This is a genomic window from Duncaniella dubosii (assembly GCF_004803915.1).
Lineage (GTDB): Bacteria > Bacteroidota > Bacteroidia > Bacteroidales > Muribaculaceae > Duncaniella > Duncaniella dubosii.
In genome coordinates, this window is the sequence record NZ_CP039396.1 from 461,372 (window position 1) to 519,042 (window position 57,671).

43 protein-coding genes, 1 tRNA gene, 2 rRNA genes and 1 pseudogene (2 of these 47 running past the window's edge) are annotated in these 57,671 nt (G+C 51.0%); 20 read left to right on the forward strand and 27 right to left on the reverse strand.

Translation table 11 applies throughout. The features are described from left to right. The 9 genes from E7747_RS01945 to E7747_RS01985 all read right to left on the reverse strand — a co-directional run. A 23S ribosomal RNA gene (locus E7747_RS01945) occupies positions 1 to 1,809 on the reverse strand (it extends 1,093 nt beyond the left edge of the window). A gap of 216 nt (positions 1,810 to 2,025) precedes the next feature. Next, positions 2,026 to 2,099: transfer RNA gene (locus E7747_RS01950), tRNA-Ala, on the reverse strand. 142 nt (positions 2,100 to 2,241) lie between these two features. Next, a 16S ribosomal RNA gene (locus E7747_RS01955) occupies positions 2,242 to 3,776 on the reverse strand. The 16S and 23S rRNA genes sit together here with 1 tRNA gene alongside, the layout of an rRNA operon. Before the next feature lie 519 nt (positions 3,777 to 4,295). Then, entirely contained in the window at positions 4,296 to 6,704 is a 2,409-nt protein-coding gene (locus E7747_RS01960; protein WP_136413798.1) for a glycoside hydrolase family 95 protein, read from the reverse strand. A gap of 122 nt (positions 6,705 to 6,826) precedes the next feature. After that, a complete protein-coding gene (ychF, locus tag E7747_RS01965; RefSeq protein WP_136413799.1) occupies positions 6,827 to 7,930 on the reverse strand; it encodes a redox-regulated ATPase YchF in 1,104 nt (367 codons plus the stop codon). Between the two features lie 65 nt (positions 7,931 to 7,995). Further along, a complete protein-coding gene (locus tag E7747_RS01970; RefSeq protein ID WP_123615449.1) occupies positions 7,996 to 8,484 on the reverse strand; it encodes a hypothetical protein in 489 nt (162 codons plus the stop codon). A gap of 49 nt (positions 8,485 to 8,533) precedes the next feature. Further along, positions 8,534 to 9,766: a carboxypeptidase-like regulatory domain-containing protein gene (locus E7747_RS01975; RefSeq protein ID WP_136413801.1), complete on the reverse strand. Its 1,233-nt coding sequence runs from the start codon at positions 9,764 to 9,766 to the stop codon at positions 8,534 to 8,536. A 176-nt stretch (positions 9,767 to 9,942) separates the two neighbouring features. Further along, positions 9,943 to 10,341: a hypothetical protein gene (locus E7747_RS01980; protein WP_136413803.1), complete on the reverse strand. Its 399-nt coding sequence runs from the start codon at positions 10,339 to 10,341 to the stop codon at positions 9,943 to 9,945. Next, complete coding sequence (locus E7747_RS01985) at positions 10,338 to 11,015, reverse strand: hypothetical protein (protein ID WP_136413805.1); 678 nt, start codon at positions 11,013 to 11,015, stop codon at positions 10,338 to 10,340. Before E7747_RS01985 ends, E7747_RS01980 begins: the two co-directional genes overlap by 4 nt. Positions 11,016 to 11,265: 250 nt before the next feature. Here E7747_RS01985 and E7747_RS01990 point away from each other — a divergent pair, with 250 nt between their 5' ends. Both E7747_RS01990 and E7747_RS01995 read left to right on the forward strand, forming a co-directional pair. Beyond that, a complete protein-coding gene (locus E7747_RS01990; RefSeq protein WP_228449227.1) occupies positions 11,266 to 12,180 on the forward strand; it encodes a bile acid:sodium symporter family protein in 915 nt (304 codons plus the stop codon). Positions 12,181 to 12,327: 147 nt separating this feature from the next. Next, positions 12,328 to 13,020, forward strand: coding sequence for a Crp/Fnr family transcriptional regulator (locus tag E7747_RS01995; RefSeq protein ID WP_123615453.1), 693 nt, complete (start codon positions 12,328 to 12,330; stop codon positions 13,018 to 13,020). 258 nt (positions 13,021 to 13,278) lie between these two features. Here the strand turns inward: E7747_RS01995 and E7747_RS02000 are convergent, their stop codons facing one another. Together E7747_RS02000 and E7747_RS02005 are read right to left on the reverse strand one after the other, a co-directional pair. Next, positions 13,279 to 13,842: a 6-pyruvoyl trahydropterin synthase family protein gene (locus tag E7747_RS02000; protein ID WP_123615454.1), complete on the reverse strand. Its 564-nt coding sequence runs from the start codon at positions 13,840 to 13,842 to the stop codon at positions 13,279 to 13,281. 203 nt (positions 13,843 to 14,045) lie between these two features. Further along, positions 14,046 to 16,736, reverse strand: a complete 2,691-nt coding sequence (locus E7747_RS02005; RefSeq protein WP_123615455.1) for a calcium-translocating P-type ATPase, PMCA-type — start codon at positions 16,734 to 16,736, stop codon at positions 14,046 to 14,048. A gap of 290 nt (positions 16,737 to 17,026) precedes the next feature. Here E7747_RS02005 and E7747_RS02010 point away from each other — a divergent pair, with 290 nt between their 5' ends. The 3 genes from E7747_RS02010 to cbiB are packed head-to-tail and all read left to right on the forward strand — an operon-like array spanning position 17,027 to position 20,440. Continuing rightward, the gene (locus E7747_RS02010; RefSeq protein ID WP_136413807.1) at positions 17,027 to 18,508 is read left to right on the forward strand and encodes a cobyric acid synthase; all 1,482 of its coding nucleotides are present in this window, start codon (positions 17,027 to 17,029) and stop codon (positions 18,506 to 18,508) included. Continuing rightward, the gene (locus E7747_RS02015) at positions 18,501 to 19,517 is read left to right on the forward strand and encodes an aminotransferase class I/II-fold pyridoxal phosphate-dependent enzyme (RefSeq protein WP_136413809.1); all 1,017 of its coding nucleotides are present in this window, start codon (positions 18,501 to 18,503) and stop codon (positions 19,515 to 19,517) included. The genes E7747_RS02010 and E7747_RS02015 overlap by 8 nt, the downstream gene beginning before the upstream one ends. Further along, the gene (gene cbiB / locus E7747_RS02020) at positions 19,499 to 20,440 is read left to right on the forward strand and encodes an adenosylcobinamide-phosphate synthase CbiB (protein ID WP_123615458.1); all 942 of its coding nucleotides are present in this window, start codon (positions 19,499 to 19,501) and stop codon (positions 20,438 to 20,440) included. The genes E7747_RS02015 and cbiB overlap by 19 nt, the downstream gene beginning before the upstream one ends. 37 nt (positions 20,441 to 20,477) lie before the next feature. On the opposite strand, the gene cobC is transcribed toward cbiB, so the two are convergent. From cobC to E7747_RS02040, 4 genes and pseudogenes are all read right to left on the reverse strand, one after another. Next, complete coding sequence (gene cobC, locus E7747_RS02025; RefSeq protein WP_136413811.1) at positions 20,478 to 21,005, reverse strand: alpha-ribazole phosphatase; 528 nt, start codon at positions 21,003 to 21,005, stop codon at positions 20,478 to 20,480. Further along, positions 21,002 to 21,757 (reverse strand): adenosylcobinamide-GDP ribazoletransferase, encoded by a 756-nt coding sequence (gene cobS, locus E7747_RS02030; protein ID WP_123615460.1) that lies wholly within the window; start codon positions 21,755 to 21,757, stop codon positions 21,002 to 21,004. Before cobS ends, cobC begins: the two co-directional genes overlap by 4 nt. 41 nt (positions 21,758 to 21,798) lie before the next feature. Beyond that, on the reverse strand, positions 21,799 to 22,839 hold the full coding sequence (cobT, locus tag E7747_RS02035; RefSeq protein WP_370863012.1) for a nicotinate-nucleotide--dimethylbenzimidazole phosphoribosyltransferase: 1,041 nt from the start codon (positions 22,837 to 22,839) through the stop codon (positions 21,799 to 21,801). A gap of 16 nt (positions 22,840 to 22,855) precedes the next feature. After that, positions 22,856 to 23,363: pseudogene (locus E7747_RS02040) on the reverse strand (bifunctional adenosylcobinamide kinase/adenosylcobinamide-phosphate guanylyltransferase). Between the two features lie 309 nt (positions 23,364 to 23,672). On the opposite strand from E7747_RS02040, the gene E7747_RS02045 reads away from it, so the two are divergent. After that, complete coding sequence (locus E7747_RS02045) at positions 23,673 to 24,323, forward strand: N-acetyltransferase (protein WP_123615463.1); 651 nt, start codon at positions 23,673 to 23,675, stop codon at positions 24,321 to 24,323. Positions 24,324 to 24,377: 54 nt separating this feature from the next. On the opposite strand, the gene E7747_RS02050 is transcribed toward E7747_RS02045, so the two are convergent. The 3 genes from E7747_RS02050 to E7747_RS02060 form a co-directional block, all read right to left on the reverse strand. Beyond that, positions 24,378 to 24,602: a hypothetical protein gene (locus E7747_RS02050; RefSeq protein WP_168185187.1), complete on the reverse strand. Its 225-nt coding sequence runs from the start codon at positions 24,600 to 24,602 to the stop codon at positions 24,378 to 24,380. Positions 24,603 to 24,625: 23 nt separating this feature from the next. Then, complete coding sequence (locus tag E7747_RS02055) at positions 24,626 to 25,459, reverse strand: lysylphosphatidylglycerol synthase transmembrane domain-containing protein (protein WP_168185188.1); 834 nt, start codon at positions 25,457 to 25,459, stop codon at positions 24,626 to 24,628. An 81-nt stretch (positions 25,460 to 25,540) separates the two neighbouring features. After that, on the reverse strand, positions 25,541 to 25,930 hold the full coding sequence (locus tag E7747_RS02060; RefSeq protein WP_136413818.1) for a VOC family protein: 390 nt from the start codon (positions 25,928 to 25,930) through the stop codon (positions 25,541 to 25,543). A gap of 114 nt (positions 25,931 to 26,044) precedes the next feature. On the opposite strand from E7747_RS02060, the gene E7747_RS02065 reads away from it, so the two are divergent. From E7747_RS02065 to E7747_RS02095, 7 genes are all read left to right on the forward strand, one after another. After that, positions 26,045 to 26,524 (forward strand): GNAT family N-acetyltransferase, encoded by a 480-nt coding sequence (locus tag E7747_RS02065; RefSeq protein ID WP_136413820.1) that lies wholly within the window; start codon positions 26,045 to 26,047, stop codon positions 26,522 to 26,524. A gap of 89 nt (positions 26,525 to 26,613) precedes the next feature. Next, on the forward strand, positions 26,614 to 27,744 hold the full coding sequence (locus E7747_RS02070) for a DNA polymerase III subunit (RefSeq protein ID WP_136413822.1): 1,131 nt from the start codon (positions 26,614 to 26,616) through the stop codon (positions 27,742 to 27,744). A gap of 22 nt (positions 27,745 to 27,766) precedes the next feature. After that, positions 27,767 to 30,706, forward strand: coding sequence for a PD-(D/E)XK nuclease family protein (locus E7747_RS02075; RefSeq protein WP_136413824.1), 2,940 nt, complete (start codon positions 27,767 to 27,769; stop codon positions 30,704 to 30,706). Between the two features lie 47 nt (positions 30,707 to 30,753). Further along, positions 30,754 to 31,869 (forward strand): radical SAM family heme chaperone HemW, encoded by a 1,116-nt coding sequence (hemW, locus tag E7747_RS02080; RefSeq protein ID WP_168185189.1) that lies wholly within the window; start codon positions 30,754 to 30,756, stop codon positions 31,867 to 31,869. A gap of 70 nt (positions 31,870 to 31,939) precedes the next feature. Continuing rightward, positions 31,940 to 32,704 carry a glycerophosphodiester phosphodiesterase gene (locus tag E7747_RS02085; RefSeq protein ID WP_136413827.1) on the forward strand — a complete coding sequence of 255 codons (765 nt, stop codon included), beginning with the start codon at positions 31,940 to 31,942 and terminating at the stop codon, positions 32,702 to 32,704. Positions 32,705 to 32,859: 155 nt separating this feature from the next. Beyond that, entirely contained in the window at positions 32,860 to 33,660 is an 801-nt protein-coding gene (locus E7747_RS02090; protein WP_168185190.1) for a patatin-like phospholipase family protein, read from the forward strand. A 54-nt stretch (positions 33,661 to 33,714) separates the two neighbouring features. Beyond that, entirely contained in the window at positions 33,715 to 35,427 is a 1,713-nt protein-coding gene (locus tag E7747_RS02095) for an alpha-amylase family glycosyl hydrolase (protein ID WP_228449228.1), read from the forward strand. A 135-nt stretch (positions 35,428 to 35,562) separates the two neighbouring features. Here the strand turns inward: E7747_RS02095 and E7747_RS02100 are convergent, their stop codons facing one another. The 4 genes from E7747_RS02100 to E7747_RS02115 all read right to left on the reverse strand — a co-directional run bounded on the left by E7747_RS02100 (position 35,563) and on the right by E7747_RS02115 (position 41,478). Continuing rightward, positions 35,563 to 37,560 carry a dipeptidyl-peptidase 3 family protein gene (locus tag E7747_RS02100; protein WP_136413832.1) on the reverse strand — a complete coding sequence of 666 codons (1,998 nt, stop codon included), beginning with the start codon at positions 37,558 to 37,560 and terminating at the stop codon, positions 35,563 to 35,565. A 99-nt stretch (positions 37,561 to 37,659) separates the two neighbouring features. Next, the gene (locus E7747_RS02105; protein WP_136413834.1) at positions 37,660 to 38,850 is read right to left on the reverse strand and encodes a class I SAM-dependent rRNA methyltransferase; all 1,191 of its coding nucleotides are present in this window, start codon (positions 38,848 to 38,850) and stop codon (positions 37,660 to 37,662) included. Between the two features lie 47 nt (positions 38,851 to 38,897). After that, a complete protein-coding gene (rseP, locus tag E7747_RS02110; RefSeq protein ID WP_136413835.1) occupies positions 38,898 to 40,253 on the reverse strand; it encodes an RIP metalloprotease RseP in 1,356 nt (451 codons plus the stop codon). 55 nt (positions 40,254 to 40,308) lie between these two features. Further along, positions 40,309 to 41,478 carry a 1-deoxy-D-xylulose-5-phosphate reductoisomerase gene (locus E7747_RS02115; protein ID WP_136413837.1) on the reverse strand — a complete coding sequence of 390 codons (1,170 nt, stop codon included), beginning with the start codon at positions 41,476 to 41,478 and terminating at the stop codon, positions 40,309 to 40,311. 111 nt (positions 41,479 to 41,589) lie between these two features. On the opposite strand from E7747_RS02115, the gene E7747_RS02120 reads away from it, so the two are divergent. From E7747_RS02120 to E7747_RS02140, 5 genes are all read left to right on the forward strand, one after another. Beyond that, positions 41,590 to 43,797, forward strand: coding sequence for a tetratricopeptide repeat protein (locus E7747_RS02120; protein ID WP_136413839.1), 2,208 nt, complete (start codon positions 41,590 to 41,592; stop codon positions 43,795 to 43,797). A 92-nt stretch (positions 43,798 to 43,889) separates the two neighbouring features. Beyond that, positions 43,890 to 45,971, forward strand: coding sequence for a M3 family metallopeptidase (locus tag E7747_RS02125; RefSeq protein ID WP_136413841.1), 2,082 nt, complete (start codon positions 43,890 to 43,892; stop codon positions 45,969 to 45,971). 216 nt (positions 45,972 to 46,187) lie between these two features. Next, entirely contained in the window at positions 46,188 to 47,450 is a 1,263-nt protein-coding gene (locus E7747_RS02130; RefSeq protein WP_123615478.1) for a putative DNA modification/repair radical SAM protein, read from the forward strand. A gap of 26 nt (positions 47,451 to 47,476) precedes the next feature. Beyond that, positions 47,477 to 48,241 (forward strand): TIGR03915 family putative DNA repair protein, encoded by a 765-nt coding sequence (locus tag E7747_RS02135; RefSeq protein ID WP_136413843.1) that lies wholly within the window; start codon positions 47,477 to 47,479, stop codon positions 48,239 to 48,241. A gap of 69 nt (positions 48,242 to 48,310) precedes the next feature. Then, the gene (locus tag E7747_RS02140; RefSeq protein WP_136413845.1) at positions 48,311 to 49,162 is read left to right on the forward strand and encodes a patatin-like phospholipase family protein; all 852 of its coding nucleotides are present in this window, start codon (positions 48,311 to 48,313) and stop codon (positions 49,160 to 49,162) included. 71 nt (positions 49,163 to 49,233) lie between these two features. On the opposite strand, the gene E7747_RS17420 is transcribed toward E7747_RS02140, so the two are convergent. The 5 genes from E7747_RS17420 to E7747_RS02165 form a co-directional block, all read right to left on the reverse strand. Then, complete coding sequence (locus E7747_RS17420; protein ID WP_394366314.1) at positions 49,234 to 49,458, reverse strand: hypothetical protein; 225 nt, start codon at positions 49,456 to 49,458, stop codon at positions 49,234 to 49,236. Further along, positions 49,383 to 49,982: a tyrosine-protein phosphatase gene (locus tag E7747_RS02150; protein WP_136413849.1), complete on the reverse strand. Its 600-nt coding sequence runs from the start codon at positions 49,980 to 49,982 to the stop codon at positions 49,383 to 49,385. The genes E7747_RS17420 and E7747_RS02150 overlap by 76 nt, the downstream gene beginning before the upstream one ends. A 174-nt stretch (positions 49,983 to 50,156) precedes the next feature. After that, a complete protein-coding gene (locus E7747_RS02155; RefSeq protein WP_136413851.1) occupies positions 50,157 to 51,959 on the reverse strand; it encodes a M56 family metallopeptidase in 1,803 nt (600 codons plus the stop codon). A 181-nt stretch (positions 51,960 to 52,140) separates the two neighbouring features. Then, positions 52,141 to 52,527: a BlaI/MecI/CopY family transcriptional regulator gene (locus tag E7747_RS02160; RefSeq protein ID WP_123615483.1), complete on the reverse strand. Its 387-nt coding sequence runs from the start codon at positions 52,525 to 52,527 to the stop codon at positions 52,141 to 52,143. A 146-nt stretch (positions 52,528 to 52,673) separates the two neighbouring features. Further along, the gene (locus E7747_RS02165; protein ID WP_136413853.1) at positions 52,674 to 53,573 is read right to left on the reverse strand and encodes a hypothetical protein; all 900 of its coding nucleotides are present in this window, start codon (positions 53,571 to 53,573) and stop codon (positions 52,674 to 52,676) included. A 528-nt stretch (positions 53,574 to 54,101) separates the two neighbouring features. On the opposite strand from E7747_RS02165, the gene E7747_RS02170 reads away from it, so the two are divergent. Both E7747_RS02170 and E7747_RS02175 read left to right on the forward strand, forming a co-directional pair. Then, positions 54,102 to 56,660, forward strand: coding sequence for a hypothetical protein (locus E7747_RS02170; RefSeq protein ID WP_136413855.1), 2,559 nt, complete (start codon positions 54,102 to 54,104; stop codon positions 56,658 to 56,660). Between the two features lie 39 nt (positions 56,661 to 56,699). Continuing rightward, a protein-coding gene (locus E7747_RS02175) for an OmpA family protein (RefSeq protein WP_123615486.1) crosses the window boundary here: on the forward strand, positions 56,700 to 57,671 show its 5' portion. 183 nt of this gene lie beyond the right edge of the window; the window shows 972 of its 1,155 coding nt (coding positions 1–972); its start codon is at positions 56,700 to 56,702; its stop codon lies off the right edge, out of view.

Below are 57,671 nucleotides of genomic sequence, written 5' to 3' on the forward strand. Positions count from 1 at the left end.
TTGTTAAACAGTTGCCTGGACCTATTCTCTGCGCCCTCCCCGGAGGGAGGGACCCCTTATCCCGAAGTTACGGGGTCAGTTTGCCTAGTTCCTTAACCGTGAATCTCTCGAGCGCCTTGGTATGTTCTACCCGACCACCTGTGTCGGTTTGGGGTACGGGTCCTGCATGGATTAAGTTTAGCGGATTTTCTCGGGAGCATGGTTACCTCCGCTGTCGGATTGCCTCGGGGGCTCTCCGTACTGTCCCGTTTCAGCACTCCCGGCGGATTTGCCTGCCGGGCGTATACCTACGCGGTTCAACGTGCTATTCCGTCAGCACGCGGGAGTGTCACTTCTCCGTCTCCACATCACTCCATACAGGAGTAACGGAATGTTGACCGTTTCTTCCATCGGGTCCGCCTTGCGGCTGCCCCTTAGGTCCCGACTGACTCTGATCCGATTAGCGTTGATCAGAAACCCTTGGTCTTGCGGCGAGGGGGTTTCCCGCCCCCTTTGTCGTTACTTATACCTACATTTGCTTTTCCGGCTCCTCCAGCGCGGCTCGCGCCACGCCTTCAGCGGTTACCGGAATGCTCCCCTACCAATCATGCATTACGCATGATTCCACGTCTTCGGCACCTGACTTATGCCAGATTATTATCCATGCGGGATCACTCGACTAGTGAGCTGTTACGCACTCTTTAAATGAATGGCTGCTTCCAAGCCAACATCCTAGCTGTCCTTGCAATCCCACCTCGTTATTGTCTTCAACTTAGCCCGGATTTGGGGCCTTGGACGGTGGTCTGAGTTGTTCCTCTCTCGGACGCGGACCTTAGCACCCGCGCCCTCACTCCCGGGGACCGTGCCGTGGCATTCGGAGTTTGTCAGGACTTGATAGGCGGTGAAGCCCTCGCATCCTATCAGTCGCTCTACCTCCACGGTACTGCGCCCGAGGCTGCACCTAAATGCATTTCGGGGAGTACGAGCTATCTCCAAGTTTGATTGGCCTTTCACTCCTACCCTCAGGTCATCCGAAAGCTTTTCAACGCTTACCGGTTCGGTCCTCCAGTGGGTGTTACCCCACCTTCAACCTGCCCAAGGGTAGATCACTTGGTTTCGCGTCTACCGCCGCTGACTACAGGCGCCTTGTTCAGACTCGCTTTCGCTTCGGCTCCGCACCTGAAGTGCTTAGCCTCGCCAACGACGGTAACTCGTAGGTTCATTATGCAAAAGGCACGCCGTCACTGCACCAGGCAGCTCCGACCGCTTGTAGGCACATGATTTCAGGGTCTGTTTCACTCCTCTGTTCGAGGTTCTTTTCACCTTTCCCTCACGGTACTGGTTCGCTATCGGTCTCTCGGTAGTATTTAGCCTTACGGGATGGTCCCCGCGGATTCGGCCAGGATTCCTCGTGTCCCGGCTTACTCAGGTGCCGTCTCTGTCAGCCTTTGCATTTCGCCTACGGGGCTCTCACCCGCTGCGGCCCTCCTTTCCAGAAGGTTCGGCTATGCGCCCGCTGTCCATTCGTCGACGGTCCTACAACCCCGGTCCACGCCGAAACGCGGCCGGTTTGGGCTCTTGCGCGTTCGCTCGCCACTACTTGCGCAATCATTGGTTTATTTTCTCTTCCTCCGGGTACTGAGATGTTTCAGTTCCCCGGGTTCGCCCCTCCTATATGGGAGGTACCGGCCGGAAGCCGGTGGGTTGCCCCATTCGGACATCTGCGGATCAAGGGATATTTGCTCCTACCCGCAGCTTTTCGCAGCTTATCACGTCCTTCGTCGCCTCCGAGAGCCCAGGCATCCTTCATGTGCCCTTCTCTCCTTTCTTTATGACCTTAGTATTTTTCAATCGGTTCGAACATCACTCGGCTCGCTCTCTGAAATCGTCCTGTTGTTGTGACTCGATTCAAAGAAACAGAGTTGCCTCGTGTTTCGCTTGATTTGATTTACTCGTTGTGTTTGCTTCGATTTTGCAAGCTCCATATTTTTTCAATGGAGTCTCGCGTATCTTCGCTTCCAGTATGTCAATGTCCTCTTTCTTGTGTGGAGAATAACGGATTCGAACCGTTGACCCCCTGCTTGCAAAGCAGGTGCTCTAGCCAGCTGAGCTAATCCCCCGTATCCGTGGAGTCCCTCAATGGATATCCGCGGGGTTTTCAATAGAACCCTTGAAAGCAGTACCGTCAATGTCCGAAGACCCTGCATGCGACAGTCGCGACGGCCATCTCGGTACGGAACGCCATAGGCTTTTCCGCTCCAGAAAGGAGGTGTTCCAGCCGCACCTTCCGGTACGGCTACCTTGTTACGACTTAGCCCCAGTCACCGGTTTTACCTTAGGGCGCTCCTTGCGGTTGCACACTTCAGGCACTCCCGGCTTCCATGGCTTGACGGGCGGTGTGTACAAGGCCCGGGAACGTATTCACCGCGCCGTGGCTGATGCGCGATTACTAGCGAATCCAGCTTCATGGAGTCGGGTTGCAGACTCCAATCCGAACTGAGACAGGCTTTGAAGTTCCGCTCTGCGTCGCCGCATCGCTTCTCTCTGTACCTGCCATTGTAACACGTGTGTCGCCCCGGACGTAAGGGCCGTGCTGATTTGACGTCATCCCCGCCTTCCTCACAGCTTGCGCCGGCAGTCTCGCCAGAGTCCCCAACTTTACTTGCTGGTAACTGGCGATGGGGGTTGCGCTCGTTATGGCACTTAAGCCGACACCTCACGGCACGAGCTGACGACAACCATGCAGCACCTCGACGGATGTCCCGTAGGACTGCCTCCTTTCAGAAACATCCATCCGTCGTTTGAGCCCGGGTAAGGTTCCTCGCGTATCATCGAATTAAACCACATGTTCCTCCGCTTGTGCGGGCCCCCGTCAATTCCTTTGAGTTTCACCGTTGCCGGCGTACTCCCCAGGTGGAATACTTAACGCTTTCGCTGTACCACCCAGGCATCATTCTGCCCGGACAGTTAGTATTCATCGTTTACTGCGTGGACTACCAGGGTATCTAATCCTGTTCGATACCCACGCTTTCGTGCATGAGCGTCAGTTGAGCGCCGGTATGCTGCCTTCGCAATCGGAGTTCTGCGTGATATCTATGCATTTCACCGCTACACCACGCATTCCGCATACTTCTCGCTCACTCAAGAACGCCAGTTTCAACGGCACGACGGGGTTGAGCCCCGAAATTTTACCGCTGACTTGACATTCCGCCTGCGCACCCTTTAAACCCAATAAATCCGGATAACGCTCGCATCCTCCGTATTACCGCGGCTGCTGGCACGGAGTTAGCCGATGCTTTTTCTTCAGGTACTCGCAAAGCGCCACACGTGGCGCCCTTTGCTCCCTGACAAAAGAGGTTTACAATCCATAGGACCGTCATCCCTCACGCGACTTGGCTGGTTCAGCCCTGCGGCCATTGACCAATATTCCTCACTGCTGCCTCCCGTAGGAGTCTGGTCCGTGTCTCAGTACCAGTGTGGGGGACCTTCCTCTCAGAACCCCTACGCATCGTCGCCTTGGTGGGCCGTTACCCCGCCAACTAGCTAATGCGACGCATGACCATCCGTAGCCGGAATCGCTTCCTTTAAACCCACGGAGATGCCTCCATGGGTTGTTACGCGGTATTAGACGGAATTTCTTCCGCTTATCCCCCTGCTACGGGCAGGTTTCATACGTGTTACTCACCCGTGCGCCGGTCGCCGGCGGGAGTATTGCTACTCCCCCGCTGCCCCTCGACTTGCATGTGTTAAGCCTGTCGCTAGCGTTCATCCTGAGCCAGGATCAAACTCTTCGTTGTTATCTATCTTTTCTTTTTCTTTTCTATTTTATCAATAGAGCAGGAAAGCAGGAAAGACCGTCTGTTCTGTTCTTTATTTTGCCTTCACAGAAAAACCTTCGAGAGTCGCCCCGTCCGGGATGTCCGTTCGTTATATCTATTGCGATTGTCGGTAGAATTGACAGAGTCTCTTTATTTCATTGACTCTTGTACTACTTTCAATGTCTATTGTAATTCTTTCAATGTGCTCTGTGCTTTCATCGCGCTTGCCTCATCAGGCGTTCAGCGGAAAACTTTGCAAAGGTAAATCAAATTTTTGAAACCTGCAAATCTTTTCGAGATTTTAACATTTGTTTAACATTTCATCATCAAACAATTCAATGTCTTTCAGCGTTTCAATCTCTATCCCCTCGCCTCTGTGAGGTTTGCTTCTCAAAAGCGAGTGCAAAGGTAGACACTTTCTCCTTTACCTCCAAATTTTCCATGGCATTTTAACAGAAATTTAACACTCAAAGGCATTTTTAGGCCATTTTGGCGCATTTAGAGCACTTTTTTGCGTTCTCTGGACTTTAACACGACACTCTTAATTTCACCCGAAGGCATCACGATATCCGTGTAGCCACCCTTTGGAGAAGCGACAAAAAGTTGTGAAATTTTTCCATTTTTCCATTCCATATCCACAATGAAACCTCCACGCGCCCTCAATCCGCTAACTTTTCCATTGCGCCATTCCGAAGGCAGAGCCGGCAAAACAGTTATTGACTCAGGCGTAGATTGCATCAGCATCTCTGCCACACCGGCCGTTCCTCCGAAATTACCGTCAATCTGAAATGGGGCATGCGCGTCAAGAAGATTTGGATACGTACCTCCACCCGACCTTTTGTCCGGACCTTTGTAATTATCGGGACTCACATATTTCAACAAACGGCGATACATCCTGTAGGCTCCCTCTCCGTCACGCAGACGAGAAAGAAGGTTCACACGCCAGCCGGTACTCCACCCGGTAGTATTGTCACCTTTTATATTTAATGTACGCGCCGACGCACGCGCGAGCTCAGGAGTGGAGTCTACTGAAATGTGTCTTCCCGGGAACAATCCATACAGATGAGACTGATGTCTATGCTGCGGATCTTTATCATCCCAGTCATAATACCATTCCTGAAGATTCCCTTTTTTTCCTATTTTATAAGGATAGAGCTTAGGCAACACACTGTCAACCTCGTTGCAAAAACCACTGTCGACTCCGAGTTCCGTGGCAGCGTCGCGTGCATCCGCCAGACACTGCCTGACCATAGCGAGATCAGCCGCACCTCCATAGAGGGTAGCCCCGACATAGCCGTCAGGCGTGACATACTGATTTTCCGGCGAGGTCGCCGGCGAAGTGACGAGATAACCGTCTTTCCCGACAAGCCAGCCAAGACAAAAGTCAGCCGCACCTTTCAGCACAGGATAATACTCTTCAAGAAACGATTTGTCTCCGTTAAAAAGATAATGCTCCCAGATATGGCTTGCAAGCCACGCACCACCCATATTCCAATTAGCCCAAGTCGGATCGCCTCCGTTAAGCCCTACAGGATTGGTCATCGCCCAGATGTCGGAATTATGGCCGAGACACCAGCCACGATCCACACCATAGTAATGACGAGCCGTGGCCGCTCCGCCTTTAGAAAGATTTTTTATCCACGGGAGCAACGCTGTGGCATGGAGTTCGCCAAGTCCTGTCACCTCGGCCGGCCAATAATTCTCCTCTACATTTATATTAGTAGTATAGTTGCTGCTCCACGGCGGAAGAATATATTCGTTCCAAAGCCCCTGCAGATTTGCAGGCACAGCTGGAGTGCGCGAACAGGCTATCAGCAGGTAGCGTCCATACTGGAAATAAAGCTCCTCAAGGTCAGGGTTGACTTCTTTAAGATCCGTGTAGCGTTTGAGCTGCACGTCGGTCGGAAGTACCGACACCGAATCAGCCGTCGCACCCAGATCAAGCGTGACACGATCGAACAGATTATGGTAATCTGCCAAATGGTCGGCGAGGAGACGGTCGAATCCCTTCACCTCGGCACGGCCGATGCGTTTCTCTGCAAGACCGATATAGTCGCGTCCTTCTTTCACCGGATCTCGGTCGAAACCGTTGAAACTTGTTACATTCGTGACATACACCACTGCATCGCTGACATCCTTCAGGGTCAGACTGCCGTCAGGATTAGCAATAACGCTACCGTCGGCCGGCACAGCCTTGACGATTGTACAAAAACGAGTGCCGCGCTGCGGATCATATTTCAGTTTTTCATCAAAAGACGTATAACCCGGCAATGAGAGATAGGCGGCATGGCCGGTCGAACGGATTTCACCACCATTCGACTTCACCTCATGAGGCAACTGCGAGTCAAGGCGCAGCGTAGCCGTCAGCGGACGCTCGCTTTTTATTCCGACCACGATAACCGAATCAGGAGCAGAAGCGAAATAGACACTCCCCTCCCCTTTGCCGTCGCGCTTGAAACCACGGAATGCTATCGCATCCGAAATATCGAGAAGCCTTATATAGTCACCAACGTTTCCTTCCTCGCCCGCATCGTATGAAATCGTCAGCGACCCGAGAGGCTGATAGTTTTCACTGTAATGGCCCTGCACCTTGCGCTGGAGCGAATCGGCCGCACGGTAGTCACCACGGTCAAGCGCCTCGCGTATCTGCGGGATAGCCTTATAGGCATCAGGTGTGGCCACCCCCTTCTCAGGCTCGCCGGTCCACAATGTGATGTCGTTTAGCGACAGACGATCTTCCCCCACTCCACCATAGAGTATAGCACCGATATTTCCGTTGCCTATGACGAGTGCTTCCTCGAAAAACTCGGCAGGACGGTCGTAGTGCAGACGCAATGGCTTGTTGGCTTCTGTCGCATTGGCAGCCACAGCCACTGAGACCGCTGCTGCAAAAAGAGTAGTTTTCATGATAGGTTTAAAAGATGTGTGATATGAAAAACAAAACCCGGCAGACGCGCCACGCTTTTAATTCGTGCCGTGCCAGCCGGGCATATTATAAATTCATGTCGGTTTTATATTCGTCATTATGCCTACACGTTGAAGAGGAAGTGCATGATATCGCCGTCCTCGACCACGTAGTTCTTTCCCTCGATAGCCATCTTTCCGGCTTCGCGGACAGCGCTCTCGCTTCCGAGGGTCACGTAGTCGTCATACTTTATAACCTCCGCACGGATAAATCCTTTCTCAAAATCCGTGTGGATTACGCCGGCACACTGCGGAGCTTTGCTACCCTTCATGAAAGTCCACGCGCGCACCTCGTCAGAGCCGGCGGTGAAGAATGTCTGAAGATTTAGCAGCGCGTATGCCGCACGGATCAGACGGGCCACGCCTGACTCCTCAAGCCCTATTTCAGCGAGAAACTCCTGACGCTCCTCAAAAGTGTCAAGTTCGGCAATCTCGCTTTCGGTCTGGGCGGCCACGATCAGTAGCTGCGCGTTCTCATCCTTGATAGCCTCGCGGACAGCCTCAACATATTTGTTACCTGTGACGGCCGATGCGTCGTCCACGTTGCAGACATACATCACCGGTTTGCTTGTCAACAGGAAGAGGTCGTGGGCGAATTTCTGCTCATCGACAGTCTCAAGCTCGACAGTGCGCGCCGGCTTGCCCTGCACCAGAGCCTCCTGATACTTCTTCAGAACCTCATATTGCATCTTTGCCACCTTGTCACCACCTGTCTGGGCCTGCTTCTGTGTCTTTGCGATGCGGCTCTCCACAGTCTCAAGGTCTTTGAGCTGAAGCTCGTAGTCAATTATCTCCTTGTCACGCACCGGATCGACAGTGTTGTGGACATGCGTCACATTGTCATCGTCGAAACAGCGCAACACGTGGAGTATCGCGTCTGTCTCGCGGATATTCGCAAGGAATTTGTTGCCAAGCCCCTCTCCTTTGCTCGCGCCTTGGACAAGACCGGCGATATCGACAATCTCGACGGTCGCAGGGACTATGCTGCGAGGCTGACACATCTCAACAAGCTTGTTGAGACGCGCATCGGGGACGGTAATCACGCCCACGTTAGGCTCGATGGTGCAGAACGGAAAGTTTGCCGACTGCGCCTTGGCGTTGGACAGACAGTTGAATAGCGTCGACTTGCCTACGTTAGGAAGGCCGACTATGCCGCATTGAAGTGCCATATTATGCTGTTGATGATATGATTGTTATTATTTCAAGTTTGAACTGCAAATTTACATAAAAAATTTCACTCGTCAAACTCTATGTCGGTTCTCCGCACGAAATCGAATTTCGGATGCGCGTGAATCATGACGAGTTCAGCCAAAGCGGCCGCCTCGTCTCCCTCAGCCTCATCTTCAACTCCACGTAAATCCACCACGGCATCCGCCCCGCCCCAGCGGGCGGTCACATCATCAATCACTCTTTCAAGCTTTGATACATCAGCCGGATCAAATGGATAGTATCGGCATCCCGAAGCCTGAGCCAGCGGCGTGCACCGCTTCGAATCAGAGTGGCAGAGCGCCACTGAGGCATCAACGCCTCTGAATATCCTGACAAGCATCCCGGCAAGCTCCGTCGGACCGCCAATCACCACCGCATTCAGCTTAGGAAACGAAAGAGTGAAGTCGCCCGGTTCGCGTTTAGCGCCCGCAGCATGGACCACCACCCGGCTTTTTGGCGCAAGTTTCCCGGCGCGATATTCCTCCATCCGTTTTTCAAGATAATTATCAGCCATACGTATCTCTGTTTTTCCTATTTATTTCGGTTATAATACCATTTCTCTGTCACTTGTATTTCGGATTCAACGCCGATTTAAAAAAATTTCTCAAACCTGAGCCCTTACGCTTCTCATATCCGGGAAACTTAGTGGCGACATATCTCTGATCGGGCTTCTCGACAGCACGAAGCCGGGCGTGGTCGATACTGTTGACCCTCCCGACAAGCTCGACAATCGCAGGCTGCAATTCCGGAGCATGGTCAGGAGAAACGATGGCCACCGCTTCCGCACGCCTGTCGCGCTTCTCGAATTTCTTTGCCTGCCCGACGCTCATATACTCTTTGTCGGTGATATACATTTCAGCATATGTGTCCACATCGAATTCCTCTCCTGCATGCAGGAATCTCGGCAGGTCGCGGCCTCTGCCCTTCGACTCAATGTTTATCGCCAGCCCTGCGATGTTGTCGGCGAGAATAAGACCGCTGTTCACTTCCGCAAACCTGTATTTCAGTGTGAATCTCGAAAAATCAACCTTTCCGCGAAGATACACCGCCAGACTCTTGGCCCAGCCATGACCGGTCGTGTCGGCAAGCACATCTACATCCAGACTGACATTCTCGCCATCCTTCCGCCATATCGACGCAGGGCCATATTTACCCGCAACCGTATCGCAGGCAGCTTCGTCAAACCCTTGAAGGCGCGCCGGGAGCTCGGCTCGGTCAATGACACCGACCCAGTCCGACCACGAGAAATGCTGACCGAAATAATTGCTTACACTGTCAAGACCCTCGTCGTTCGAAAAATGATAATATGACTTCGAGGCAAGCACGCGCGGAGTCGTCCACCCGTAATAGCCCTTTGTCTTCCTTGCAGGAATCATGAAATCGACCATCTTTTCCCGGAAAAGGAACACGGTGTCGGCATATGTCGTAAGCATCGAATATTCCCTCACATACCCTTTCATATAAAGCACCTGACGCTTTTTAGGCCCGACCACAACTTCAGGCAGGTCATAGGCAATCTCGCGAAGCTTTATCAGTCCGTCAGTAGGTCCTTCGACAGTCGCGGGAGCATATCCGAGACTGCTGACAGTAAGCGGATAGTCCGACAAGGCTATCCTTTCGGGCAATTCCCCATTGTCTGAACTGATTCCTACAGGTTTACCGCTCCTGCCGAACACCGACGCCTTAGCCAGCGGCCTGCCAGAAACGGAGTCCACGACAACCGCCCTCTTCATAGCCCCGGAGAGCACGAAAGGCAACAGAATCATCGACAATGTCATCAGCAGAAATCGTGGCATAATATACGTATGATACAAAAGCGTTTAATCATCAGTGAGGGCAACCATTACGCAAAATTCATAAAAAACCTCGAAACCCACAAAGAATAAACCTTAAATGATGTCAACACTTGTTTTGGTAATGAAAAAACAAGGCGCATACCCTACATGGTTTTGCACCTTGTTTCTTTAGCTAGTTAATTGCGATGAAGAATTATTACTTCATCAGATTTCTGAAGACTGCTGAGGTCAACTTTCTGCCGATTTAAATATTTGCCAGCATAATTTTGAACGAGCTTATCGGTATACTCATTGTAAAGAACCGTCACATATAATATATCTTTATTCTTGCGAATATCAACGAAGAATAAGTCTGCAAGTTCTTCCATAGTAATATCATCAATTTTCTTTAGAATTACTTCGCAAATACCATTATTTTCGCTATGATATTCCAATAAATTAGAATCATAATCTGAATCTTCCAATAGCCATTCTTTTTCGCACAAAAAAGTTCGAAGTGCAGGAAACGATTCTTTTTTAGATGGTTTGCCTCTAAAAAAGAATCTGAAAGTTATAGTGTTATCATCCTCTCTCATATCACGACTTTGAATGAATGATTCCCCACCATGACGATATATATCCCTCGATTTATATCTGAAATTTCCTGCTCCTTAGTTTCCTTTAAGAGAACGCCGTGAAGAGTGAAAACTCTGACAATCGAATCTGCGGCTTTATTAAGAATCAAAATAGTACCGTTCTGAACTCTTACAGAAATGGAATCTTTATCAGCGATGACTCCTTCAATACCTAATGACGGCTCAACCTTAATTCTCTTAGACAGAATCCGTGAATCCGTGAAATCATAGAATCCCATATCGTTCTTTCTACACTCGATACCGAAATAAAGGGTTGTCTCACCCTCCTTTAGGCCTGTAGCAAACCAATGAGGATTATTACTGGTCGCTCCTTCCGATGAAAGTTCAATCAATTCTTCATCATAATCAGTGTTGAACGTACACCAAATATCAGCCTGATAGAAAATACCAAGATCTACTTTCTCACCGACTTTTAATAAAATAGGAGCTTCCGTATCCCATTCAAGATTATTTGAGGCCCTGTTAACTGTCAAATATGCACGGGAAGGACTTGCGATAACGTTGGGATTAGTTCCTTTAGATGTGAGATTGAAAATATATTTTCCAGCCCACATTGGACGATCAATATTTGTATTAACGTAATTTCCGGCATAATCACCTCCAACAATAGACATAATATGCTGATTGTGAGTATTATCTCTATCAATAACATACAATTCAATCCAAAAATCATCCTCACTAAAATCACCGTTTATTTCGGGGATATAATTGAAATAGCTATCGGAGGTGCGTAATCCGGGCAGGAATTAGTAATTTTGCACACAGAAATTAAAGCCGGGTCAAGAACAAACCAATCCTCTACGGTGTATGTTTCAAAGAACCGAATTTTAAATCGGATTTAAGTTTAAAATCTGAATTATGAAAATGTCACTTTTGCGCCAGAGGCTCAAGCCTTGGATGCTGCCGATTGCCATGTTGGCCGGAATCGTCTTTCATGACTTCATGGGGAAAATAGAATTCATCGCCCCCTACCTGATTTTCATCATGCTTTTCATCACATTCTGCCGTGTCAGGCCGAGTGAATTCCGCGTCACCGCCCTCTCGTGGGGACTGCTCTCGGTGCAGGTCATAGGCGCAGTGGCTCTCTACTTCTCCCTCCTGCCATTCAGCACCGACCTCGCCCAAGGCACATTCATCTGCGTCTTCTGCCCAACCGCCACGGCAGCCCCTGTTATCACCGGAATGCTTGGAGGAAGCGTCCCACGCCTGGCCACATTCTCCATCATCTCCAACATCACCGTCGCCATTCTTGCCCCGATATTCTTCACCCTCATGGGCTCTAAAGCAGACATCCCCTTCATGGAAACACTCACCACCATCTCCGCCAAGGTGATGCCTCTGATAATCCTCCCGCTCATCCTCGCCATCATACTGCTGAAAGTAGCCCCGAAAGTCCACCATGCCGTGGCCGACAGACAGGCCGTGTCATTCTACATCTGGGCAGTCTCGCTCTTCATTGTTGTGGGTCGCGCCGTAAGCTTCGTCATGGACGAACCGGCCGAAGCCGTTCCCGAAATGATGCTCCTCGCCATCCTCTCGGGCATCGTGTGCTGCCTCCAGTTCTGGATCGGACGAAAGATCGGCCGGCGATGCGGCGACAGGATAGCCGGCGCACAGGGACTCGGACAAAAAAACACCGTCCTCGCCATCTGGATGGCTCTCACCTACCTCCATCCTGTCTCATCGGTCGCACCGGCGGCCTATGTCGCATGGCAGAACACCATCAACTCCGCACAGCTCTATTTCAAGACCCGCCGTGACTCACAGATGGCCAAGTGACTCCCAGGGTATAAATAGTTGCTTAAACAACTTTAATAACAATTGGAGCATTCGTAAAAAAACTAAAAACTTCCCAATTACGTTAGTTATATAATAGACAGCGCGCATGTCCCGCCGTCTCTATCAACCATTAACTGAAAATGAGTCATGGCAGCCAACAGCATGTATGAAAATCTCATGGGGCTTCCCCTCTTCAACGGCGTGAGCTACAACCGCATATCAGAGATTGTAGGAAACACCCGGCTTGCTTTCTCAAAATATCTTCCCGGAGAGACCATATTGGAGGCAGGCGATCCATGCACACGTATGATGTTCGTAATCGGCGGATGCGTACGGCTATCGGTGCGCAACTCGACCGACAGATTCGGTGTGATGCAGACGCTTCAGGCCCCGTCCGTAATATCGCCCGATTTCCTTTTCGGACGCAACACTCTCTACCCCGCCACGGTAACTGCCATTGACACCGTCTCGATAATGCAGATAGAAAAAAACGACTTCATCAATATCATACGCACCGACGAAGTATGCCTCTTCAACTACCTCAACTACATATCGACCAACGCCCAGAAAGCAATCGACGGCGTGCTTTCGCTCACCTCAGGATCGCTTGAAGAACGTATAGCCTTCTGGATTATAGCACTCACTCAGCGCGATGCCCTTGATGTCGTGCTCACGTGCAAGCAGCGCGACCTCTACACCCTTTTCGGCGTGCAGCGTTCTTCCTTCATCAACACCCTTGAAAGCATGAAGGCACGAGGACTGATTGACTACACCTCAACTGAAATCCGTGTGGTCTCGCGCAACGAACTGCGCTCCCTCCTGCTAAAAACGCCCGATTAGACCGCTATCAGATTACCATCAGACATACCGCCCGATATATCCTTTGGAGTCTCATTGATTTAAAAGAACCAAGAACGGGTGCGCCATCCTCGGTAGGAGGCGCACCCGTTCTTGGTTTATCGCTATCGATTCCCTCCGGGAGATTTTCAGAACCCCTCTGAATAAAAATTGTAAATCCCTGAGCCTCTGATGGCTCAGGGATTTACAATTTTTATTCAGAAGCCCGTCATTCACAATTATAACGGCCGCATATATTCTCTATTTCTTGTATCCGCATTTGATACATACGCCTTCTTCGGTAAGGGCAATGCCACAAAGCGGACAGCGTTCGATTTCCTTACGGTCTGTATATTCTTCCGAGGCTGCGTTGTCGCCACTCGTAAACGTAATCTTCGCAATGTTAAGCTTGTCCTTAAGAAGATCGTAGACAATCTTTATCATACCTTCGACAGTCATTGTCTCCTTGGTTACGACAAGGCGGGCATCAGGATATGCCTTTGCAAGCTCTGTCTTGAAAGCCTCGCCTTTCAACGTGTTCTGCGGGTGACCGTGGAGGATTCCTTGCTGCTCATAGACACCTGTGATTGCAGGCAGCAACGGATCGTCTTCACGAAGCACAAGTGCGTGGTCAAAATTTTTCAGAACAGCCCATGCCGTCTTTTTTATCTCATTACACGGAAACACCATGTTCACACCCTTGTTGATCGAATCCTCGACCTCGATAGTCAGTGTGCCGGTATGGCCATGAAGATACTGGGCCTCACCTTTGAAGCCATAGAAACGATGTGCGTACTGCAAATCGAATGTGGTTATACTTCTCATAGTTGGATAACGTTTTTTTAATTAGACTTGGGTAGCATAACATTTACGCTTTTGTTTCAATTACACTCTGTAACATGTAAACAAACCATATGTGCAATAGGTTTACATCCCGCCACATCTCCGGGCAGGAAACAAAGCGAGGGCTGCCAGTGACCCATCGGTCATCATGGCAGCCCTGTGCGATATTTCATATATTTCTTGAATCACCGTCCGATGCGGGAAACAATCCGCAGCAGCTCGCCGACCCAAAGCACGAGCGAAGTCCCGATGACTATAATCGCCCAGTCCTCTATCTTAAGCGGGACTACATTAAAAAACTCACCGCCTATGGTGACAATCACAACCTGCCCGACAAATATGACCAGAGCTATCAGCAGGAACTCGCCACACGCCTTCAGATGGAAAGCACTCTTGTGAGTGGCATAGGCTCGGGCGTTGAACAGATTCCAGAACTGGAGCATCACGAATGTCGTGAAGATTATTGACAGCTCGTATGGGCTAAGTCCCTGAGGCGCTCCTATGCTGACATGGAGAATATCGGCAAGCGAATTGACCTCAGCATGCTCGAAGAGATAAACCATTCCGAGCACGACAGCGGCAAACATGACACCGACGCCACCGATGAAGCGCCACATTGAAGAAGTGATGATAAAACTCCGGCGGTCACGCGGACGATCGTTCATCACCGAACGCGATGGAGGCAGCGACGACAGGGCCATCGAAGCGAAAGTGTCCATGATCAGGTTGACCCATAGCATCTGGGTCACTGTCAGCGGAGATTCAGTGCCCATGAATGCACCGACAAGCACCACAAGACAGGCCACCACATTGACCGTCAGCTGGAAAAGGATAAACCGCTGGAGATTCTGAAACAGCGAGCGCCCCCACATGACCGCACGTCCGATCGAGGCAAACGAATTGTCGACAATTGTAATGTCGCTGGCCTCCTTTGCCACTGACGTACCGTCGCCCATCGACAATCCGACATTGGCAGCCTTTAGCGCCGGAGCGTCGTTAGTGCCGTCGCCCGTCACAGCCACAACCTGCCCCTGCTTCTGCAAAGTCTCCACAAGACGCTTCTTGTCCATCGGGCGCGCCCTCGCAATGATTTTCAGGTCACCCACACGGTCGGCAAGCTCACTGTCGGTCAACGCGCCGAACTCAGGCCCTGTGATTATGTTACGGTCACCATCGCCTTCCTGCCACAAACCTATCTGACGGCCGATCTCGCGTGCGGTGGCCGGAGTGTCGCCCGTGACAATCTTTATGGCTATGCCGGCATTAATACACTCGCGTATCGAATCGGGCACTTCTGCTCTGACCGGGTCGGCGATAGCCACGACACCGATAAACTCCAGTCCGTCGGCATCGACACCGTTATCACCTATGCCGTCGGCCCCTTCGGGGAGCAGACAAGTGGCAAAAGCAAGTGTGCGCATCGCCTTTTCCTGATAGCCGAGAAGCTGCTCGTTGATTTTGGCACGCTCAACACCTCCGTTGACGCTGTCTGACATGGCAAGCACGATTTCGGGTGCCCCCTTGACAAAGAGGCGCTCGCCTCCGCCGGGCTCGGCTATGACCGTAGCCATATACTTGCGCTCGGTGGTGAAAGGCAGCTCACGCACAACCTTTGCCTCCTCGCGCAACGGACGGTAATCGACACCGTTCTGGCGCAGCCACAGCAACAGAGCGCCCTCAGTCGGGTTGCCGAGCACCGACGGATGTTCTTCGTCGCTCAAATCGAGCTGCGCGGTCGAATTGACAGCGACTGCTGTCTCGATCAGACGGCTCATCGCGTCGTCGCCAAGCTTCTGTCCCGGAAGAGCGTAGAAATCGGTCTCAGCCACACGCATCTGGTTCTGGGTGAGAGTACCTGTCTTGTCGGTACATATCACTGTCGTCGCACCCATAGTCTCACAGGCGTGCATCTTGCGGACAAGATTGTTAGTGCGCAGCATGCGGCGCATACTGTATGCGAGACTCAGCGTCACTGCCATCGGAAGCCCTTCGGGGACAGACACAACGACAAGCGTTACGGCAATCATGATGCTCTGAAGGAAATAAGCGATAAACGGCAGCCATTCGAAGCCGGAAGTAGAAAGCATATACATTACGATGCGACCCAGAATCACCGCCCCGCCGATGACATAGCTGCCCTTAGTGACCAGAGCACCAAGCCGTTCGAGCTGTTCGGTCAGCGGAGTCTTCGTCCCGTCGTCGATATGGGCAGCCTCATAGACCTTTCCGTTCTCGGTTGAATCGCCCACGGCATAGACTTCCGCCACACCGTGGCCCTCCATCACACGTGTGCCCCGCATCACATGGTCAGACGGAAATGTCGCTTCAGGGTCGAAATGATCCGGATCGGTGGTCTTCGAAGCCATCGGCTCACCGGTCAGGGTCGACTCATCGACATTGAGCTGCGTCGATTCGAGCAGACGCGCATCGGCGGGAATCTCCTGCCCGGTGTTGAGGATAAGGATATCACCCACAACAACATCCTTTTTGGATATTTCGGTGGGATTGCCGTCGCGGATCACCTGAACAAGCTCATCATCGTTGACCTGATTGAGTATCTTGAACTCGTCCTCGGCCTTCTTCTCGAAATAGAACGACAGCCCGGTGGCAAGGAATATGGCCATGAATATGCCGACAGGCTCGAAAAAGACCGTCCCGGCCTGATGGAGGGCGAAATATTCATAACATGAAATCAGAACCGACAGCACACCGGCCATAAGAAGCACAATGATAAGCGGGTCTTTGAATTTGTCTAAAAACAGTCGCCATAACGACTCTTCCTTAGGAGGCGTGAGCACATTCGCGCCATGAAGACGGCGGCTCTCCTCGACTTGCTGCCGGGTCAATCCACGGCGTTGGTCTGCATTGAGGTTCATAGTCAAAAGTAAGTTTTTTAAGAAGCTACAAAAGTATTATATTAATGAGTCATACGCAAATCAGGGTCATTAATATTTTATTAAATTCCGCTCTGCGACAACCGGCAATTAACTTTTCAATTCTAACGGCTGTCTCCCTCAGTATGTTCGCTCGACATGGAACTGCCAGGCTCCGCTACCGTTCTGTTTTAAAAGCGAAAGCCTGAAAAACGCTTTTATTTTGCCCGATGGCTTATTATCCCTAACTTTGTCGGCCAGATTAGCAAAACAACATTTCTGATACCACCCCAATGGAACAATTGTCACCCATAATGCTTGCCGGGACGGGCAGTGATGTCGGCAAGAGCCTTATCGCCACCGGGCTTTGCCGTATTTTCAGGCAGGATGGCTATAATCCCGCGCCATTCAAGGCTCAGAACATGGCTCTCAACTCCTATGCCACCCCCGACGGGTTTGAAATCGGACGCGCACAGGCCGTTCAGGCCGAGGCAGCCGGGATAGCATGCAGCACCGACATGAATCCGATTCTGCTGAAACCATCGGGCGAACACACATCGCAGGTTGTCATAAACGGCCGCCCTGCAGGAAACCGCGACTCATATTCCTACTTCCGCAAGGAAGGGCGCGAAGAACTGCGAAAGGTAGTCCACAATGCCTTCGACCGCCTGTCGCAGCGCTTCAACCCGATAGTGATGGAGGGCGCAGGAAGTATTGCGGAAATAAATCTCCGTGACAGCGACCTCGTCAACATGTCGATGGCCCGACATGCAGATGCGGATGTCATACTCGTGGCCGATATCGACCGGGGAGGTGTGTTTGCAAGCGCCTACGGCTCGATAATGCTACAGTCCGAGGATGACCGGCGACGCATCAAAGGCATTATCGTCAACAAATTTCGTGGCGACATGCGGCTGTTTGAGAGCGGACGGCGGATGATGGAAGAGATATGCGGTGTGCCTGTAATCGGAGTCGTCCCCTACGCCGGTGACATCCATATCGAGGAGGAGGATTCGGTGGCGTTGGGACTCAAAGCAACAAAGAGCGTGACCGACAAGGTAAATGTAGCGGTCGTATTGCTCAGACACATCTCGAATTTCACAGATTTCAATGTGCTCGAACGCAATCCCGGCGTGAATCTGTTCTATACGGACAATCCCGATGCCCTGTTGTCGGCCGACATAGTAATCATCCCCGGAAGCAAATCTACTCTTTCAGACCTCAGCGAACTGCGACGCAACGGGCTTGCAAAAGCCATCGTCAGTGCAAGAGACAACGGAAAGACGGTCATCGGAATCTGTGGCGGCTACCAAATCATGGGCATCGAGGTGAGCGACCCCGACGGGATTGAAGGCAGTCTCCGAAGCCTCCCCGGACTCGGGCTGCTGCCGGTGAAGACAGTGCTTTCCGGATCGAAGGTGACACGGCAGGTGAGTTTCAGTTTCCTCGGGGAGAACAAGCCCTGCAACGGTTACGAAATCCACATGGGACGTACCGAGACCAAAGGGAAGGCCACTTCTCTTAACACCATACTTGACGACGGGACAGCCGACGGATGCTTTGTCGATGACCGTTGCTTCGGCAGCTATATACACGGACTGCTCGACAATGAAACAGTGGTCAGCTACCTCATCTCGCCGTATCTGAAAGAGAAGCGCAACGAGAAGTTCGACTATACGGCCTACAAGGAGGAGCAATATGACCTGCTCGCCGACCATCTGAGAAAACATATCGATATCGACAAACTCTATAAAATCATGAAACACCATGATTGACGGACACGGAGACGACTCGTTTCGCTACGGCACACGCATACGCCATAATTTCAGTACAAACATCTACTCTGATGTCGACCATTCGGCGCTTATCGACTTTCTGGCCGATAAGGCCGCAGGCATTAAATCATATCCCGAACCAAGACCGGAGTCCATCGAACGGCTCATAGCCATGAAACTCGGAATCGGCAAAGGAAATGTGATGGTGACAAACGGCGCGACAGAGGCCATTTATCTCACAGCTCATCTGTTTCACGGCGGGAAATCGGCAATCGTCAGTCCGACGTTCCGTGAATATCAGGATGCGTGCGCAATGTATGGCCACTCGGTCACATTTATCTCCTCGCTCTCCGAAATTCCGTCTGACACTACCTGCGTGTGGCTGTGCAATCCCAACAACCCGACTGGAAAGACTGTCGACAGAGATTCAATACTTGAGACAGCTGCCAAAAATCCGGGGGCGGTCTTCATTATCGACCAAGCCTACAGCGACTACACCTTGCAGCCGCTCGTCACCCCTGCGGAGGCTGCCGGAATCGGCAACCTCATGATTCTAAGCTCGCTCACAAAGCGCTTCGCAGTGCCGGGGCTAAGGATAGGCTATGCCGTCGGCAGCGAAAAACTTATGTCGGAAATCGGAAAAATGCGCATGCCTTGGTCTGTCAACCAGCTTGCAATCGAGGCTGCCCGATTCCTCATCAATCACAGTGACGACTATGTGATTGATTCACGCGGACTCCACGCGGAAGCTCTCAGAATCGGGAAAGAAATGGCCGGGATGGGAATTAAGTCGACTGGAACCGACTGCAACTTTCTGCTCGCAAAACTTCCTCAAGGCAAAAAAGCCTCACAGCTCAAAGATTTCCTCATCGACAGATATGGAATCCTGATTCGCGATGCTTCTAATTTCGAAGGTCTCGACGGAAGCTATTTCCGCATCGCCGCCCAACGCCATGAAGAAAACGATTTACTTTTAACAGCTTTAAGAGAATGGATGTCGCAATCATAAAACTTCTGCCTCTGCTCCTTGCATGGTGTCTCGACCTTATTTTCGGAGACCCGGCCCGTCTGCCACACCTCATAGTCGGATTCGGAAAATCAATCTCGTTTTTCGAACACCGTCTCAACAGCGGTCAGCACAGAATGGCCAAGGGGGCTTGCGTGGCTGTCGGACTCATACTGTCAGCATATATCGCAACGTGGGTGCTCATCAGTCTGCTCACTCCATATATATGGATAAAGACGGCTGTCGAAACCATTATAATATTCTATTGCCTTGCCGGGACTACACTTATCCGCGAAGTAAAAATGGTATTCAAGGCCCTCGACCGTTCGCTCGATGCCGGACGCAGACAGGTGGCACGCATTGTCGGACGCGACACCGGGCAGCTTTCAGCTACAGAAATCAGGACTGCCGCACTCGAAACACTGTCGGAAAACCTGAGCGACGGTGTGGTCGCGCCCTTGTTCTGGTATGCCCTGCTCGGTGTCCCCGGAATAGTGGCCTACAAGATGGTCAACACTCTTGACTCGATGATTGGCTACCGCAACGCACGCTACAAGGCGTTCGGATGTGTGGCGGCACGGATCGACGACGTTACCAACTTTATCCCTGCCCGGCTCACGGCATTGCTCATGGTGATTGCGTCGGGACAGCCAAGTCTACTCGGTTTCGTCGGAAAATTCGGATGTCGCCATGCAAGCCCCAACAGCGGCTACCCGGAAGCAGCCCTTGCCGGAGCACTCGACTGCCGTTTCGGAGGTCCTCACGACTATTTCGGCGAGACCGTCCACAAGCCATTCATCGGAGAAAACGAGCGCGAACTGACCACTGCCGACATGCGCAAGGCTGTACGCATCAACCGCATCGCCGAAACAATATGTGTGGTTCTGGCAGGGGCGGTCAGATTTCTGATTGTAGAAATGCTTTAATCAGACACCGGGTCTCTATCCTGAATAACATTCACTCCTAAATTTCAATTTCAAGAATCTCGCCATAGCCGGGCTGACGGGCGAATGCCTCCTCGTCGGTCAGACCGCATAGCGTGGCGAGGGCATGAATCATGATGCCTCCGTGAGTGAAGACCGCCACCGATCCGTGGCCCGAAGCACGGATGTCGTTTACGAAATCAAGGAAACGCTCCCGTTGGTCCATCGACGACTCGCCTCCTGTGGCTCTGACATTAAGAAAATCGGCATACCACAACTCAATGCGCGGATCTGTGATTTCGTCATAACGCTTCATCTCCCATTCGCCGAAATTCATTTCCATGAGACGCGGGTCGAGCTTTGGATTTTCATATCCGCATCTGGCGGCAAGCTTCACGCAACGCGAAAGCGGACTTGAATACACCTCGTCGAATCTCCGGCCCTTCAGTCTTCCACACACCACTTTGGCCTCAGAGTCAAAACTCCCGGCAAGCGCGACATCCGACTGGCCGTAGCAGACACCTTTCGGGACTGCCACCGACGTGTGGCGAATCAAAGTCAGTATCATAGACCGGAATATAATATCACACTGATTCCAATAATCATCGACAGCTCACACAGCAGACATGTCGCACCGCAGCAGTCGCCGGTATAACCGCCGATTTTTCCCGACATCAGCAGCGCCGACAGCGTGAACGTCACTATCGGACACACGGCAGCCAATGCGAACCACGGATTAAGCATCAGCAGAAAAAACATCGGCAGCACACCGCATATAATCTGAAAGAGAATCTGATGCCAGTGCATGCGTGAATATGAAATCTTGTTTTTAGCTCCCTCGGGGCGTGCGTATGGCAGGATATTGGTGAGCTGACCGGCACAGAGTTTCGCAAACGGGTCGGCAGCGAATACGGTGCAGACAGCCATCATCGGGCCAAACGATGAAAACAGACTTATCCACACGGAAATGTAGCATATCAGACCGATGACACCGTATGTCCCGATATGGGAATCCTTCATTATCGAAAGAATCCTGTCCTTATCGCCTCCACATCCAAACGCATCGCAAAAGTCAGCCAGTCCGTCCTCATGGAGCGCGCCGGTCAGAAGCAAGCGCCCGACAAGCGCGAGAATGACAGCTGTCGACCACGGCATTACAAACGAAAAACAATACATGACGAATGCTGTCAGTCCACCTGTCAGCCAGCCTGTCAGCGGCCAATAGACAACAGCATCAGAGTAGTCGGACTGCGATGGATTAACCCATTTCCATACCGGGAGACGGGTGAAAAGTATGAGTGCGGCCACGAATTTCTTCATGTCAGGAAGATATAAAAGATGTATTGGATAAGCAGGATGTTTCAGAAATATTTTGTCACATTCACATCCTTGAACGAATCCATGTGATTGATCATTCTGACTGCCGACTCGATTATAGGATAGGCACACACAGCTCCTGATCCTTCGCCGAGACGCAGGTCGAGATGAAGCAGCGCACGTACGCCAAGATTTTCGAGCATCAGTTTATGGCCGCTCTCGTCGCCCTGATGACCGAACACGGCATAGTCAAGCACCGCAGGATAAAGACGCGAAGCGGCAAGGATGCAACTTGTCATGATGAAACCGTCGACAATTATCACCATGCCGAGCTCAGCCGCCCGGAGCATAGCTCCGACAGCCATCACCATCTCATATCCTCCGAACCAAGCCATCTTGGATTCAACAGAGTCATCTCCGTCATAACGGGAGAGCGCGTCGGACAGCACTTCATATTTATGTCGTATGCCCGCCGAGTCAAGTCCTGCTCCTGCACCGATACACTGCTTCAAGGGTATGCCTGTAAAAAGGTGCATCCACATTGACGACGACGAAGTGTTGCCGCTCCCCATCTCACCGAAACTTACGATATTGCAGCCGGTCGAATCATGAATTTCATCAATCACCTCAGCGCCACGCTCAAGACAAAGCCGGAATTCACCTGCTGTCATGGCAGCCTCATGACGGAAATTCCGTGTCGACTTACGGACTTTCTTGTCAATGATGCCGTGGCCGGCGGGAATATCGTAGTCGACTCCCGCATCGACAAGCACAAGACGGAAACCATGCTGATCACAGAGAAAGTTGATGCCGGCGCCCCCTTTGGAGAAATGTCCGAGCTGCTGCCATGTGACCTCTTTAGGCGAGACACTCACGCCTTCGGCTATCACACCGTGGTCAGCGGCAAAAAGCACATTGTGTGGGTGACGGAGTTCGGGAGTGAGAGTCTGCTGAATCAGACATATACGTGCCGCAAGTTCTTCAAGACGGCCAAGCGACCCTTTAGGCTTTGTAAGATTGTCGATTTTGTCTGTGACAGCGGCTTTGAGAGCCGTGTCGACAGGTTGGATTGAAAATGTCATGATGATTGGCTGCTTACTTTTACTTTATTTTTAGGTCTATGCCGGAAACGATGAAATGAACCTCGTCGGCAATCGAGGCAACGTGCTGGTTGATCGAACCTTGCAAATCAGTGAAACGTCGCTGCATGGCGTTTTCAGAAACTCCGCCGAGGCCGATTTCATTTGTAACCATGAGGAGTGTGGCTCCCGACGAGACAAGCCTGTCAAACGCCTTTTTCATCTCGTCAAGCGCTCTCGTACCGTCCTCTCCGCATTCAAAAAAACCAGTTGGTCGCCCAGAGAGTCACGCAGTCAAACACTACCACATCATCCGATGTCAGACTTATGGAATCGACATGTAACGGCTCTTCAAAAGTGGTCCACTGCCAACCGCGACGCTGCTTGTGGACATCGACGCGATGACGGAAATCCTCGTCAAAAATCTGCGCGGTAGCGATGTATCGAGGATTGGCTGACAGAGACAAGGCAAGACGTTCGGCAAACAGGCTCTTGCCCGACCGCTGCCCACCGGTTATCATTATTATCATCGTTCCTGTTATAAATTTGCTTTCCCCGCAAAATTACAAATTATTCCGGCTCCTGCCAAGCAGCCGTTAATTTAGGATATTCAATCCGAATAATATGCCTTATCGAAAAAGCATCCTAGACATTTATATCTCAAAAACAAATATAACTGATAATGAATAATTTTTATCGTAGATGTTTGCATCTAATGAAATAAAGTCCTAAATTTGTGGTGTAAACATTTAAAGTCATGATACATTCAGTACCAAATCCCCCGATGGATAGAGCAGACATCGCTCGTTTCCGTAACAATCTGGAGAAACATCTTCGGGATGACTTCAGCACGGAAGAAAAACATCAGATTGAAGTACGTCAAGCCCGCACCAAAGCAAACGCAAAAAGAATTATTACAAATTGTGGAGGAAAAAACCCCTTACTCGGATATTGATTTCCAAATAAGACTCATGACTGACACAGACTATATGAATATGTCTGCGTTCTCATGTGGGGTTGAACTTCTTGACAAATTTTTCCACTACGAGATAAAAGAATGTGTCAATCATCATTACCTTTCCGCATATTGTGCATTCCTTGATTCAAAAGAAATCGTTGCTGTGTTCACATTAATGAATGACGCACTGATGATTGTGAGCCATACGGAAAAAGAAGATTTTATCGATGACATGAGGCTGGATACGAGTAGTGATATTGTTGATTTTTTTAAACGCCAATCATCATATCCAGCTATTAATATCGGACATCTTGGAATATCTGTCAACCATCAAAGAAATGGAATAGGTTCTGCCATAATAGATCTCGTAGCCGATACATTTTCAAATTACAGTCAAGCCGGATGCCAATTTATAACCGTCGACGCGCTTAACAACGAAAAAGCCATTCTCTTCTATCTGAACAATCAATTCAATTTCCAGACAAACCGGGATCATTATTCACCGACAAGACGCATGTATCGTATTTTATAGCAGCGGAATACTATATTTTAAGTTCATTGCTGATTATAAAAACGACATCCCATTCTATTGGTTATTCCGGATTCCGGCTTTCCGGCGTTTTACATTCCTGCGGCTCGCCATGATGTAGAAAGCACCGAATATGCCGGTGGTTACGAGAATTATAGCCTGAAAACTCCAGCAGACAATCGAATATGCCGCTCCGTCACTGTCGCTGATTCCAAACAGGCTCAAGGCAAACATTACCGCTATGTTCCACGGGCCGAGACCGCCGTTTGAGGGAACGGCCATGCTGCACGAACCGAAGACAAACACTACCAGTCCCGGCACAAGCCCCAACGGATAAGCCGAATGCGTGACAAGCTCACGGGTAAAGGGAAGGCAAAGAAACAAACATAAGCCTCGAAGAAATAACAAATCCATATCCCAAGGGTCAGAATGAGATAGAGCCCTGTGCCTTTCATGTGGAACAGCACCTTGAAACCGTCCCATATTCTGATAATACTTATATTGATTCCCTTGACAAATGATGTGTTGCGAAAACAGTAGTCACTCACGACCAACATGGCAATCACAGCAATCACAATGACCCACATGCCTCCGGCGGTCATCACCCGTTGGATATCCTCGCCAATCGGATAACGGTCAAGGAAACGGTCCATCGCCGGATGAGCCACAAAAAGAGTCAGAATGATTATAAGGAATATCATTATGCCGTCCGATGCCCTGTCGCCAAGGTCTGTGCCGACGACTGTCGACAGCTTACACCCCTCACGACGGGTGATGTAGACACAACGCCACGCCTCACCCAGAAACGGAAACACAAGATTCAGAGCGTATGCCCCGAAAATCGACACACTTTCCGCGACTACCGGAATGCGAGGGATGCCGGCAGCACGCAACTGAATGCCCCACCTGATGCCTCGTATGATATGTGAGAGCACTGTCAGCACCATCATAGCGATAATATAGCGATAATCGACACCCTGCTTTATTATTGACTCTACCTGATGGATGTTGACTTTATGAAAAAGCCATAAAATCAGTCCCGCCGAAACAGCCAACGGCAGGATGACCTTGAGCACGCACCCGACAATTTCAAATCGGCTACGGCGGGAGACCGGGGATGGATGAGTAGATGTCTGCACGTAGATTTAACAATCTTACAATTAAAAGAGATTGGTCGTGACGGAAATTTCCGAATAAAACAGGCTTCTACCCTCTATGTGTCAAAGTTTTTCCGGGCGCAGCAGTTCAATCCAGTAGCCGTCAGGGTCTTCGATGAAATATATTCCCATTGCAGGATTCTCATAACACACCACCCCCATCTGCCGGTGAAACTCACGGAGTCTTTCATAGTCCTGTCCGGCATCAAGACGGAGTGCGAGATGAGTTTCGTTTTCGCCGAGGTCGTAGGGCTGCGGATGGTCGCGCATACATGTCAGTTCCAAGCGAAAACCGGTAGAACCGTCGCCCATATAGGTGATTGTAAACGCCCCGTCAGGGCCGTCGATATGGCCGACCTCTTTAAGCCCCAATGCTTTCCGATAAAATTCCATCGAACGGTCACGGTCTGCCACGTTGATATTGTAGTGATCGAAATGAAGTTTGAAATCCATTGTAGAAAAAATTTATGAAGTACTTCTATTATATACCCTCTGCAGACATGAAAAGTTCAAAATTATGGTTTATCAGGAAATAAATGCCATCTTTGCAATTTAATCATGCCCACTATGGATATTTCAAATACAGATACCCCAACCGTTACAGATAACAATGAACGCCGACATAGCATCAGGCCATGCCACGAAACGGACTATCCTTCAATCGTTGCCCTGTGGGAACGGTCAGTACGCGCTACACATGAATTTCTCACCGAAGATGACATACTTGAGATAAAATCAAAACTTGCCTCAGAATATTTTCCGGCTGTTGACATCCACATTCTTGATGTCGACGGTAAACCGGGTGGTTTCATCGGCATGGCCGGAAACAAGATTGAAATGCTGTTTGTCGACTCATTTTGTCAGGGCAAGGGATGTGGAACGGCCCTGTTTGATTTCGCCATCGGGAAAGGAGCTAAGCTTGTTGATGTCAACGAACAGAATCCCGCAGCACTTGTATTCTACAGGTCAAAAGGATTCCGGAGCGTCGACCGCACCCCGACCGACGATGCCGGACGCCCTTTTCCCATACTTCATCTGTCGCTGTGACATGATTCAGCTGAATCGGGAGGAATGTCAGTCTATATCTCAGGCAAAGATTTCCATTTATCGCAGTAATTGCCTAACTTTGCCTAACCATGAAGTTCAGCCAGATTCCAGACCACGAGAATGTAAAGCGACAGTTGCGCGACATGGTCGCCGACCATCGTATCCCCCATGCCCTCCTGCTCCACGGCCCGGCAGGAATAGGTAAGTTCCTGACAGCACGCACATTTTCACAATATCTCCACTGCCGGTCACCGCTGCCCGAAGGAGAGCCTTGCGGAGAGTGCCCAGCGTGCCGTCAGCATGAATCGTTCAATCATGTCGACAGCCTGTATGTGTTTCCTGTCGTCAAGACCGACAAGCTGAAAGCGCCTGTGTCAGACGACTACATGACGGAATTCAAGGAATTTGTCGAGGCAAGCCCGTTTATGGATTTCGAGCGCTGGACAGGATATTTCGACAAGAAAAACGCCCAGCCGGTCATCTATGTCAGCGAAAGTGAAGCGCTCGAACAACGTCTTTCGGTCACAACCACGGTGTCGAAATACAAGACAGTCATAATCTGGCTGCCTGAAAAGATGAACGAACAGACGGCCAACAAGCTGTTAAAACTTATCGAAGAACCCTTCTCCGACACAATCTTCATACTCGTTTCCGACAACGCCAAGGCCATCCTGCCGACCATATATTCCCGATGCCGTCCGATAGAGATGAAACGTCTGAGCGACGAGACAATCGCATCGTATCTGACATCGCGTCTCGCCATCGACCCGCAGGACGCTCTCGCAATGGCCCACATAGCCGCAGGCGACATCAACAGCGCCCTGCGCGCAATGGACGCGACAAGCGTCAGCCGCATGTTCTTCGACTATTTCGTCAGGCTGATGCGTCTGGCCTATCAGCGCGATGTCAAAGCCCTAAAAGAATGGAGCACCGATCTTGCCGCCCTCGGCCGGGAGCAGGAGATAAAATTCTATGACTATGCCCAGCGGCTCATACGCGAGAACTTCGTGTATAACTTCCGTGTGCCCGACCTCCTTTATCTCAACCGCGAGGAAGCAGGCTTCAGTAAAAATTTCGCCCGCTTCATAACAGAGAACAATGCCGAAAAAATCATCTGTGAAATGGACCGCGCCATCACCGACATTGCCGGCAACGCCAACGGAAAGATTGTCAATTTTGATTTCGCGATAAAAATGATAATCCTCATCAAGAATTTCTGATCCCTCCACAGCGACACACACTATGACTCCATTTCTCCAGCAAGTAGCCTCGGTATATATCAACAACGAACTTCCACAGCTCGCAGACTACTGCTTTGTTTTCCCAAACAAGCGCAGCGGTGTGTTTTTCCGCCACTACCTGTCGCTCGAAGCAAAAGGCCGTCCGTTCATCATGCCGGAAATTGGCACTATCGCAGAAGTGACAAACCGATTTTCGGCACTGACCGAAGCGCCGCGACTCGACCAGCTGTTCATACTATACAATGAATACCGCGAGCTGAGCGACGATGTGGTCGACTTTGACCAGTTCATTTTCTGGGGCGAGATGCTGCTCAACGATTTCAATGATGTCGACCTCTATCTCGTCGACCCTCACAAGCTGTTTGTCAATCTGAAACGCTTCCGCGAGGTCAGCTCCAACTATCTGACCGAGGAACAGGTTGAAATCATCAACCGTTACTGGGGTGAAAGATTCGTCCACACCAGTCCTGACGAATTCTGGAATCATCTTCATCACCAGCCGACTTCACTCGAAAGCAAATTTCTGAAACTGTGGGAGGTGCTCGACACACTTTTCGAACGTTTCAAAAAACGTCTCCTCGACAACGGGATGGCATCGCGCGGCATGTTTGCCCGCAACGCAGTCAACTACCTCAGCCGTGGAGGAGACACCCGTCTGCCGTTTGAAAGATATATCTTCGTCGGATTCAATGTGCTCACACTGGCGGAAATCAAGATATTCGAGAAACTTCAGGCAAAAGGAATCGCCGATTTCTACTGGGACATGGCCTCGCCGGCATTTGCCGACGAAGGCAACAGAGCCGCATTTTTCATGCGCCGCAATGTTGAGTGTTTTCCTTCGCGCTACAATCTTGCGGAACTCTATCCCGAAAAGCCGACATTCCCCTACATCCACATCACCGGCGTACCTACGGCATTCGGACAGACCAAAGCGGCCGGACTCCAGCTACAGAAATGGATTGCCGACGGAACGATCGGAAATCCCGCCAATGCCATTGACACGGCAATAGTGCTCCCCGACGAATCGCTCTTCATCCCGATGATCCACGCCGTCCCGCCGGGAATCACCGCACTCAATGTCACGATGGGCTTCCCGCTGAAAAGCACATCAATCTCATCGCTGATGTCGGCGATTGTCGCCCTTCATCTGAGGGCTTCGCGCTCCCGCGAGGAATGGAGCTACTTCTACGAGGACCTGCGGTCAGTGCTGACCCATCCGCTCCTTCAGGCAATCGACCCGGATGGATGTAACGCGCTGCTCAGGCTGATGCTCGACCGAAGGCTCTACATGGTCCCCGTGTCCAAAATCACCGAGACCGCCCCGGCACTGGCATTCGTGTTCAGTCCGGTGCACGACACAAACGGAGTCGAGGAAGTACACTCCTATTTTTTCAGGCTAATCGAAGGACTTCGCGCATATACGCTCGTACACAAGGAGCTGAAAATCGAAAACTATTTCCTCGACACCTATCTCGTAGAGCTTGAAAACCTACGTGCGGCATGCTCTCGATGGAACATCACCATGCGCGACAAGACATTCATCGAACTGCTTCAGCGGACCATCTCATCGGTCAGTGTCCGCTTCACCGGCGAGCCGCTTGCCGGACTTCAGGTGATGGGTGTGCTCGAAACCCGTGCGCTTGATTTCGATAAGCTCATAATGCTCTCGATGAACGAGCATGTGTTCCCCCACAAACAATACACCCGCTCGTTTATCCCCGACACGCTGCGGAAGAGCTACGGCATGGCCACCACGGAACTTCAGGAGTCGATATTCGCCTACTCGTTCTACCGTCTCATTTCGCGTGCGTCGCAGGTCAGACTCTTTTACGACGCGCGTACGCTGAGCGGAAAGAACAGTGAAATCTCACGCTATATAGCCCAGCTTCTCTATCTGTTTCCCGAATGCCGGATTGACCACGACCTCGCATCGTTCACCACACATCCGCTCGACGAGGAGACCATTTCAGTCGAGAAGACAGCCGCGATAATGGAAAAAATGCGTGAATTCACACCCGAAGGAGGCAAACGCACACTCTCGGCCACAGCAATAAACGACTACATCAACTGTCCGCTGTCGTTTTATCTGAAACGCATCTGCAATCTCGACCTTGACGAAGATGTGATGGATTATATGGACTCAGGGACATACGGCAACATCCTGCATGAAGTAGCCGAACGGCTCTACAAAGAGCTGCGCGGCGACCGAGACGAAGTGAAGGTCACAACTGAGATTCTCGACAGTTTCATCAGAGACGAAGTAAGACTCGACACACTCATCACAGAGCTAATCAATGAAAAATACAACCGTCTGCCCGAAGGCGACCGCACACCGCTCGTCGGCGAGAGCCTTGTACTCGGCAAGGTGATGAAACACTTCCTTATCCTTATGTTCCGTCGCGAGAAAGAGATAGCTCCGTTTGACTTCATCGACGGCGAGCACAAGGTAACGGCAACGATGAAAATTTCTGACGGACTGACAATCAACATACTCCAGTATATCGACAGAATCGACCGCATCTATCCCGGAAGCCGTTACGGCGAAGGACTCGGACTGCTGAGAATCGTCGACTACAAGACCGGCTCTGACAAGACTGATTTCTCCGATATCGACGAGCTCTTCAACCCGGAGACCGACCACAGACGCAAGGCAATCCTACAGCTGATGTTCTATTGTAACGCATACGCCGGAAAAATAGGTTTCGACGGGCCTATTATGCCACAGATCTATTCGTTCAAAACCATGTCGACCACGGGACTGCAAGCTCTGAAATATCAAAAAAACGATTTTACTGACTACCGCACCATCAACAAAGAATTTATCGAACGCTTCAACGCCACTCTGACGGAAATGTTTGACCCGAACGTACCGTTCACACAGGCCGTGGACGATTCCGCATGCAAGTTCTGCGGATTCAAGCCAATCTGCCGGAAACACTGAGCGATACACATATTATAATATACGTAAACCATTTCCGCGACACAACGATGAAACTCTATATCCACGTCCCATTCTGCCATTCGAAATGCGCCTATTGCGATTTCTACTCCACCCCCCGAAAGGAATGGATGGAAGCTTACACCGATGCGCTTATCAATGAATGGCGCGTCCGCTCTGAGACGTTTGACGAGGGTATCGACACTCTCTATTTCGGCGGAGGGACACCGTCGTCGCTCCCCCATGCCCTGCTCAAACGCATAATCGACGCACTCGACCTTGACACACGTCTGCTCCGTGAGGCGACCATCGAAGCCAATCCTGAGGACGTAAGCATGGAATGGGTGCGGTTTATCGTCAATGAGACACCGCTGCGACGCGTCAGCATGGGAATCCAGTCATTTGACGACTCGGAACTGCACACAGTGGGCCGACGGCATACCGCCGCGCGGGCTATCGAAGCAACCGAGACCCTCCGAGCGGAAGGAATCGCCAATATCAGCTGTGACCTCATCTACGGATTACCCGGACAGGACATGAAATCATGGAAACGGTCACTTTCAACTCTGACAGGACTCCGCCCGGAACATATCTCGGCCTATCTGCTGTCCTACGAACCCGGAACACGGCTTTTCGCCATGCTCGACAAGGGAAAAATCGAGGAAACGCCCGACGAAGTTGTCGAAGCTATGTATGCACATCTCTGCGAAGTCACGGCCAAGGAAGGCTATCTCCACTATGAAATCTCAAACTTCGCCCTCCCGGGAAAAGAAGCGATACACAACTCTTCATACTGGGACGGGTCGCCATATATAGGTCTCGGTCCGGGCGCACACTCTTGGGACGGCACAAAGCGGTCGGCCAATCCATGCAATCTCAAAAAATATATCGAGGGAAATGGCTCAGGAGTTAACGAGACGGAGGACGAAACGATTGAAAATCTGTTTAACGACATGCTCATCACCCGTCTGCGCACGGCTCGCGGAATCAGTCTCGATGAAATCAGTGAAAAGTTCGGCAAGAAGATGGCTGAAACATTCAAAGAAGAATCCACACCCATGATTGAAGACGGCCGACTCGTTCTAACACCCGACCATCGTTATGCCATTCCTGAAAACCAATGGCTCACATCAAACGCTATTTTGCTCGAACTAATCAAAGTTTAAAATTACCTGTCAACTACTGACCAGTCAAAAAATTGGACTGCCCATAACAAAAAATAAAATATCCCAGACCATGAAACGATTTAAACTGTCACTGATAGCTGTCATAGGCATCGCTTTTTTCACACAAGCTTCCGAACCGACCCTAATCGGACGGCGCGGCTGCGGATATGCCATAGAAAATACAGCCGAAGCATACCTCGAAGGCGCGCGACGCGGCTACAAGATGATGGAAGCTCATGTACGCGCAACAGCCGATTCGGTATTTGTCACATCTCATGACGGAAAGACCGACCGGCTGGGAGGAAAGATGAAAATAGCTAACTCGACCATAGCCGAACTGCGCACCGAGCGCTACACACAGACCCGCGACAGCGCTACTTATGAAGGTTCGGGAATCTGCACCGTCGGCGAATTCCTCGACATCTGCAAAGAAAACGGAGTCGCACCGCTGCTCCATCTGAAGACTTTTTCAAAGGATACGAAAGATAGCGGACATCTCACGCCACTCGCAAAGCTTATCGCTGAGAAAGGTGCTACCGGAGACTGCATCATACTGACATCCGAACCTGACTATATAGACTATCTGATGGCCAACCATCCTGAAATCAGGCTCCAGTTTCAGGCCGACACAAAGTGGCAGGAACGCTTCGAATGGTCATGCTCGCGCAAACTCGACGTGCAGATACGCGCGGATCTCGTCGATGCAGACTGTGTGAGGCGTTACCATGATGCAGGTGTCAAAGTCAACGTGTGGACAGTCAATACTCCTGAAGAATATGTCCGTCTTAAAGACTGCGGAGTCGACTATATCGTGACGGACTATATCGTGCCTTAAAAGCCAAACATATCACTGTCATGCTGTTTTTAACACCGGGTCAATAAATTTTACAAGCATTTTAAACGTGATGTGGCACGGGGTTCATGGAAATTGCGTAAATTTGCATCCGCTAATTTACGGCTAATAAAAATTGTGTACCGGCTATGCTTGATATGCTTAAATTTTCACGGAAACCTTACAAAGTAGGTCTCGTCCTCAGCGGAGGGGGAGCACGTGGATTCGCAAACGCGGGCGCACTGCTCGCCCTTGAAGAAGTCGGCATCAAACCCGACATAATCGCCGGTGTCAGCGCGGGTTCTGTGGTGACAGCCATGTATGCCTCAGGAATCGCCCCGGAGGAGATTGTGACTGCGTTCAGCAATATTTCTTTCGGAAACTTAGCGGAACTCGGAGTGCCGCGCGACGGTTTTTTCTCAATGGACGGCTTCAAGAAATTTCTTAAGAAGCAAATCAAATATGAACGCATCGAGGACCTCCCGATTCCGGCACTCATCTGTGCGACCGACCTTGACAACAACAGGCCGGTGGCATTCTCGGAAGGGAGCATCGTGGACTGCGTGGCTGCATCGTGCAGCATTCCGATCGTGTTCAAGCCTGTAAGAATCAACGGCGTGACATACGTCGACGGTGGCGTGCTCGCCAATCTTCCGGCATGGGCACTCAGAGACAGTTGCAAATATGTCATCGGAATCAACTGCAGCCCTGTCCCCCGCAGAGGCAAACCCAAATCACTCATGGACATAGCCCACCGTACCTACGACCTTCTCGTAAAAAACAATTCGCAATCGCAGATGGAACTGTGTGACCTCGCCATCAGCATTGACGATGTTGCCTCCTATAAGGTGTTCAACCTAAAGGAAATCCGGCGAGTGTTCCGTTCGGGTTACGACAACACTCTGTCCGCGTTGCTTGACGCCGGCTTCACTCACCGTGGCCCGGTCAGAAAGAAATAGGAACAAAATAAATCAGAACATCAACACACAGCAGCAACATACAGTAACTATATAATGAATCAGAAACCAGTCATCTATCAGCTTTTACCACGTCTCTTCACAAATACAAACAATCATTGCGTGCCAAACGGCACATACGCTCAGAACGGTTCAGGCAAGATGAACGATATCACCGATACCGTACTCGCCGGAATCAAAGAACTCGGAGCTACACACGTATGGTATACGGGAATCATCGAACATGCGACCAAAACCGATTACAGCCGCTACGGTATCAGACCCGACAATCCCTACGTGGTCAAAGGACAGGCCGGTTCGCCTTATGCAATCAAGGACTATTACGACATTGATCCTGACCTTGCGGAAAATGTCGAAGACCGAATGGGCGAATTCGAAGCTCTCGTCGCCCGCTCACATGATGCAGGTCTTGACGTTATCATCGACTTTGTGCCCAACCACACCGCCCGCTGCTACAACAGCGATGCCAAACCGGCCGGAGTAAAGGATTTCGGGGAAGATGACAACACCGATATGTTCTTCAGCCCCAATAACAACTATTATTATATGACCCGCCAGCTTTTCGCACCGTCAATCGACCTTGGCACAGGCAAAAAAGCTTACGTCGAATTTCCGGCAAAAGCGACTGGCGACGACTGTTTCTCGGCATTCCCGACGGTCAACAACTGGTATGAGACAGCAAAACTAAACTACGGACGCGATCCGGGCAACTGGAGCACACACTATCAGCCTATTCCAGACACATGGATGAAGATGCTCAACATCCTGCGGTTCTGGGCATCGAAAGGCGTGGACGCTTTCAGATGTGACATGGCCCACATGGTGCCTCTCGAATTCTGGCAGTGGGCGATACCCAATGTCAAGGACCGCTATCCGAGAATCAAATTCATAGCCGAGCTCTATGATGTCAAGATCTACCGCGACTTCATCGAGAAAGGTGGTTTCGACTATCTCTACGACAAAGTGAACCTCTATGACACGCTGCGAGGCATACAATGTTCAAACTACTCGGCGGCGACTATCACCAACTGCTGGCAGACAGTAGAGGGAATCTCGGACAAGATGCTCAATTTCCTTGAAAACCACGACGAACAGCGTTTCGGTTCGAAATTCTATGCCGGCGACCCTGCAAAAGTAATCCCGTCGCTCGTCATCAGCTCGATGATCTCGACAGGTCCGATGATGATATATGCAGGGCAGGAACTCGGCGAACAGGCGACAGATACGGAAGGTTTCAGCGGTTATGACGGCCGCACGACAATCTTTGACTACTGGAGCGTGGCCACACTGCGCAGATGGTATAACCACGGCAATCCCGACGGCTCGCAGCTCACTCCGCGCGAACGCTGGCTGAGAAACAAGTACTGCACAATCCTCGGGCTCTGCAACCGTGAGCGCGCCATTTCCAACGGCCGTTTCTTCGACCTGATGTATGTCAATTATCACAATCCGACTCTCAATCCCCACCGCCAGTATGCGTTTATCCGTTCGTATGACGGCGAAACGCTTATCATAGCCGTGAATTTCTCGGCCGACTCCTGTGACCTCGCGATTGATATCCCGCGCCATGCGTTCGATATGCTCAACATTCCCGAAGGAGAGGTGTTCGCAACCGAACTCATCACACGCCAGCAGGACATCAAGGAACTGCGTGCGACAAAACCGTTCAGGACGATGATTCCTCCATACGACGCTGTAATCTGGAAAATCAGACACCGTCAGGTGAAACGTATTCCAAGCCGTTCATAATAGCCTATCGCATAAAGACGGTTTTACACGACAAATCAATAAAAAATCAACAGACCGCACGTCATTGCGACATGCGGTCTGTTGATTTTTTCAAGATGTCAATGTGTCATTTCAACGACACGGTGACAGGCGGCATCACTTGCTGTTGGCCGGAAGAGTGCGATACTGCTCAGAGTAGCGGAGCACCTGAGGCAGATAGTCTTCACCGTAAGTGATATTGACATCGGTTATATTTCCATCCTTGTCGGTAACAGGAGTATAGACGGGGTTGACGAAGCCCTTGTAAGGAGCAATGTCAAGAGTCGCATAGCGGTCAAGCACTTCTTTGTGGAGCTGCGGGTCGACCTTTACTGCATAGGTCTCCACAAGGTCTCGGCCTGCTTCATAGTCACCCTCGCTCTTAATACGCTGCACTTCGGCAAGAAGCTGGCCGAAGAGGTCGCGGAGCTTGGCGTAGTCATTGATCTTGATGTATGTCTTGCCGTCGCGCTTCACCATTTCAATCACATTGTCAGCCTTACCCTTTTCGAAGACCCATGCTGAAATGAGCTGGCGGTTACGCATGTGTGCTTCCTCGACATCCTTGCCCGGTTCGATGCGCATGAGCTGGGTCATGAGACCGTTGAGGATATACTTGTAGTATTCGGCCTTATAGGCATCAGGATTGTCAAGCAGACCAAGTTCGAGAAGTTTCGGGTCGGCAAGATAGTAGAGAGCAAAGAGGTCGGCGCGGGCTTCTTCAAGAGTAGAGCCGTGAGCCTTGAGAGCGTCGGGGTCAACACCGGGGAGCAGACGGCCAGAGGCATGTCCAAGACATTCGTGAAGGTCTGTGTGGAGATTGTCGGTGATGAAGAGGTATTTGTCCATGAGGTCGGATGTCTCCTTGTCAATCACAAATTCCTCGTTGAATCCGTTGCCGTGAGAAGCCTCGTCGTAGGCTTGAGTGATGTTTTCAAGCGTCACCGATTTAGAACCGTGGGCGGCACGAATCCAGTTGGCATTGGGGAGATTGATGCCGATAGGAGTGGCGGGATATGAGTCACCGGCAAGAATAGCGGCAGTGATGACCTTGGCGGTTACACCCTTCACCTTGTCTTTGCGGAAACGCGGATCGACAGGTGAATTCTGCTCGAACCATTCAGCGTTGCCTGAAATAAGCTCGGTGCGGTGAGAAGCTTCCTCATTCTTGAAATTGACAATCGATTCAAAAGCGCCGGTCATGCCAAGCGGGTCACCGTAGCTTTCAATAAATCCATTGATAAAATCGACCTTCGAGTCTGTGTCCCCAACCCATGCGATGGAATAATCGTCGAATGACTTGAGATTACCTGTGGTGTAGAACTCGATAAGCTTGTTGATGACACCGCGCTGAGTATCATTTTCGGCATACTGCGAAGCTTTGCCGAGAAGGTCGACAATACGGGTTATGGCATCGGAATAAAGACCACCCACCTTGTAGGTCTGCTCGACAATCTTTCCGTTTTCCTTGACGACACGTGTATTCAGGCCCCATGACACGGGAGTAGCGTCGGTAGTGTCCTTGAGAGCGTTATAGAATTTTTCGACCTCAGCCTGAGTCACACCCTCATAGAGATTGTTGGCGGAAGTAGCAATCAGATCCTGTCCTTCGGCCTGATTCACACGCTTGGCCATTATCGAAGGATTGAAAATCACCTCATAAAGCGTGTCGACGTTTTCAGGTTGTTTGTCAGCGGGAAGTTTGGCGACATTCTCTGCAAGGAATTCACGGGAGAACGCTGGAGTGAACTTGTCCATCGAGTAGTGGTGATGGATACCGTTGGCAAACTCTATCTGTTTGAGATAAGTCTCAAGCGCTTTGAAATCCTTGCTCTCACGATCGCCGTCATACGATTTGTAGACATTCTCGATAAGGTCGCGTATGGCAAGATTATATTTGCCGTTCTGATCCCAGAGGATGTCACGGCCGGTGAGAGCCGCTTCGGTCAGATAGTAGATGAGTATGCGCTGCTGAGGAGTCAGTTTCTCAAAATCAGGCACCTTATAACGAAGCACTTCAATATCGGCGAAACGGTCGACCGTATAGTCGAAATCGTCAGCCGCCGCTTGGTCGGTAGCTTTAGAAGCACACGAAGTTATGGCTAATGCTGCCATAGCAGGAAAAATGAATTTGGTTAGAGACACGAGTATTAAGTATTAAGGATGAAGTATTAAGGACAAAGTATTAAGGATGAATTTACCACATACCGCTATTTATTCTACGTAGAGGACAAGCCCCTTGAGATATTCGCCTTCAGGATGGTAGATGTTGACAGGATGATCGGCTGGCTGTGTGAGCTGATGGAGAATGCGCACTCTGCGACCCGACATGGCTGCGGCCGTAAAAACCGCAAGACGGAACTGCTCCTTGCTGATGGCCTGCGAGCATGAGAATGTGAAAAGAATTCCACCGGGAGCAATCTTCTCGAAAGCTGCTGCATTCAGACGGCGATAACCTATCATCGCGTTGCGTATCGCACTGCGGTGTTTGGCAAATGCCGGCGGATCGAGGACAATCAGGTCGTATGTCCCCTTTTCCATGCGTCCAAGGAATTTGAAGGCATCCTCGGCATATGACTTATGACGTTCGTCGCCCGGGAAATTCAACTCGATATTGGCATCCGTAAGAGTGATGGCCTTGGCCGACGAATCGACCGAATGGACGAGCTGCGCCCCTCCGCGCATGGCATAGACAGAGAATCCTCCGGTGTAACAGAACATGTTGAGCACCTTTGCACCATGACTGTATTTCTGAAGAAGCGAGCGGTTGTCACGCTGATCCACGAAAAATCCGGTCTTCTGGCCCTTAAGCCAGTCGATGTTGAACTTCAGACCATTTTCAACCGCTATATTCGTATCAAAGCCACCTATTATATAGTCATTGACAGGATCAAGGCGCGCTTTGAACGGAAGTGTCGTCTCAGACTTATAATATACATTTCTGATACCGGCGTCAGGCAGACGGGTTAGTTCGCGGGCGATAATGTCGCGGGCGAAGTGCATGCCCGGGCTATGGGCCTGAAGCACTGCCGTATTTCCGTAAATATCAACAACGCATCCCGGAAGGAAATCACCTTCGCCGTGGACAAGGCGGAATGTCGAGTTGTCGGGACGGATGAGACCGAGTTTTCTGCGCAGTTCCCATGCCTGCGACAAGCGTTCGGCATAAAAATCCGAATCAATCATGCGCTCGGATGAATCGAGCATACGGACGGCTATTGAACCGATTTCGTAGTGACCGACTCCGAGGGGACGGCCGTCGGAAGCTTCGACACGCACTGTCTCCCCTTCTTCAAGCTCTTCTGGCAGATGAGCTATCGCGCCGGAAAATACCCACGGATGGAAACGCAGTAGCGACTCCTCTTTTCCTCGTTTGAGGATGATGGTTTTAAGTTGTGATGACATATATCAAGACAAAAATTTTGCTGTGTTAAAGGTTGGTTAATAACCTGTTATTTAAAGAACGCCCGGAAGATGTCGTTGCCGTTCGCATAAAGCAGGAGCAGAAGCAGGAATGCCATGCCGACATACTGAGCGGCTATGAGGACTTTTTCAGGAGCCTGTTTGCCTGTGATGATTTCCCAGAGGAGGAACATCACGTGGCCGCCGTCAAGCCCCGGGATAGGTATGATGTTCATGAACGCGAGAGCAACCGAAAGGAATGCTGTTATTTCCCAGAAACTAAGCCAGTTCCATCTTTCAGGGAACATATTGCCGATCGCACCGAATCCGCCAAGACTCTCTGCGCCTTCCTGTGAAAAGACATGGCGCATTGAGCTTACATAGTTTGAGAGTGTGGTCGTTCCGATTTCCCATCCCTTCGGGAATGATTCGAAGAAATTATAACTGATGGTGACCGGCTTGTATACAGCTGTCAGCGGACGAAGCTGGAAACCGAGTTTGCCATGTGAATTCGGTGTCATTTCGATTTGCAGAGTCTTCCCGTCGCGCTCGACAGTGACAGGCACTTTTTTATCGGCATAGTTGTGGAGTGCGGCAGTCAGCTCGGAATATGACGGAGTCGGGATTGTGTCGACCGCAATGATATGGTCACCCTCTTTCAAACCCGCCTTGGCGGCAGCCTCACCGGGCACGATGCGGTCTATGTAGACCGGCAGACGATAGGCAAGGAAACCTTTGTCGTCGTTCAGACGGAACAGAAAATCATCGGGGATTGCGATATTTACAGTATCCTTATGGTTGCGGATGACAGTGACCACCTTGGCATCGGCCATCTTGTAAGGGTAGTCACCCTTCGAAGCGTCAAGCAGCACGCCGTCTGCCATATATGGGATGTCGCCGTTACGGAAACCGACCTTCTGGGCGGCAGGAGTGAAGTCGAAACCCTCGGTCGCGGCATCAAACGGAATATATTGCGAACCCCAGTGCATCGCTATGCCGGCATAGATGAGAATTGCAAGAATGAAGTTGAACAGCACACCGCCGAGCATTACGAGCAGACGCTGCCACGCGGGTTTCGTGCGGAATTCCCAAGGTTTCGGTTCTTGTTTCATCTGCTCTGTGTCCATCGACTCGTCGATCATACCGGCAATCTTGCAATATCCGCCAAGCGGAAGCCAGCCAATGCCGTATTCAGTGTCGCGCCAAGAACTTTTGTTCGGATCTGCTCCGGGTTTTGGCTTCGGTTTCCATTTGAACAGCGAGAAATATGGGTCGAAGAACATGTAGAACTTCTCGACCTTTATTCCGAATATGCGTGAAAATATAAAATGACCGAATTCATGTATAATCACAAGAAAGGCCAGAGCGACAATTAGCTGTAAAGCTTTTATGAGAAATGTTTCCATTAAAAATTAAATCAGATGTGTTTTTATTTTGATACGTGTCCCGCGTCAGTCACGGTCAGCGCAGAGGAATTTTGCAGCCGGTAAGTTGCTCGGCAAAAGTGATTGCGGCACTATGTGTCTCCACATAGTCATCAAGCGTCGGCGACTGAATGAATGGAATCGCATCGAGAGTGCGCATGATAGTACCATATATTTCCGGGAATGAGATTTTTTCATCAAGGAAGGCCCGCACGGCCACTTCGTTGGCCGCGTTGATTATACATGCGGCGTTGCCTCCACGGTTGAGAGCGTAGGGTGCGAGTTTGAGGCAGGGAAATTTTTCAGGATCAGGCTTCTCGAAAGTGAGTTGCGCGTAGTCAGTGAGCGAGAGCGGGCGCTCAGACGAAGGAAGACGAGAGGCATCGCCAAGCGCATAGCGTATCGGCAGGCGCATGTCGGGTATGCCGAGCTGCGCTTTCACCGCACCGTCGATAAACTCAACCATCGAGTGAACAATGGACTGAGGATGGACTACGGCCTCAATCCTGTCAGGCGTAACGTCAAAGAGCCATCTGGCCTCAATGATTTCGAAAGCCTTGTTGAGCATGGTAGCCGAATCAATCGTGATTTTAGCGCCCATGTTCCAGCGCGGATGACGCAGAGCCTGCGAAGGGGTCACACTTTCAATCTGCTCCTTTGAAAATGACCTGAACGGACCGCCGGAGGCTGTTATGATAAGTTTCTCGACTGTAGCCGGATCTTCACCTACAAGACACTGGTAGATGGCCGAATGTTCGGAATCGACGGGAATCACCCTGACAGGCGATTCTCTGAGAAGCCGCGTGACAAGCTCTCCGGCAACCACGAGAGTCTCCTTGTTGGCAAGAGCAATCTGTTTTCCCGCACGGATTGCACGGACAGTCGGGAGCAGTCCGCTGTAGCCGACAGTCGCAGTGACCACCGTATCAAAATCAGGACGCTCCATCGCATCAGCCAAGGCGGCACTGCCGGCGGCAGTCTCGATGCCAAGAGGAGAAAGAGCTTCACGCAGACGGGCATATTTGGATTCGTCGGCGATTATAGCCAGAGAGGGACGGAATTTGACAGCCTGTTCGATAAGCTGCTCTACATTAGAACCGGCGGCAAGCACGGTAGCCTTGAAGCGCTCCGGAAAGCGCGAAATCACATCAAGGGTCTGCGTTCCTATCGACCCCGTAGAGCCGAGGATTGCTATGTTATGTGGCATGAGTGGATAAATCTATAAGAGCATGTTTAAGAACTGCAAAAATACGCAAAAATCCTCACTTTGGCACGGTTTTTGCGGAATTTTGAGTAATTTTGCATATATAAGTTATCTATGAACCACCAAATTGATATATCCAAGGAGCTTGAACGTCTCATCAGCCAAAGGCGTGTCAATGACGCTCTTGACCTGATCGACAATGCTTCGGCAACGCTCGGGGCTGTCCCTGAACTGCGCTCGGCCACATCGCGGCTACGCGAAAGCTACGAGCTGATGACCCACTACGCACTGCAAGGAATGCCCGATCCGGCACGCCCGGAACTGTATGCGGGAATCATCGCAGACATAAGGGCACTTGCCGACGACCTTCACCGCCGTTCACGCCTCGACGATGCCCCGACCCTGTATTTCAACACACTGCGCTATCAGAATATGCGTCCTGACATAAGCATAGCCACGTTGCTTGACGAATATCGCCGTGTCAACCGCCGCTTGCAGATGGCCATGCTCACAGAAGATGTCGAAAAGGCGGGCAGAGAGTTCTCAATGCGTGCCGAAGACCTCGAAAAAAGGATATTCAACCTCATCTGGATCACCTATCCTCTCACTGTCGACGACGCGGCTGCCATAGGCAACCTTTTGAGCGACATATCACTTGCCGGACACTTCAAACAGCTCTGCGTGTCGGCTCTGATGCTGGGTCAGCTCGAATATCCAGATGAAAAACGTATGCGCCTTCTGATGGATGCCTACCTATCGGACAATGCGGAAATCTCCGTGCGTGCGCTGTGTTCGATGCTCATCATCATGTCGGTTCGGCGCAACAGGCCGTTTTCTCCGGCACTCGCACGCCGTTTCGACTCGCTGCGCGAGGATAGCCGCTGGAGTGCAGACGTAAAGATGGCGCTGTTGCAGTTCATCCGCGCACGCGATACCGAACGAATCGGACGTAAACTGACCGACGAAGTGATTCCCGAGATGATGAAGCTCCAGCCGGAACTTGAGAAACTCGGACGCAAACCGCTCGATCCGGAGTCAATTGAAGAGAATCCCGAATGGGCGGAACTGCTCGACAAATCAGGCATATCCGACAAGCTGAAAGAGCTTCAGGAGATACAGGAAGACGGAGGCGACGTGATGATGGTCACATTCAGCAAGCTCAAAACCTTCCCGTTTTTCAACGACATATCCAACTGGTTTCTCCCATTCCACACCTCACACTCATCCATAGCCGGTAGCAACGACGCATCAGTGCGCATGCTTGCCGACATAATGGAAAGCGCTCCGATGTTCTGCAACAGCGACAAGTATTCAATCATACTTTCGCTCGCACAGGTGCCTGAGTCACAGAAACAGATGATGTCATCGCAGCTAAAAGCCCATTCGGCCCAGATGGCAGCCATGAGTTTCGGCGACATCGACTCGTCGCAGAAAGGCCGCGAACGGCTGGCAGGAAAATATGTGCAGGACATCTACCGTTTCTTCCGCCTGTTCAGACGCAAGGGAGAATTCAACGATCCCTTCGCCACAACCCTCAACCTCGTGACTGTCCCGCTGCTCTCCGACATATTTGACGATGCCGACACTCTGCTTCTCGTCGGGGAATTCTATTTCAAACATAAACATTTCGCCGATGCCTTTGATGTGTTCGAACGTCTGTCGGACAAAGTACCTCCTTCCGCACAGCTCTATCAGAAAATGGGCTACTGCATGCAGATGCTCGGAGCGATAGACACGGCTGTCAGATATTACGAGCAGAGCGAGCTGCTCAACGCCGAAAGTCTCTGGACCATCAAACGCCTTGCCATCTGTCACCGCAACTCGCGCAACTGGGAAAAGGCCGTAGAATACTATTCGCGCCTCGCGGCAGCAAATCCGGATGACGCTAACGTGGCACTCAATCTTGCTCTGTGCCATCTCGAAAACGGACAGACGGCAGAGGCCATGCAGCTGCTCTACAAGGTCGAATTCCTGCAGGGCGAGTCAGACCGCTCGTCGCGTCCGCTTGTCAGATGCGCGTTGCTTGAAAACAACCTTGATAAAGCCCGCAGATATTCCGACGCACTGCTTTCGCGAACACCATCGGCATCGGACTATATGCACGCAGGCCATATCGAAATCCTGAGCGGAAACCTCGATAACGGAGTTAGACTCTATGCCGAGGCAATAGCCGCCGACAATTTCGACACCGGAAATTTCGTCAGAACATTCAAATCAGACATGGAAACCTACAAAGCCATGTCGGCAATCGACTCTCTGACTCTCGGGCTGATTCTCGACGAGGCAATCAAGCGTTCGTCGGCTCTCGGCCACAAAGTCTGAAAAAACATTCGTTAATCAACCATTCACTGTCATATCTCCCATTTTTTTACATGCGTAAAATCCTATTATCGGCTTTTGCCGCCGCAAGCATTATGATACAAGCTCAAAATCCGTTTTTTCAAGAATTCAACACCGCCCCCCACGGTGCGGCTCCTTTCGACAAGATAACATTCGCCGACTACGAACCCGCCATCGACCGCGGTATCCGCCTCGGGCTTGAAGCCGTCGACGCTATCGTCAACAATCCTGAAGCCCCGACATTTGAAAACACAATCGTGGCTCTCGAACACGCCGACACCGACCTCAACAGAGTTCTCATGGTGTTCGATCCGCTGCTCTCGGCTCTCAGCGACGACAACATGATGGAGCTGTCGATGAAAATCACACCGCGCCTGTCAGACTATTCCACGTCCATCTCGCTCAACGAAGGTCTGTGGAAGAGAGTTAAAGCCGTCTATGACAACCGTGCCGACTATAATCTTGCCAAAGAGGACAGCATGTTGCTTAAACGTACCTACGACTCTTTTGTGCGCAACGGCGCTCTTCTCGAAGGGAAGGACCGCGAGACCTATTCGCAGCTCTCCAGCCGTCTGAGCGAACTGACCACACTTTTCGGCCAGAATGTCCTAAAGGAAATGAACACCTATGAAATCTGGCTCGGTGCTGATGATCTGGCCGGACTTCCCGAAAGTTCTGTAGAGGCTGCAGCCCTCGCAGCACGCGAGAAAGGCCGCGATGGAGAATATCTTTTCACTCTCGCACAGCCTGTCTACATGGCTTTCATGAAATACAGCGACCGTCGCGACCTCCGGGAAAAGATGTATCGTCTCTACACCGGCCGAAACATCAAAGGCGACTACAACAATCTCCCGATAATGAAGGAAATCGCCGAGACAAGAATGAAAATCGCCAACCTGCTCGGCTATCCGACCTACGCTCACTATGCACTCGAAAAGACAATGGCGAAAACTCCCGACAAAGTCTACGAGCTGCTCAACTCGCTGCGCGATGCTTATCTTCCGGCACAGAAAGCCGAATTCAAGGAACTTGCCGACTATGCCTCTTCAATTGAAGGCAAGACAATCGACCTGAAACCTTGGGACTACAGCTATTATGCCAACAAGCTCAAGAATGCCAAGTATGCCTACGATGAAGAGAAGCTACGTCCTTATTTCGAGCTTAACAATGTCATTGACGGAGTGTTCGGTCTCGCTACCCGTCTCTATGGCGTGACATTCAAGAAAAACCCCGAGATTCCGGTCTATCATCCCGACGTGACCGCCTTTGATGTAATCGACAACGACGGTTCGTTCCTCGGTGTGATCTATACAGACTTCTTCCCACGCGAAAGCAAGCGTCCCGGCGCGTGGATGACGGAATTCAAGAGCGAGGAAATCACTCCTGACGGCAAGGTGATACGCCCACACGTGTCAATTGTGATGAACTTCACCAAACCAACCGGATCAAAACCGTCGCTCCTGACACCCTATGAGGTCGAGACCTTCCTCCACGAATTCGGCCACGGGCTTCACGGACTTCTCGCGAACACAAAATATGCCTCTCTGTCAGGCACAAACGTGCTCCGCGACTTCGTGGAACTCCCCTCGCAGTTCAACGAGAACTATCTCACTGAGAAAGAATTCCTCGACGGATTCGCACGCCATTATGAAACAGGCGAAGCCATCCCTTCGGAACTCGTCAGCCAGATTATAAGCTCGTCGCAGTTCGGTGCGGCCTACGCATGTCTCCGCCAGCTCAACTTCGGACTCATCGACATGGCATGGCACAGCATCACTGCCCCGGTCAACGATCCTGAAAAGTTCGAGCAGGAAGCCGGAGCATCGGTGGCTATGTTCGACCCGATTGCAGGCAGCGTGACAGGAAGCACATTCTCACACATTTTCGCAGGTGGATATGCCGCCGGCTACTACAGCTACAAATGGGCTGAAGTTCTCGATGCCGACGCTTTCGCCCACTTCAAGGAAAACGGAATCTTCGACCGCAAGACTGCCGAATCATTCCGTCAGAACATTCTTTCACGCGGCGGCACAGAGAATCCCGACGAACTATACCGCCGTTTCCGTGGCAAGGACGCTTCAATCGACGCTCTTCTCCAGCGCGACGGCATCTCCCAAAAGCCATCAGGAAAATTGCCGGTCCCTATGGATAAATAAGTCTTCATATCAGACATAAACAAAGTCTTCAGGCGGTTAAAAATCCAATTGGAATTTTCAACCGCCTGATTATTTTCCATGTGTAAACCACATTAATCAATCGGCATTAAATCTGGCAGGCCTTTTCATAGAAAGGCCCCGAGGCGGCCGGGCTTAACTTTCTTTAACCTGATTGAGCAAAATTTAAGCACTCAAGTTTTCTACTTTTGCATCATTATGACAGAAGCTACACTTGAAAAACTGAAGATACTGGCCGCAGCCGCCAAATATGACGTGTCATGCTCGTCAAGCGGGACAGTGCGCCGCAACGACGGCAAAGGCGTGGGAAACACGGTTGGCGGCGTCGGCATCTGTCATAGCTTCGCTGCCGACGGCCGTTGCATAGCACTCTTGAAAATCATGCTTACTAACTATTGTAAATATGACTGTGCCTACTGTGTGAACCGACGGTCGAACGACATCCCGCGTGCCACGCTTTCCGTCTCCGAAGTCGTCGACATAACGATGGAATTCTACCGCCGTAACTATATCGAAGGTCTGTTCCTTAGTTCGGGAGTGGTACGCAACGCCGACTATACGATGGAACGCATAGCCCGCATTGCCAAAGATCTCCGCACTATCCATCGCTTCAACGGCTACATACACCTGAAAAGCATACCCGGTGCGTCGCAGGAACTCGTCAACGAAGCCGGACGCTATGCCGACCGAATGAGCGTCAATATCGAAATCCCGCGCGAGGAATCTCTCAGATATCTCGCGCCCGAAAAGAACCATCAGAGCATATTCGAGCCGATGGGCTATATCAGGCAAGGAGTGCTGCAATGTCAGGAAGACAGGAAAACCATGCGCCATGTGCCGCGTTTTGTACCGGCCGGACAGAGCACTCAGATGATCATCGGGGCGACCCCCGACACTGACCGCGACATTCTCCTTGCCTCATCGTCACTCTACGGGATGCCGACGATGCGCAGGGTCTACTATTCGGGCTATGTTTCTGTCAACACCTACGATTCCCGGCTGCCGGCGCTGAAACAGCCGCCGCTCGTGCGCGAAAACCGCCTCTATCAGGCCGACTGGCTGATGCGCTTCTATCATTTCAAGGCCGAAGAAATTGCCGACGACACCCATCCGAATCTTGACCTCGAAGTCGATCCCAAGCTCGGATGGGCGCTGCGACATCCCGAAGCCTTCCCGGTCGATGTCAACCGTGCGCCATACGAAATGATACTGCGTGTGCCCGGAATAGGCGTGAAATCCGCAACGCTTATCGTCAACGCACGCCGTTACCGCCACCTCAATTCGTCACACCTGTCAAAAATAGGTGTCGTCATGAAGCGGGCGCGATATTTCATCACATGCGGAGAGCTGACCGCAGGGACGATAGCCGACACATCGCCGGAATATGTGCGCAAAATCCTGACCGCTCCACGAAAACCCAAAGGTGAAAATCCGCTGCAACTGTCATTTGATTTTTCCTGATTACACCTAAAGTTATAATATACACAATGGTCATCTATCGTTTTGACGGAAGTTTCGACGGACTGCTCACCGCCGTATTCGACTCTTTTGCGCGAAAGGAGCGTCCCGACGCACTTCTGTCACCTGACGGCGACATGCCATTGTTCTATGACACCCTGCACGAAGTCGAAACCGACCTTGAAAAAAGCACACGGGTCTGGAAAAAACTTTCAGTCTCAATCTCAGCCGGTGCACGCACCGCGCTCATGACCGCGTTCCTCACCGACAATTCCGATTTTCCCCTTCTGGCTCTGCGCTTCATCAGCCGTGCGGTGACCACCAGCCCTTCGATAGAGAATGATTTTTCTGACCCTGCAGTCCTCTCGATCGTGAAAGAAGGCCGGCGCGTCCGTGGCGAGGCCCACCGTCTGCTCCAGTTCGTCAGATTTCAAAAAGCGGTCGACGGTACTTATTTTTCAATGGTAGAACCGCTGTTCGATGTATTGCCGTTTGCCATAAAACATTTTGCCGACCGTTTTTCCGACCAGCCATTCATCATCTACGACCGGGTGCGCGACTACGGCTATCATTACGACGGGAAAGAGACTAAACGCATCACACTCCGGTCTGACAGCTATCACCTATCGACCGGGCGGCTCTCTGACGAACTGATGGACCCTGACGAACGACTCTACCAGCAGCTGTGGCGCAACTATGTCAGATATACAGCCATCACCGAACGTACCAATCCGCGCAAGCAGCGTCAGGACATGCCGGTCAGATACTGGAAATATCTCACCGAGATGCAATGACGATTGTCAGGAAATCCGTAACTTTACGCAGAATTTCTAATTATCAGCCTAATTTCAGATTATTAGCCTATGCGTAAAGGACTGGTGCTTGAAGGAGGAGCCATGCGCGGACTGTTCACCGCAGGTGTCATCGATGTGATGATGGAAAACGGTATTGATTTCGACGGGCTCATCGGAGTTTCGGCCGGATCAAGCTTTGGCTGCAACTTCAAGTCGCGCCAGCCGGGTCGCGTGCTCCGCTACAATCTGCGGTTCTGCAAAGATCCGCGCTACATGGGGCTGCGCTCGCTCCTGAGCACAGGCGACCTCGTCGGGGCTGAATTCGCTTACCACACCCTCCCGCTCGAACTTGACATTTTCGATATCCCGACATTCGAAAGCAACCCGATTGAATTTCACCTTGTCTGCACCGACGTGACGACAGGTCTTCCCGTCTACTACCGTATGGACCGCGTCGACCACGATTCCCTCGAATGGCTCCGCGCATCAGCCTCCATGCCGATCGTCACCCGTCCGGTCAGCGTTGCCGACGGGCATCTGCTGCTCGACGGAGGCATCAGCGACTCGATTCCTTTGGCCTATTTCCAGTCACAGGGCTTCGACCGCAACGTCGTCGTACTGACCCAGCCGCTCGACTATCGCAAAAGCCCGGCGCAAAAATGGGTGTTCCGACTCTTCATGCGCCGCTATCCAAAGATTGTCGAGGCTATGGCGAAGAGACACGAAATGTATAACGCGCAGCTCGACTACATCCATTCACAAGCCCTGACAGGCAACACCCTGATCATAGCCCCGTCGAAACCACTGCCAATCGGCCGCATCGAAATGAATCCAGAAAAAATGCGGCTTGTCTACGGCATGGGACGTGACAGCGCGACCGCAATGCTCCCGCAACTGAAATCATTCCTCGACGGAAAATAAGAGGGTGTTTCATAACAAATGTCAAACACGACCCTCTAAGTACGGGAGCAAAAAGTGACATTAAGTGGTGGTTAAAGAAAAACCTTATCGTTGAGAAGGCGGTTTTCGAGCGCGTCGAAATGGCGACGTGCATCCTTGGTCGTCAGATAGGCATCGATCACATCTGCGTGACGGAAATTGTGGAGGTCAGTGCCTAAAAAATCCACATAACCTTTTTCAATCAGTTTCTCCGCCGTCCGCTTCTCTTTCTTTGTATATCCGCCCGCAAGCGAAAGCACATTGACCTGAAACAACACTCCGGCCTGATGCAGCTGGTCATAGCGCTCGGGTGCTCCTCGAAATAATAATGGAAACGCTCCGGATGAGCCATTATCGGGTTGTAGCCCTGAATTTTCAGGTCAAACAGGAACTGGTCAAGCTGCCACGGCTCCTGAATGAACGAATTTTCCACGAGGATATACCTGTTCGGGAAAGTGGTGATCTGACCTGCCGCAAGCTCCGAGCGGAAAAAATCGTCGATGCGGTTCTCCGACGCACGCGAAAGCTCCACATCTACACCCGCATTCTTCAAGGCATCCTCCAACTCATGCAATGCCGGGTCGAGCACATCTGGAGTGTTCGGAAAAGTCGCTTCCGTGATGTGCGGGGTGGCTATGATGCGGTCAAGCCCCCAGTTGCGCATGCGTTTCACAAGTTCGACCGAGGTCTCTACGTCGGGCGAGCCGTCGTCGACACCCGGAAGGATATGACAATGTATGTCGGTCCTGAACGGAAGTCTTGCCGGCTCACTCTTTCTCGAAAGGAAACTAAAAAATGCCATATTAAATTGTTATGTCTGCGTCTATTGTTTGATATTTCACATACAAAGGTAACGATTCATTTTGTAATAGCCTAAAAACGGCTGCCGGAAAAAGAGTGTTCCGGCAGCCGTTTTGGATTATCACAATCAAAACAATTGTTTTTTTGAGATCTCTACATTTTCGCCAACAGTGGTTCAGACACTTTTCAGATAGACGTTGACCTCGGGCCGGCCACCATTCTTAATGACATTTATCGAGTCTATGAGATTCGGATTTATATTTTTTATTCTTTCATAAGGCACAGTCCTGCTTTCATTGCCCTGATACAACGTCACCTTTTCCAGCGATCTCGTCATGGCGGTGGTCTTTTCTTCCTTTATGCTGTCGTCTTTCTTAATTTCGTCTTTCTTGATTTTAAACGACACGGGGAGTGTATACCACACGTCAACAGCCTCGCCATTCAACATGCCCGGTGTAAAAGTCGGGAGAGTCTTGATGACACGCTCCGCCTCCGCGTCGAGCGACGGATTTATTTTCCTTATTGACTTCACATCGCCTATCGAACCATCTTTCTTAACGACGAAGCTCACCACAACGCGTCCTTCAATCCCATCACTATACGCATCCTGCGGATAGCGGATATGAGAAGCGATATATTGGAGCAACGCTTTTTCACCACCGGGAAATTGCGGCTTGGACTCCACTACGGTATACGGTTGTGAACCATCCGTATGTCTTGAGGACTCACGGCGCTCCGCCACTTTGCCCTCGGCCGAAGATGCAGAGGCGCTCACGCCATCGCCGGGTGCGGCGACAACCTCGGCGGTCTCGCTAACTTCATGAGGGGGAACTTCGGTGACATCCCTGCCTCCGGCGGATTCTTCGACCGGCTTTGCTGCGGGCTCACATGACGTTCCGTCTGACGACACCGATGCTGCGACATCGCCGACAGCCACCGTCACGGTTTCACCGACAGTCACATCGTCCGGTTTCTCAGCCGGCGGCAACATTACCTCATCGACCGACTGGACGCCAACCGACTCAGCCACAGTGGCGTCATCACCGTTATCAGCGACAAACGACGCAAGAGCCGTGTCGTCGATAACCGAAGCGACGACATCGAGATTGGCCACACCGACTGCCACAGCAAGCGCCGGCAACAGCGCCAGTCCGCGCAGACGGCGCGACGGAGCTGTATCGGTGTTATACATCATCGTGATACGTTTCTTCAGTTTGCTGTGATTCAAGCTGTTTGCAAGCGACGTAAAACGATGTCCCACAGCCTTTTTAATCAGCAGCATCTGATACTGGCGCGCCCCGACACCCGATTCGAGCACTGCGCCGTCGGCCTGATACTCATGGACGGCCTTAAGCTCCTCGCGCATGAGCCAAGCCGCAGGATTATACCACTGGAACACCCCGACGGCCTGAGCCATCAGCAGATCTATCCAGTGGCGCAGACGCAGATGCTGAAGCTCGTGGACGAGAATCATGCTGCCGTCCTCCTCCCAGTCCTTGCGGCTCATCACCACATATCTGCACCAGCTGAACGGTGCGATCCCCCCGTCGTCGGTGACGACCACGATCTTTCCGCCATATCTGCCGGCTTCTTCACCGCGCGAGATTATGCGCCGGAGTCTCAGCCCGACCCATACTGTCTGGAATAGCGTCGCAGCCACACCGGCGAGATAGACCCACAGAAGCACCGTGATCCACAAAGGCTGCGCCGGAGCGACGAGCTCGCCTTGGTCTGCGACGCTGACCATAATGTCTTCAAAATCGATTTCGGCCATAGGCACAGACGCCGGGGCATCGGCCATGAATCCGCGTGCCCACTCGGCGGCAGGGAGCGCCGTAAGCGCAACTATATAGATGAGCCATAGGGCCACACGGTTGTAACGGTGCTGGTTTTCACCGGCCATCACCCATTTGTAGGTGAGATAGAGCATCGAGAGGAGTATGGAGCTGTAGAGAGAATATGATAGCAATGTTCCCATGATAGATCCGGTATTAAATAACTGACGGTGGATTGACAAAGGTGACGTAGAGATGACTGACGGCAGAAAAAGGTCAGGATCAAGCAGTCTTGATAAAAACGGCGTCCGGCGGGGTATGTGCGCCGGACGCCTCAATCTCAGGTTGGAATCTTATAATATCCCTGACATCGTGTTTTCGCGATTATTTCTTTGCGTTCTTGCGCTCGATGAGATCCATGACTTCGCGGAGCTCTTCGTCCGACATCTTTTCTTCCTCGACGAGTGCAGAAACTGCGTTCTTGTAAGAATTGTTGAAATAGTCCTTCACCAGACGGGCCAACGAACGCTTCATGAAATCTTCCTTCTTGGCGATGGCATAGTAGCGGTAGGTCGGACCAAAAACTTCGTGGCTCACATGACCCTTCTCTTCGAGGATTCTGACGATGGTCGAAAGGGTGTTGAAGTGAGGTTTGGGCTCTTCGTGGATGTTGACCATCTCACGCACAAAGAGAGGACCGCGCTCCCAAAGCATCTGCATGATGACCAATTCCTTTTCTGTGAGCATCTGTGGTTTTCTTCCTGGTTTCATAATTAATGGATTTTAATGTTATGAGTATTCTGTTATATCGTTAAAAAATCAGCGGTGTGAAACTACCATGATAGTTTCACACCGCAAAGATAAAACTATAATTGAGTTATTGCAACGTATGCGCAATATTTTAGTGTTAAAAATACCTAAAATAGCTTATACGCGAATCTGACGCTGACCACCGGATAGACCTTGAAAGTTGTCATGAGGTCCACATAGTCGCCCGGCTTGCCCTTGATATTTACCACATCCTTGGTCAGATTAGTGCCGTCGTGAGTGACGAGCGAGGGCGATCCGCCCCAGATCATCATGCCGCAATCCACGTCGAGAGTGAAGCGCTTCGACTTGCCGAGGTCGCCCGTGTAGCCAAGCCCGACGTAGGGCTTGAAAGCATTGACGAAAGCCGAGACCTTGACCATACCGTCGGTGTCGGGCTGCATCATATAGGGTTTGCCGTCCTTGAAGTCTCCGACATGGATGCCCATGTGGCCTTCGGTCTCGAGGTCGGCGCGGAGGTCGTCGACGAGGAACGGATCGAGATACGTGTCGCCGAAAATAGGCTTGTCGATGGCATCGTCGCTCATGATGAAGTCATAGAAGTTATTATAGATGTTGACAGCCACGAGCGACGGCATCTCGCCCATCGTGTTGAGCGCCTTGGCCACCTTGCGCGAACCGGCATAGAAACCGACGGTCGCCCTCCAGCCTTTGGTTTTCCAAGGATAGATGTCGAAGAGCATCTTGAAATTGGTCATGGTCGGTTTGCCGTCAAGCTCAACGCGGTCGTCGACCTCGATGCCGGTCAGACGGTGCATATAGTTCTGCAGCTTCTCGAAATTGTTGGCTGTGACTCCGCCCCCGTCCGAATAGCTCTGGAGGCTGAACGACATCGGAAAGGCGATGTGGGGAGTGAAATCCACTCCGGCCCTGACGCGGAGATAGTCGGTCACATGGGTCGAGAGGTCGAGGCCGAGGCCGGTGCTGCCGACCGAGACTCCGATATCAAGATGGCGGAAAACATTGCGCTCCTTTGCTCCGAAAGACATCTGAGCTTCCGGTCGCTATCCTGCGCATGAATCGCGCTCACAAAAAACAATCCAATAATTACGGTAGTGATCCTGCGGACAACTCCTTTTGTGCTGTGTGTCATGCTGATGGGTTGATTGATTTTATTTCTTAAATAATATATATACTATAATTACATTTGTTGACAGATTCTCCCCGCAAAGTTACAAAATTCTTCCAAATTTCCGAAAATTTAAACAGTGAAACATTTTTTCCGTTAAAACTTGTTGCGTTTCGCATATTTTTACTACCTTTGCCACCTGATAAGATTATCAACGTGGAACTCAACATTTACTCTAACTCAACTATGACAGCAACCGAATTTTCACTTTCAACTTAAAACCAAAAACCACTGACGTTGCAGCAGGATATTATATAATTCTAAGGTTATTATATAATACTAACAACGGTCGGGACGCTTTTCCACAAGCCAATCCCGCCGGGAAAGACATACACACGGATTCAATAATTTATAACGACTAATACATATTTAATTTAATCAAACTGAAATGAAGAAAAAATTCATCCCAGGTCTGCTTCTTTTGGCGCTTACTGCCGGAGGATTCAGCACTTTTACTTCATGTAAGGATACAGACGAAGATCTGTATATCAACCTTCGCGGTGAGCAGGTTAGCCTTCAGGCAGCCCTCGATGCCCTGAAGGAGCAACTTGCCAACTGTGGCACAAACTGCCAGAATGAAATCAAGCGTCTTGAAGATCTCATCAATGGCAAGCCCGGTTACACAGAATCCGAAATCAAGGGTTGGATTACTGATCTTACCAATCAGTATGCCACTCAGGAAGCTTTAAAACAACTTGCCGACCGTGTCGCAGCTCTTGAAGGCAAAGAACCCGGAGGAAACGACCAGTTCAAACCTGAAGATGTTACTACTCTTACCGATCTTATCGCCATCGCTGACCAGCTCAAAGCCTTGGTAGGTGAAAACGGAACCGTAAACACTCTTTCAACTGAAATTGAAAATCTCAAGAAAGTTCTCAACGGCGACGGAACTAACCCCGGCCTACTTGCAACCGTCAGCGGTCTCGAAGCTTGGTTTGAAAACATAGGTCTTACAGTTGATGAATTCCAGACTTACGTAAAGCAGGGTGAATTCGTTCTCTCAAACAAGGCAGCTCTCGAAGCTCTCGTAAAACTTCAGAACGACGGTACTCTCAACGAAGATGCCCTCAAGGCTCTCAACGAAGTTTACGCTGACCTCGCAGGCATTGACGAGATGTACAACACTATCTTCAAGGGCGTTGAAGCTCCTGCCGACGGATGGTGGAACTACGCAGAGGTTATGCAGAACATCAAGAACAACTCTGCCGCCATCGCAGAACTTCAGGACGAAGTTGACGCTATCTTCAACCGTATCAACGACTTGGTGACAAGCCTCATCCTCCAGTCTGCATCAAACCACCTCTACGGTACATTCAACACACCCTTCGGCATCAACTCTATGGTGCTCATGGCCAACTTCGGTCACCTCGCTATCGACCTCAACCAGTTCCCGGTTTCGGCAGCAAAGGATATGGGTGCAGAATGCTACTCAGACTCAAACATCGACTGGTCGTCAATCACTTCCGACAAGTATGACCTGACTTCAACAATTCTTGCCTATACTACCAACAACGGACAAGCTACTCTTGGTAACCTCTGGTTCACTGTTAACCCCGGAACTGTCAACCACCTCGACAAGGCCGGTTTCGAACTCGTCAACAGCCGCGACGAAGTTTCAAAAGTAAACCTCGTTGACATCACTAAGGACGACGAAACCCTCATCCAGTTCGGTGTTAACTCCAACTCTCGTGCAGCCGGCAACGGCAACGGCCTCTACCGCGCTGAAGCAACTGTAGCAGTTGACGACCTCGACGCAATCAAGGTCAACATCGAGTCAGGTCTCGCACAGGCTCTCAAAGACGCTGTCAAGAACCACACTGCAGCTGACATGGCTCACCTTCTCAAGGCTATCTACAGCCAGCTCCAGAACGTATGCGACGCTAACGCACTCCGCTATACTTACGAAGCTATTTCAGGCAAGGGTGGCGCTACTTCAACTCAGAAGGTTTACTCTAACTACGGTCTTGCTGCAACTGCCTTCAAGCCCCTCTCGTTCGCTACTCTCAAGGGTGAATCATTCCACAAACTCCCGACTATCGATCCTATCGAAATCGACAAGTCGCTCGTTGACCTCGGCCTCAAGCCCTTCGAAATCGGCGATGTAAAGCTTGATGTAGAACTCGACCTCGGCAAGATTGAATTCGATGAAGTTGGTGAAACTATCATCGAAGTCAAAGTTCCTTCTCATTTCAATGAAAACGGTGAAGCCGATGCTTGGACATATGAAAAGGTAAATATCACCGGTGACCTCCAGCAGATTGTTGACAAACTTCAGGCTTCTGTCAACGAATGGTTCGAAGGCAAGGTTGACGAACCCAGCCTTAACGAAAAGCTCCAGAGCCAGATTGAAGCAGCTGTCGACTCAGCATTCAACGGTCCTGACGGCCTCATCGCAAGCATCGAAAATCAGGTTAACGACATGATGGGCAGCATTCAGGATAAGCTCGACAACCTCGTTGACCAGATCAACAAGGATTACCTCAACAAGGTTAACAAGCTCATCGACAAATACAACTCTATTGCTGACCGCATCAACAAGGTTCTCAGCGATCCTAACCACTACCTCCAGAGCGTGATGTTCATCCGCAAGGCTGACGGCAACCTCGGCTTCCTCAGCACCAACGCTAAGCAGCCCTCACAGTTCAAGGGTAACGGCGAAGCTATCGAGCTTTTCGCTACTACCTACAACTTCGAGACTGTCTGCCCCGCATTCAAGAAGATTGTCGGCGTTGTCAAGGTTACCGACCAGAACGGCAACGAAAACACAGCTCTCAAGAATGCTGCCAACGCAAGCATGGCTAAGGTTCTCGACGGTCGCGTAAACCGCGTGGCTCTCGACGTTCGCGGTGCCAAGGGTGGTGTCTTCACCTACGAAATCGCTTATCAGGCAATGGACTTCACCGGTCACACTTCAACTGTTAAGTGCTACGTACAGGTAATCCGCTAATCGAATCGTCAAGGCTCAAATCTTTAGAAAACTAAAAACATGAAAATTAACAAGTTATTTCTAACAGCCTCATTCGCCCTCTGTGCAGCCTTCATGGCTAACGCACAGGAGGCGCAGGAGGAGACAGAATATGTCTTCCAGCCCCACTGGTATGTCCAAGGGCAGGTTGGTATGCAGGAGACCTTGGGAGAAACCAGCTTCGGCAAACTCGCATCGTTCAACGCACAGGTTGGCGTAGGCTACCGCTTCAACCCCGTACTCGGCGCACGCCTCATCTTCAACGGATGGACCTCAAAAGGTTCAATCGAAGTTGACGGCAAGCGTTCAGACTGGAAGTGGAACTACGTAGCTCCCACCGTCAACGCAACAGTCGACCTCGTTAACCTCATCGGCGGCTTCAACCCCGAGCGTCCCGTCAACGCCGGCATCTTCGCTGGTATCGGCGCTAACATCGCAGCCCGCAACGGCGAGGCCAACGACGTCAACAACGCCCTCAAGGCAAGCGTCTACAAGGATCTCGACGCAGCTGCCCGCCCCGACGTGCTCCGCAACATCTGGACCGGCACAAAGGCCCGCTTCGTAGGTCAGTTCGGCGTTTATGCTGACTACAACCTCACCAGCAACCTCAAACTCGGCCTCGAACTTCAAGCCAACGTCCTCCCCGACGGCTACAACTCAAAGAAGGCAGGTAACGCCGACTGGTATTTCAACGGCCTCGTAGGCGTGAAGTATGCTTTCGGAACAACCTTCACCAAGCAGAAGCGCAAAAAGTGCTGCGCCGCTACCGCCGAACCCAAGATCATCGAAAAGATCGTGGAAGTTCCCGTAGAGAAGATCGTAGTCAAGGAAGTAATCAAGGAAGTGCCCGCACCTCTTACCCGCGACGTATTCTTCAAGATTTCTACCATCAAGATCACCAAGGACGAAATGTATAAGGTGGCTGAAGTTGCCCGCTACATGAAGACCAACCCCGATACCAAGGTAACCGTAACAGGCTATGCCGACAAGGGA

Bases quoted from the DNA above. Each gene is read 5' to 3' on its own strand.
- E7747_RS02090 (WP_168185190.1), top strand. From the start codon at position 32,860: ATGCTTAAATTTTCACGGAAACCTTACAAAGTAGGTCTCGTCCTCAGC.
- E7747_RS02005 (WP_123615455.1), bottom strand. From the start codon at position 16,736: ATGAACCTCAATGCAGACCAACGCCGTGGATTGACCCGGCAGCAAGTC.
- E7747_RS02000 (WP_123615454.1), bottom strand. From the start codon at position 13,842: ATGAGAAGTATAACCACATTCGATTTGCAGTACGCACATCGTTTCTAT.
- E7747_RS02140 (WP_136413845.1), top strand. From the start codon at position 48,311: ATGCGTAAAGGACTGGTGCTTGAAGGAGGAGCCATGCGCGGACTGTTC.
- E7747_RS02155 (WP_136413851.1), bottom strand. From the start codon at position 51,959: ATGGGAACATTGCTATCATATTCTCTCTACAGCTCCATACTCCTCTCG.
- ychF (WP_136413799.1), bottom strand. From the start codon at position 7,930: ATGGCACTTCAATGCGGCATAGTCGGCCTTCCTAACGTAGGCAAGTCG.
- E7747_RS02100 (WP_136413832.1), bottom strand. From the start codon at position 37,560: ATGGCAGCATTAGCCATAACTTCGTGTGCTTCTAAAGCTACCGACCAA.
- E7747_RS02120 (WP_136413839.1), top strand. From the start codon at position 41,590: ATGAACCACCAAATTGATATATCCAAGGAGCTTGAACGTCTCATCAGC.
- E7747_RS01960 (WP_136413798.1), bottom strand. From the start codon at position 6,704: ATGAAAACTACTCTTTTTGCAGCAGCGGTCTCAGTGGCTGTGGCTGCC.
- cobS (WP_123615460.1), bottom strand. From the start codon at position 21,757: ATGAAGAAATTCGTGGCCGCACTCATACTTTTCACCCGTCTCCCGGTA.
- E7747_RS01985 (WP_136413805.1), bottom strand. From the start codon at position 11,015: ATGTCTATTGTTGGAGGTGATTATGCCGGAAATTACGTTAATACAAAT.
- E7747_RS02150 (WP_136413849.1), bottom strand. From the start codon at position 49,982: ATGGCATTTTTTAGTTTCCTTTCGAGAAAGAGTGAGCCGGCAAGACTT.
- E7747_RS01975 (WP_136413801.1), bottom strand. From the start codon at position 9,766: ATGCCACGATTTCTGCTGATGACATTGTCGATGATTCTGTTGCCTTTC.
- E7747_RS02010 (WP_136413807.1), top strand. From the start codon at position 17,027: ATGGAACAATTGTCACCCATAATGCTTGCCGGGACGGGCAGTGATGTC.
- rseP (WP_136413835.1), bottom strand. From the start codon at position 40,253: ATGGAAACATTTCTCATAAAAGCTTTACAGCTAATTGTCGCTCTGGCC.
- cbiB (WP_123615458.1), top strand. From the start codon at position 19,499: ATGGATGTCGCAATCATAAAACTTCTGCCTCTGCTCCTTGCATGGTGT.
- E7747_RS02095 (WP_228449228.1), top strand. From the start codon at position 33,715: ATGAATCAGAAACCAGTCATCTATCAGCTTTTACCACGTCTCTTCACA.
- cobC (WP_136413811.1), bottom strand. From the start codon at position 21,005: ATGATACTGACTTTGATTCGCCACACGTCGGTGGCAGTCCCGAAAGGT.
- E7747_RS01970 (WP_123615449.1), bottom strand. From the start codon at position 8,484: ATGGCTGATAATTATCTTGAAAAACGGATGGAGGAATATCGCGCCGGG.
- E7747_RS02105 (WP_136413834.1), bottom strand. From the start codon at position 38,850: ATGTCATCACAACTTAAAACCATCATCCTCAAACGAGGAAAAGAGGAG.
- E7747_RS02065 (WP_136413820.1), top strand. From the start codon at position 26,045: ATGGATATTTCAAATACAGATACCCCAACCGTTACAGATAACAATGAA.
- E7747_RS02135 (WP_136413843.1), top strand. From the start codon at position 47,477: ATGGTCATCTATCGTTTTGACGGAAGTTTCGACGGACTGCTCACCGCC.
- E7747_RS02125 (WP_136413841.1), top strand. From the start codon at position 43,890: ATGATACAAGCTCAAAATCCGTTTTTTCAAGAATTCAACACCGCCCCC.
- E7747_RS02075 (WP_136413824.1), top strand. From the start codon at position 27,767: ATGACTCCATTTCTCCAGCAAGTAGCCTCGGTATATATCAACAACGAA.
- E7747_RS01995 (WP_123615453.1), top strand. From the start codon at position 12,328: ATGGCAGCCAACAGCATGTATGAAAATCTCATGGGGCTTCCCCTCTTC.
- E7747_RS01990 (WP_228449227.1), top strand. From the start codon at position 11,266: ATGTCACTTTTGCGCCAGAGGCTCAAGCCTTGGATGCTGCCGATTGCC.
- hemW (WP_168185189.1), top strand. From the start codon at position 30,754: ATGAAACTCTATATCCACGTCCCATTCTGCCATTCGAAATGCGCCTAT.
- E7747_RS02060 (WP_136413818.1), bottom strand. From the start codon at position 25,930: ATGGATTTCAAACTTCATTTCGATCACTACAATATCAACGTGGCAGAC.
- E7747_RS01980 (WP_136413803.1), bottom strand. From the start codon at position 10,341: ATGAGAGAGGATGATAACACTATAACTTTCAGATTCTTTTTTAGAGGC.
- E7747_RS02015 (WP_136413809.1), top strand. From the start codon at position 18,501: ATGATTGACGGACACGGAGACGACTCGTTTCGCTACGGCACACGCATA.
- E7747_RS02070 (WP_136413822.1), top strand. From the start codon at position 26,614: ATGAAGTTCAGCCAGATTCCAGACCACGAGAATGTAAAGCGACAGTTG.
- E7747_RS02115 (WP_136413837.1), bottom strand. From the start codon at position 41,478: ATGCCACATAACATAGCAATCCTCGGCTCTACGGGGTCGATAGGAACG.
- E7747_RS02050 (WP_168185187.1), bottom strand. From the start codon at position 24,602: ATGGCCGTTCCCTCAAACGGCGGTCTCGGCCCGTGGAACATAGCGGTA.
- E7747_RS02085 (WP_136413827.1), top strand. From the start codon at position 31,940: ATGAAACGATTTAAACTGTCACTGATAGCTGTCATAGGCATCGCTTTT.
- E7747_RS02170 (WP_136413855.1), top strand. From the start codon at position 54,102: ATGAAGAAAAAATTCATCCCAGGTCTGCTTCTTTTGGCGCTTACTGCC.
- E7747_RS02160 (WP_123615483.1), bottom strand. From the start codon at position 52,527: ATGAAACCAGGAAGAAAACCACAGATGCTCACAGAAAAGGAATTGGTC.
- E7747_RS02165 (WP_136413853.1), bottom strand. From the start codon at position 53,573: ATGTCTTTCGGAGCAAAGGAGCGCAATGTTTTCCGCCATCTTGATATC.
- E7747_RS02130 (WP_123615478.1), top strand. From the start codon at position 46,188: ATGACAGAAGCTACACTTGAAAAACTGAAGATACTGGCCGCAGCCGCC.
- E7747_RS02045 (WP_123615463.1), top strand. From the start codon at position 23,673: ATGACTTCAGCACGGAAGAAAAACATCAGATTGAAGTACGTCAAGCCC.